51 protein-coding genes (1 of these 51 only partly in view) are annotated in these 56,915 nt (G+C 68.9%); 27 read left to right on the top strand and 24 right to left on the bottom strand.

From position 1 onward, the window contains the following. Positions 1-173 precede the first annotated feature (173 nt). A complete protein-coding gene (locus HLH34_RS05015; RefSeq protein WP_183118498.1) occupies positions 174-1,145 on the bottom strand; it encodes a magnesium transporter CorA family protein in 972 nt (323 codons plus the stop codon). 254 nt (positions 1,146-1,399) lie between these two features. Here HLH34_RS05015 and trpB point away from each other — a divergent pair, with 254 nt between their 5' ends. The 5 genes from trpB (at position 1,400) to HLH34_RS04990 (ending at position 6,907) form a co-directional block, all read left to right on the top strand. Then, a complete protein-coding gene (gene trpB, locus HLH34_RS05010) occupies positions 1,400-2,653 on the top strand; it encodes a tryptophan synthase subunit beta (protein WP_183118667.1) in 1,254 nt (417 codons plus the stop codon). Next, the gene (gene trpA / locus HLH34_RS05005; RefSeq protein WP_183118497.1) at positions 2,650-3,486 is read left to right on the top strand and encodes a tryptophan synthase subunit alpha; all 837 of its coding nucleotides are present in this window, start codon (positions 2,650-2,652) and stop codon (positions 3,484-3,486) included. Before trpB ends, trpA begins: the two co-directional genes overlap by 4 nt. Positions 3,487-3,620: 134 nt before the next feature. After that, on the top strand, positions 3,621-4,496 hold the full coding sequence (gene accD, locus HLH34_RS05000) for an acetyl-CoA carboxylase, carboxyltransferase subunit beta (protein ID WP_183118496.1): 876 nt from the start codon (positions 3,621-3,623) through the stop codon (positions 4,494-4,496). Between the two features lie 11 nt (positions 4,497-4,507). Next, entirely contained in the window at positions 4,508-5,824 is a 1,317-nt protein-coding gene (locus tag HLH34_RS04995; RefSeq protein WP_183118495.1) for a bifunctional folylpolyglutamate synthase/dihydrofolate synthase, read from the top strand. 117 nt (positions 5,825-5,941) lie between these two features. Continuing rightward, positions 5,942-6,907 carry a nucleoside hydrolase gene (locus tag HLH34_RS04990; RefSeq protein ID WP_183118494.1) on the top strand — a complete coding sequence of 322 codons (966 nt, stop codon included), beginning with the start codon at positions 5,942-5,944 and terminating at the stop codon, positions 6,905-6,907. A gap of 63 nt (positions 6,908-6,970) precedes the next feature. Here the strand turns inward: HLH34_RS04990 and HLH34_RS04985 are convergent, their stop codons facing one another. The 4 genes from HLH34_RS04985 to HLH34_RS04970 all read right to left on the bottom strand — a co-directional run bounded on the left by HLH34_RS04985 (position 6,971) and on the right by HLH34_RS04970 (position 10,843). Next, complete coding sequence (locus tag HLH34_RS04985) at positions 6,971-8,359, bottom strand: sugar porter family MFS transporter (RefSeq protein WP_183118493.1); 1,389 nt, start codon at positions 8,357-8,359, stop codon at positions 6,971-6,973. Positions 8,360-8,416: 57 nt separating this feature from the next. After that, positions 8,417-9,415, bottom strand: coding sequence for an asparaginase (locus HLH34_RS04980; RefSeq protein ID WP_183118492.1), 999 nt, complete (start codon positions 9,413-9,415; stop codon positions 8,417-8,419). 33 nt (positions 9,416-9,448) lie between these two features. Next, positions 9,449-10,153: a hypothetical protein gene (locus HLH34_RS04975; protein ID WP_264784243.1), complete on the bottom strand. Its 705-nt coding sequence runs from the start codon at positions 10,151-10,153 to the stop codon at positions 9,449-9,451. 168 nt (positions 10,154-10,321) lie between these two features. Beyond that, entirely contained in the window at positions 10,322-10,843 is a 522-nt protein-coding gene (locus tag HLH34_RS04970; protein WP_183118491.1) for a transcriptional repressor, read from the bottom strand. A 167-nt stretch (positions 10,844-11,010) separates the two neighbouring features. On the opposite strand from HLH34_RS04970, the gene HLH34_RS04965 reads away from it, so the two are divergent. From HLH34_RS04965 to HLH34_RS04955, 3 genes are read left to right on the top strand one after another with little or no spacing between them, the layout of a single operon-like run. Then, positions 11,011-11,919, top strand: coding sequence for a metal ABC transporter solute-binding protein, Zn/Mn family (locus tag HLH34_RS04965; RefSeq protein ID WP_183118490.1), 909 nt, complete (start codon positions 11,011-11,013; stop codon positions 11,917-11,919). 58 nt (positions 11,920-11,977) lie between these two features. Continuing rightward, positions 11,978-12,838: a metal ABC transporter ATP-binding protein gene (locus HLH34_RS04960; protein ID WP_244959650.1), complete on the top strand. Its 861-nt coding sequence runs from the start codon at positions 11,978-11,980 to the stop codon at positions 12,836-12,838. 22 nt (positions 12,839-12,860) lie between these two features. Then, a complete protein-coding gene (locus HLH34_RS04955) occupies positions 12,861-13,670 on the top strand; it encodes a metal ABC transporter permease (RefSeq protein WP_183118489.1) in 810 nt (269 codons plus the stop codon). A gap of 22 nt (positions 13,671-13,692) precedes the next feature. Here the strand turns inward: HLH34_RS04955 and HLH34_RS19600 are convergent, their stop codons facing one another. Together HLH34_RS19600 and HLH34_RS04950 are read right to left on the bottom strand one after the other, a co-directional pair. Continuing rightward, on the bottom strand, positions 13,693-13,824 hold the full coding sequence (locus HLH34_RS19600) for a hypothetical protein (protein ID WP_264784245.1): 132 nt from the start codon (positions 13,822-13,824) through the stop codon (positions 13,693-13,695). After that, complete coding sequence (locus HLH34_RS04950) at positions 13,824-14,333, bottom strand: flavin reductase (protein WP_183118488.1); 510 nt, start codon at positions 14,331-14,333, stop codon at positions 13,824-13,826. The genes HLH34_RS19600 and HLH34_RS04950 overlap by 1 nt, the downstream gene beginning before the upstream one ends. Positions 14,334-14,438: 105 nt before the next feature. Here HLH34_RS04950 and HLH34_RS04945 point away from each other — a divergent pair, with 105 nt between their 5' ends. The 4 genes from HLH34_RS04945 to bktB all read left to right on the top strand — a co-directional run bounded on the left by HLH34_RS04945 (position 14,439) and on the right by bktB (position 18,912). Beyond that, positions 14,439-15,479, top strand: coding sequence for an enoyl-CoA hydratase/isomerase family protein (locus tag HLH34_RS04945; protein ID WP_183118487.1), 1,041 nt, complete (start codon positions 14,439-14,441; stop codon positions 15,477-15,479). Positions 15,480-15,563: 84 nt separating this feature from the next. Continuing rightward, entirely contained in the window at positions 15,564-16,076 is a 513-nt protein-coding gene (locus tag HLH34_RS04940; protein WP_183118664.1) for a protein adenylyltransferase SelO family protein, read from the top strand. A gap of 86 nt (positions 16,077-16,162) precedes the next feature. Continuing rightward, a complete protein-coding gene (locus tag HLH34_RS04935) occupies positions 16,163-17,608 on the top strand; it encodes a sugar porter family MFS transporter (protein WP_183118486.1) in 1,446 nt (481 codons plus the stop codon). A 122-nt stretch (positions 17,609-17,730) separates the two neighbouring features. After that, positions 17,731-18,912, top strand: coding sequence for a beta-ketothiolase BktB (bktB, locus tag HLH34_RS04930; protein ID WP_183118485.1), 1,182 nt, complete (start codon positions 17,731-17,733; stop codon positions 18,910-18,912). A 38-nt stretch (positions 18,913-18,950) separates the two neighbouring features. On the opposite strand, the gene HLH34_RS04925 is transcribed toward bktB, so the two are convergent. The 3 genes from HLH34_RS04925 to HLH34_RS04915 all read right to left on the bottom strand — a co-directional run bounded on the left by HLH34_RS04925 (position 18,951) and on the right by HLH34_RS04915 (position 24,704). Continuing rightward, complete coding sequence (locus HLH34_RS04925; protein WP_183118484.1) at positions 18,951-19,673, bottom strand: RluA family pseudouridine synthase; 723 nt, start codon at positions 19,671-19,673, stop codon at positions 18,951-18,953. After that, complete coding sequence (locus HLH34_RS04920) at positions 19,670-22,411, bottom strand: DNA translocase FtsK (RefSeq protein WP_183118483.1); 2,742 nt, start codon at positions 22,409-22,411, stop codon at positions 19,670-19,672. Before HLH34_RS04920 ends, HLH34_RS04925 begins: the two co-directional genes overlap by 4 nt. Before the next feature lie 289 nt (positions 22,412-22,700). Beyond that, positions 22,701-24,704: a S9 family peptidase gene (locus tag HLH34_RS04915; protein ID WP_183118482.1), complete on the bottom strand. Its 2,004-nt coding sequence runs from the start codon at positions 24,702-24,704 to the stop codon at positions 22,701-22,703. A gap of 166 nt (positions 24,705-24,870) precedes the next feature. On the opposite strand from HLH34_RS04915, the gene HLH34_RS04910 reads away from it, so the two are divergent. Together HLH34_RS04910 and HLH34_RS04905 are read left to right on the top strand one after the other, a co-directional pair. Continuing rightward, positions 24,871-25,452 (top strand): DedA family protein, encoded by a 582-nt coding sequence (locus tag HLH34_RS04910; RefSeq protein ID WP_240162214.1) that lies wholly within the window; start codon positions 24,871-24,873, stop codon positions 25,450-25,452. Then, complete coding sequence (locus tag HLH34_RS04905) at positions 25,449-26,396, top strand: SDR family oxidoreductase (RefSeq protein ID WP_183118481.1); 948 nt, start codon at positions 25,449-25,451, stop codon at positions 26,394-26,396. Before HLH34_RS04910 ends, HLH34_RS04905 begins: the two co-directional genes overlap by 4 nt. Positions 26,397-26,530: 134 nt before the next feature. Here HLH34_RS04905 and trmB read toward each other — a convergent pair whose 3' ends face one another. From trmB to HLH34_RS04875, 6 genes are all read right to left on the bottom strand, one after another. Continuing rightward, positions 26,531-27,277, bottom strand: coding sequence for a tRNA (guanine(46)-N(7))-methyltransferase TrmB (trmB, locus tag HLH34_RS04900; RefSeq protein ID WP_183118480.1), 747 nt, complete (start codon positions 27,275-27,277; stop codon positions 26,531-26,533). A 19-nt stretch (positions 27,278-27,296) separates the two neighbouring features. Beyond that, the gene (gene metK, locus HLH34_RS04895; protein ID WP_183118479.1) at positions 27,297-28,484 is read right to left on the bottom strand and encodes a methionine adenosyltransferase; all 1,188 of its coding nucleotides are present in this window, start codon (positions 28,482-28,484) and stop codon (positions 27,297-27,299) included. A 152-nt stretch (positions 28,485-28,636) separates the two neighbouring features. Further along, a complete protein-coding gene (gene dapB / locus HLH34_RS04890; RefSeq protein ID WP_183118478.1) occupies positions 28,637-29,413 on the bottom strand; it encodes a 4-hydroxy-tetrahydrodipicolinate reductase in 777 nt (258 codons plus the stop codon). Positions 29,414-29,684: 271 nt separating this feature from the next. Then, complete coding sequence (gene dnaJ / locus HLH34_RS04885; protein WP_183118662.1) at positions 29,685-30,812, bottom strand: molecular chaperone DnaJ; 1,128 nt, start codon at positions 30,810-30,812, stop codon at positions 29,685-29,687. A 187-nt stretch (positions 30,813-30,999) separates the two neighbouring features. Then, the gene (dnaK, locus tag HLH34_RS04880) at positions 31,000-32,910 is read right to left on the bottom strand and encodes a molecular chaperone DnaK (protein ID WP_183118477.1); all 1,911 of its coding nucleotides are present in this window, start codon (positions 32,908-32,910) and stop codon (positions 31,000-31,002) included. 205 nt (positions 32,911-33,115) lie between these two features. Then, positions 33,116-33,742, bottom strand: a complete 627-nt coding sequence (locus HLH34_RS04875; RefSeq protein WP_183118476.1) for a nucleotide exchange factor GrpE — start codon at positions 33,740-33,742, stop codon at positions 33,116-33,118. Positions 33,743-34,002: 260 nt separating this feature from the next. Here HLH34_RS04875 and HLH34_RS04870 point away from each other — a divergent pair, with 260 nt between their 5' ends. The 4 genes from HLH34_RS04870 to HLH34_RS04855 all read left to right on the top strand — a co-directional run bounded on the left by HLH34_RS04870 (position 34,003) and on the right by HLH34_RS04855 (position 40,389). Then, positions 34,003-34,716 (top strand): response regulator transcription factor, encoded by a 714-nt coding sequence (locus HLH34_RS04870; RefSeq protein WP_183118475.1) that lies wholly within the window; start codon positions 34,003-34,005, stop codon positions 34,714-34,716. A 125-nt stretch (positions 34,717-34,841) separates the two neighbouring features. Further along, the gene (locus HLH34_RS04865; protein WP_183118661.1) at positions 34,842-36,524 is read left to right on the top strand and encodes an ATP-binding protein; all 1,683 of its coding nucleotides are present in this window, start codon (positions 34,842-34,844) and stop codon (positions 36,522-36,524) included. Positions 36,525-36,534: 10 nt separating this feature from the next. Then, positions 36,535-37,926: a cation:dicarboxylate symporter family transporter gene (locus tag HLH34_RS04860; RefSeq protein WP_183118474.1), complete on the top strand. Its 1,392-nt coding sequence runs from the start codon at positions 36,535-36,537 to the stop codon at positions 37,924-37,926. A 246-nt stretch (positions 37,927-38,172) separates the two neighbouring features. Beyond that, the gene (locus tag HLH34_RS04855) at positions 38,173-40,389 is read left to right on the top strand and encodes a TonB-dependent receptor (RefSeq protein ID WP_183118660.1); all 2,217 of its coding nucleotides are present in this window, start codon (positions 38,173-38,175) and stop codon (positions 40,387-40,389) included. A 237-nt stretch (positions 40,390-40,626) separates the two neighbouring features. Here HLH34_RS04855 and pqqE read toward each other — a convergent pair whose 3' ends face one another. The 5 genes from pqqE to pqqA are packed head-to-tail and all read right to left on the bottom strand — an operon-like array spanning position 40,627 to position 43,837. Beyond that, positions 40,627-41,733, bottom strand: coding sequence for a pyrroloquinoline quinone biosynthesis protein PqqE (gene pqqE, locus HLH34_RS04850; protein WP_183118473.1), 1,107 nt, complete (start codon positions 41,731-41,733; stop codon positions 40,627-40,629). Continuing rightward, complete coding sequence (pqqD, locus tag HLH34_RS04845; protein WP_183118472.1) at positions 41,730-42,032, bottom strand: pyrroloquinoline quinone biosynthesis peptide chaperone PqqD; 303 nt, start codon at positions 42,030-42,032, stop codon at positions 41,730-41,732. The genes pqqE and pqqD overlap by 4 nt, the downstream gene beginning before the upstream one ends. Then, entirely contained in the window at positions 42,029-42,766 is a 738-nt protein-coding gene (gene pqqC / locus HLH34_RS04840; protein ID WP_183118471.1) for a pyrroloquinoline-quinone synthase PqqC, read from the bottom strand. The genes pqqD and pqqC overlap by 4 nt, the downstream gene beginning before the upstream one ends. Positions 42,767-42,776: 10 nt before the next feature. Then, positions 42,777-43,700 carry a pyrroloquinoline quinone biosynthesis protein PqqB gene (gene pqqB, locus HLH34_RS04835; RefSeq protein WP_183118470.1) on the bottom strand — a complete coding sequence of 308 codons (924 nt, stop codon included), beginning with the start codon at positions 43,698-43,700 and terminating at the stop codon, positions 42,777-42,779. Between the two features lie 56 nt (positions 43,701-43,756). Continuing rightward, complete coding sequence (gene pqqA / locus HLH34_RS04830) at positions 43,757-43,837, bottom strand: pyrroloquinoline quinone precursor peptide PqqA (protein ID WP_182940777.1); 81 nt, start codon at positions 43,835-43,837, stop codon at positions 43,757-43,759. 295 nt (positions 43,838-44,132) lie between these two features. Here pqqA and HLH34_RS04825 point away from each other — a divergent pair, with 295 nt between their 5' ends. Continuing rightward, positions 44,133-45,362 carry an AI-2E family transporter gene (locus HLH34_RS04825; RefSeq protein WP_183118469.1) on the top strand — a complete coding sequence of 410 codons (1,230 nt, stop codon included), beginning with the start codon at positions 44,133-44,135 and terminating at the stop codon, positions 45,360-45,362. An 80-nt stretch (positions 45,363-45,442) separates the two neighbouring features. Here HLH34_RS04825 and HLH34_RS04820 read toward each other — a convergent pair whose 3' ends face one another. After that, positions 45,443-46,195 (bottom strand): Crp/Fnr family transcriptional regulator, encoded by a 753-nt coding sequence (locus tag HLH34_RS04820; protein WP_183118468.1) that lies wholly within the window; start codon positions 46,193-46,195, stop codon positions 45,443-45,445. A gap of 191 nt (positions 46,196-46,386) precedes the next feature. Here HLH34_RS04820 and HLH34_RS04815 point away from each other — a divergent pair, with 191 nt between their 5' ends. The 8 genes from HLH34_RS04815 to HLH34_RS04780 all read left to right on the top strand — a co-directional run bounded on the left by HLH34_RS04815 (position 46,387) and on the right by HLH34_RS04780 (position 55,933). After that, a complete protein-coding gene (locus tag HLH34_RS04815; protein WP_183118467.1) occupies positions 46,387-46,866 on the top strand; it encodes a hypothetical protein in 480 nt (159 codons plus the stop codon). A gap of 88 nt (positions 46,867-46,954) precedes the next feature. Beyond that, positions 46,955-47,746, top strand: a complete 792-nt coding sequence (locus HLH34_RS04810; protein ID WP_183118466.1) for an OmpW/AlkL family protein — start codon at positions 46,955-46,957, stop codon at positions 47,744-47,746. Positions 47,747-47,750: 4 nt separating this feature from the next. After that, positions 47,751-49,121: an oxygen-independent coproporphyrinogen III oxidase gene (hemN, locus tag HLH34_RS04805; protein ID WP_264784399.1), complete on the top strand. Its 1,371-nt coding sequence runs from the start codon at positions 47,751-47,753 to the stop codon at positions 49,119-49,121. After that, positions 49,105-49,806: a 2OG-Fe(II) oxygenase gene (locus HLH34_RS04800; protein WP_240161951.1), complete on the top strand. Its 702-nt coding sequence runs from the start codon at positions 49,105-49,107 to the stop codon at positions 49,804-49,806. Before hemN ends, HLH34_RS04800 begins: the two co-directional genes overlap by 17 nt. A 127-nt stretch (positions 49,807-49,933) precedes the next feature. Further along, positions 49,934-51,571, top strand: coding sequence for an electron transfer flavoprotein-ubiquinone oxidoreductase (locus HLH34_RS04795; RefSeq protein ID WP_183118464.1), 1,638 nt, complete (start codon positions 49,934-49,936; stop codon positions 51,569-51,571). A gap of 74 nt (positions 51,572-51,645) precedes the next feature. Next, positions 51,646-52,395 (top strand): electron transfer flavoprotein subunit beta/FixA family protein, encoded by a 750-nt coding sequence (locus tag HLH34_RS04790; protein ID WP_183118463.1) that lies wholly within the window; start codon positions 51,646-51,648, stop codon positions 52,393-52,395. Positions 52,396-52,397: 2 nt separating this feature from the next. After that, a complete protein-coding gene (locus tag HLH34_RS04785; RefSeq protein ID WP_183118462.1) occupies positions 52,398-53,330 on the top strand; it encodes an electron transfer flavoprotein subunit alpha/FixB family protein in 933 nt (310 codons plus the stop codon). A 398-nt stretch (positions 53,331-53,728) separates the two neighbouring features. Then, on the top strand, positions 53,729-55,933 hold the full coding sequence (locus HLH34_RS04780; RefSeq protein ID WP_183118461.1) for a methyl-accepting chemotaxis protein: 2,205 nt from the start codon (positions 53,729-53,731) through the stop codon (positions 55,931-55,933). A 31-nt stretch (positions 55,934-55,964) separates the two neighbouring features. On the opposite strand, the gene HLH34_RS04775 is transcribed toward HLH34_RS04780, so the two are convergent. Further along, complete coding sequence (locus HLH34_RS04775; protein WP_183118460.1) at positions 55,965-56,543, bottom strand: NnrU family protein; 579 nt, start codon at positions 56,541-56,543, stop codon at positions 55,965-55,967. Between the two features lie 218 nt (positions 56,544-56,761). Beyond that, on the bottom strand, positions 56,762-56,915 hold the 3' portion of the coding sequence (locus tag HLH34_RS04770) for a hypothetical protein (RefSeq protein ID WP_183118459.1). 50 nt of this gene lie beyond the right edge of the window; the window shows 154 of its 204 coding nt (coding positions 51-204); its start codon lies beyond the right edge, outside the window; its stop codon occupies positions 56,762-56,764.

Raw genomic sequence — 56,915 nt, 5'->3', positions numbered from 1 at the left:
CGGACAAACCGGAAACTGGTCAACATCGTTCCAGACGGAGGGGGCGCGTGACGGGTGAAGTTCGTCAGCGATGACTGCGACAGTAGGGATGCCCGTCCGAAAGGTCAAGGCCGGCGCGGGCGCGGGCGTTCACGCCTGCGCGCGGCCCCTTCGTTGGGCCGCCCCCCATGAAATCAGCGGCCTGGACCCAGCCATCCCCGCTTCCAGAACCACAACAGCGGCACGATGACCGTCGCCGCCATCAGCGCCAGCGAATACCAGTAGCCGTAGCGCCAGCCCAGTTCGGGAATATCGTGGAAATTCATGCCGTAGATCCCGGCCACCAGCGTCGGGGCGACGCCGATGAAGCTGACGACGGTCAGGATCTTCATGCCGTTATTCTGTTCGATGCTGATAAAGCCCAGCGTGGCGTCCAGCAGGAACTGTACCTTGTTCGACGTCTGGGACACGAAATCGTTCAGCGACCCGATATCCCGCGCGACGGTGGCCAGGCGGGCGCGCAGCCGTTCGGACAGATCGTGCTTCTTGTTCTCGCTGACGAAGATCGCGATCCGCTCCATCCCCAGCAGGCTGTCGCGCACCGACGAGGCCAGGTCGCCGGATCGCCCGACCCGCCGCAGCAGCGTGCGCAGGATCATGTCGCCCTTCCCCGCGCTGGGCTGGTCGGCCCGGAACACCTCGCGCGACAGGGTGTCCAGCGACTGCCCCAGATGTTCCAGGATGTCGGCCAGCCGGTCCACGACCGCTTCCATCAGCAGAACCGAGACCTCGTCGCCGCTCAGCTTGTCCTGGCGGTCGGCGATCTGGCGGGCCACCAGGTCGAACGCCGAGTACGCGGTGAAGCGGATCGTCAGCAGCCGGTCGCGCGACAGGATGAAGCCGACGGGCGAGACGAAGAAATTGTCCTGCATCCGCCGGACCAGCGGCGTGGACAGATAGACGGCCTCGTCTTCCATGAACAGGCGCGACGAACTTTCGATTTCCTCCAGGTCGTCGCGGGTCGGGATGCGCTGGCCGGTGATGCGGGCGGCCAGGGCCTGCTCGTCGGGGGTCGGGTCCAGCAGGTCCAGCCAGGGGGTGTTGGCTGCGTCGGCCTCGCCCGTGATGGTCTGCGCGGGCGCGCCGGGCCTGTGCGCAAGAAACATGCCGTCCTTATCCCTCCGGTTCCGGTCAAACCCAGGGCCAGACCCCGGAGCCAGGCCAAGATATCCGGTGCCGTGGCGCGCCTGTCAAATGACGCCGGGCCGGGCATCGGGGCATGGGGACGGTACAGGAGACTGGTAATTTTCCGGCACTCGGTCCAGAACACGCTACGCCGCCGCGTGGGGCGCACCGGCGGACGGCGGGGATTCCCGCCCGTATCCGAAGGCTTCTGGAGAACGACGTGAGCGCAGCAGACATGCAGGAGACGCAGCCCGACGGGACACCGGCAGGGGACGCGCCGGCCAGGCCCAACAGCCTGCGCAGCGGGCCGGACGCACGGGGCCGCTTCGGTATCTTCGGCGGCCGCTTCGTGGCCGAGACGCTGATGCCGCTGGTGCTGGAACTGGACCAGGCCTATGCCGAAGCCAAGGCCGACCCGGCCTTCCGGCGCGAGCTGGACTATTACCTCAAGGATTACGTCGGCCGTCCCAGCCCGCTGTGGTTCGCCCATCGCCTGACGCAGGAACTGGGCGGCGCCAAGATCTACATGAAGCGCGAGGAGCTGAACCACACCGGTTCGCACAAGCTCAACAACGTCATGGGCCAGATCCTGCTGGCCCGCCGCATGGGCCGCACCCGCATCGTCGCCGAGACCGGCGCCGGCCAGCACGGGGTCGCCACCGCCACGGTCTGCGCCCTGTTCGGCATGAAATGCGTCATCTACATGGGCGCCACCGACGTCGAGCGGCAGAAGCCCAACGTGTTCCGCATGCGCCTGCTGGGCGCCGAGGTCGTGCCCGTGACATCGGGCGCCGGCACGCTGAAGGACGCGATGAACGAGGCGATGCGCGACTGGGTCACCAATGTCCGCGACACCTATTTCCTGGTCGGCACGGTGGCGGGGCCGCACCCCTATCCCGAGATGGTCCGCGACTTCCAGTCGGTGATCGGCGAGGAAACGCGCCAGCAGATGCATGCGGCCGAGGGCCGCCTGCCCGACATCATCGTGGCGGCCATCGGCGGCGGGTCCAACGCCATGGGCATCTTCCACCCGTTCCTCGACGATGCGTCGGTGCGCCTGATCGGCGTCGAGGCCGCCGGCCGGGGCCTGGACAGCGGCGAGACCGCGGCCTCGATCCTGCGGGGGCGGCCGGGCGTGCTGCACGGCAACCGCACCTACCTGCTGCAGGATGCCGACGGCCAGATCGACGAAGCCCATTCCATCAGCGCCGGCCTGGATTATCCGGGCATCGGGCCGGAACATTCCTGGCTGCACGAGATCGGGCGGGCCGAATATGTCGGCGCGACCGACGACGAGGCCCTGGCGGCCTTCCAGCTCTGCACCCGCACCGAGGGCATCATCCCGGCGCTGGAATGTTCGCACGCGCTGGCGCATGTGGCCAGGATCGCGCCCACCCTGGACCCCGAAACCCTGATCGTGCTGAACGTGTCTGGCCGGGGCGACAAGGATATCTTCACCGTCGCCGCACATCTGGGAGTGACATTGTGAGCCGCCCCTCAAGCCGTATCGCCCGGCGCTTCGCCGCGCTGAAGGAGCAGGGACGCGGCGCCCTCATTCCCTACCTGCAGGCCTGCGACCCCGATTACGACACCTCGCTGGCGCTGCTGCGCGCCATGCCCGGGGCCGGCGCCGACCTGATCGAGATCGGGGTGCCCTTCAGCGACCCCAGCGCCGACGGGCCCATCATCCAGGCCGCCGCACGCCGGGGCCTGAAGGGGGGCTCCACCGTGGCAAAGGTGCTGGAGATGGTCGGCCGCTTTCGCGAAGGCGATTCCGACACCCCCATCGTGCTGATGGGCTATCTGAACCCGATCGGGGCCTACGGGCCGGAGCGGTTCTGCGCCGACGCGGCACGGGCCGGAGTGGACGGGCTGATTATCGTCGACCTGCCGCCCGAGGAGGCCGACCTGCTGGAAGGCCCGGCCGCCGCCAAAGGGCTGGACATCGTGCGGCTGGTGGCCCCCACCACGACGGATGCGCGCCTGCCGGTGGTCTTCGACCATGCCTCGGGCTTCGTCTATTACGTCAGCATCACCGGCGTCACCGGCACGCGCACCGCCAGCAGCGACGAACTGGCCGCCGCCCTGCCGCGCCTGCGGGCGGCGACCGACCTGCCGGTGGCCATCGGGTTCGGCATCCGCACGCCCGACCAGGCGGCGGCGGCGGTGCGGGTCGCCGACGCGGCGGTCGTGGCCTCGGCCCTGCTCGCCACGCTGGAAGACACGCTGGACGAAGACGGGCGCGCCACCGCCGACACGCTGCCCCGCGTGCTGGCGCAACTGGGCGACCTGTCCCACGCGGTGCGCGCCGCGCGGGGCTGAGCGGCCGCCCCCCGACGACCCTGAGGCGGCCCCCGGGGCCGTCCTTACCGACGGCAGATCTGGCGTTCCCGGCCCCCACCCTGTAATGAGGCAGGTTTCGGGGGCGATCGCGCCCTGCGTCATGGAGAGATGTGATGAGCTGGCTGACCGAGTACGTCCGCCCCAAGATCCGCGGTCTGCTCAAGCGCGAGGTGCCGGACAATCTGTGGACCAACTGCGAATCCTGCAGCCAGATGGTTCTGGTCAAGGATCTGCACAAGGCGATGAATGTCTGCCCGCATTGCGGTCATCACATGCGCGCCTCGGTGGCCGAACGGTTCGGCTGGACCTTCGACGACGGCGCCTACACGCAGATCGACCTGCCCAAGGTGGCGGTCGATCCACTGTCGTTCCGCGACCGCAAACGCTACACCGAGCGCCTGAAGGACGAGCGCGCGAAGTCGCAGCTGGACGAATCCATGGCCGTGGCGCACGGCAAGATCGGCGGTCATGACGCCGTCGTGGCGGTGATGGCGTTCGAATTCATCGCCGGCACCATGGGCGCCGCCCTGGGCGAGGCCTTCGTGGCGGCGGCGCGGCTGGCGGTGCTGCAGAAGGCGCCGCTGGTGGTCTTCACCGCCTCGGGCGGGGCGCGCATGCAGGAAGGCATGATCAGCCTGATGCAGATGCCGCGCACCACGGCGGCGGTGCAGATGCTGCGCGAGGCCGGGCTGCCGTATCTGGTGGTGCTGACCAACCCGACGACCGGCGGCGTCACCGCCTCCTTCGCCATGCTGGGCGACGTGCAGATCAGCGAACCCAACGCCCTGATCGGCTTCGCCGGCCAGCGCGTGATCGAGGACACGGTGCGCGAGAAGCTGCCCGAGGGGTTCCAGCGCGCGGAATACCTGCTGGATCACGGCATGGTGGACATGGTCGTCAAGCGCCCCGAACTGCCCGAAATGCTGGGCCGCCTGATTGGCCTGCTGAACCATCGGCAGATCGCGTCCGCCCTGCGTCCGGCGGCCTGACCCGCGCCGCCATGTCCACAGGTGGGGCCACGCTGGGGCCGGAATTCGTCGGGCGCGCCGGGGCCGTCCTGGAACGGCTGAACCGGCTCTATCCCGCGCTGATCGACCTGTCGCTCGGCCGGCTGGAAGGGTTGCTGGCGCGGCTGGGCCACCCCGAGCAACACCTGCCGCCGGTGATCCATGTCGCCGGTACCAACGGCAAGGGCAGCACCTGCGCCACCCTGCGCGCCATCGGCGAGGCGGCGGGCTGGCGCGTGCATGTCATGACGTCACCGCATCTGGTCGATGTCACCGAACGCTTCCGCGTCGCCGGGCGCATCGTGTCGACCGACGAACTGGTCGCGGTGCTGGAGGAGGTCGAGCGCGTCAATGACGGGGCGCCGATCACGGTGTTCGAGGTCCTGACCGCTGCCGGGTTCGTGCTGTTCGCCCGTCATCCGGCCGATCTGGCGGTGATCGAGGTCGGGCTGGGCGGGCGCTTCGACGCCACCAACGTGCTGGCGCGGCCCGCCGCCTGCGCGATCGCGTCGATTTCCATGGATCACGAGGCGTTCCTGGGCGACAGCCTGGCCGTCATCGCGGGCGAGAAGGCCGGCATCATGAAGCCCGGCGTACCCGTCGTGACCGGCCGGCAGGCAGCCGAGGCCATGGCCGTGCTGCGCGAGACCGCCGCGCGGCAAGGCGCGCGCCTGCTGGTACGCGACGAGGACTGGACGATCGAACCCGTGGCGGGCGGCCTGCGCTATGCCGACGCGCAGGGGGCGCTGGACCTGCCGCCGCCCTCGCTGGCGGGCACGCATCAGATCGACAATGCCGGCCTGGCCGTCGCGGCGCTGCGGGCCGGCGGGCTGCCGGTGCCCGAGGCGGGCTGGGCCGGGATCGCCCGCACGACATGGCCCGCCCGCCTGCAACGCCTGACCGGGGACCTGGCCGCGATGCTGCCGCCGGGATGGGAACTGTGGCTGGACGGCGGGCACAATCCCGGCGCGGGCCAGGCGCTGGCGGATATGCTGGGGCGCTGGGCGGACCGGCCGGTCCATCTGGTGGTCGGCATGAAGCAGACCAAGGACGCTTCGGGCTTCCTGTCGCCGATGCTGCCGCATGCCGCCAGCGTCCAGGCGGTGGCCGAACCCGGTCAGCATCTGGCCCTGCCGGTCGAGGCCATCATCGCCGCGTCGGCGGGCCGGGCGACCCCCGGGCCGACGGTGCGCGACGCACTGGCGCGGCTGGCCGAGGGGGCATCGGGGCCGCCGGCCCGGGTCGTGATCTGCGGCAGCCTGTATCTGGCCGGGGTGGCGCTGGCGCAGGACGGGTGGACCGCCAGTTAAGTTTGGGGCGCTGCCCCAAGCCCCGGCAAAGGGCGGTCGCCCTTTGCAAACCCAGGGTTCAAGTCCGGGCGTGAAGGGGGCGACTGCCCCCTGCATGACGTCAGAAAGGGGATCATTTTGCCGCGATACAAAGTCATCTTCGACACCGATCCGGGCGTGGACGACGCCATGGCGCTGCGCTTCCTGACGCGCCGTCCGGAATTCGACCTGCTGGCGATCACCACCGTGCACGGCAACCTCGACGTCGATACCGTCACCCGCAACGCGCTGTGGCTGGCCGACTGGATGGGCCTGGCCGCGCCGGTCGCGCGCGGGGCGGCGACGCCGCTGGATCGGCCTGCCGGCCTGGGGGCGCCGCATGTCCATGGCGCGAACGGCATCGGCGACCTGACGCTGCCCCAGAGCATGGCGCGCGCGTCCGACCCGCGGCCGGCCTGGCAGGTGATCGTCGATCTGGTACGGGCGCATCCGGGCGAGGTCACCCTGATCGCCGTGGGTCCGCTGACCAATCTGGCGCTGGCCCTGCGCCACGATCCGGCGATCGCCGGCCTGGTCGCCGGGGTCAGCATCATGGGCGGCGCGTTCGGCACGCGCGGCCATGCCGGCAACATGACCCCGGTGGCCGAGGCCAATATCCTGGCGGACCCCGAGGCCGCCGACGCCGTGCTGACGGCGGCATGGCCTGTCACGCTGCTGGGCCTGGACGTCACGCAGCAGGTCGTGATGGATGCGGCCTATCTGGACCGGCTGGGCGCGCAGGGCGGCACGGATGGGACGTTCCTGCGCGCGGTGTCGCGGTTCTACCAGGATTTCCACGAACGCACGCGCGGGCTGGCGGGGATTTTCGCCCATGACAGCCTGGCGGTGATCAACGTGATCGCCCCGGAATTGTTCACCCGGCGGCGCGGACCCGTACGGGTGGTGTGCGGCGGCATCGCCGACGGCCAGACCATCCAGAAGCCCGAGGGCGCCCTCTGCCCGCCCTCGCCCGCCTGGGACCCTTACCCGTCCCAGTCGGTGGCGGTCGATGTGGACACCGCCGCCGTGCTGGCCCTGTACGCGGACACGTTCCTGGCCTCTTGACGACTGGATTTCAAAGGCGTCGCCTTTGATGGGGTTCAAGGGGCAAAGCCCCTTGAACCAGTCTCACCGGCCGATGTCGCGCAGGCGGATGCCGGTCATCAGCCGATGTTCGATCGCTTCCAGCGACATGCCCTTGGTTTCGGGCACGAACAGCCACGTCAGCACGACGAACAGGGCGTTGAAGCCCGCGAACAGCCAGAAGGTCGGCCCGTTGCCCAGCGTCTGCAGCAGGGTCAGGAACGTCGCGCCCACGGCCATGTTGCTCAGCCAGTTGGTCAGGGTCGAGATGGCGATGCCTAGGTCGCGGCCGGTCAGCGGCTGGACCTCGGAACACAGGACCCAGATCAGCGGGCCGGCCGACATGGCGAAGCCGGTGATGTAGACCAGCAGCATGAACACCGACAGGATCTGCGTCGTCTGGCTGGCGACCCCGCGGTCGATGATCAGGCCCAGCGCGCCCATGCCGAAGGTCATGACCACGAAGCCGGTATACAGGATCGGCTTGCGTCCCCACCGGTCGACCAGCCCCACGGCCACGAAGGTCGCCAGCATGTTCACCAGCCCGACGATGGCGGTGCACCACAATTGCGCCGGGCCGACATAGCCGGCCAGGGCGAAGATCTTCGGCGCGTAGTACATCACCACATTGATCCCGGCCAGCTGCTGCATGATCTGCAGCAGGATGCCCAGCAGGATCGACCGGCGGAAATTCCGGTTGCCGCGCAGCAGCGCGAAGCCGTGCTGCTTCTGCTGAAGCTGCGCGCTGATGTCGCGGATTTCCCGCGAGGCCTCCTGCGGGCTGGCGCGCAGGGTGCGCAGGACCTCCAGCGCTTCCTGCCGGCGTCCCTTCATCATCAGCCAGCGCGGGCTGAACGGCAGGAACAGCACCCCGATCAGGAACAGACCCGCCGGAATGGCCGCCACCCCGAACATCCAGCGCCAGTTGCCGCTGTAGCTGAACAGCGTGTCGCTGACGAACGCCAGGAAGATGCCCACGGTGATCATCAGCTGGTAGGTCGAGATCATCGCCCCGCGCACGCGCTCGTTGGCGATTTCGGACAGGTACAGCGGCGCGGTGAACGCCGCGATGCCGATGGCCAGGCCCATGACCACCCGGCCGGCGATGATGCTGGGCGTGGACCAGGCGAACGCGCAGCCCAGCGACCCGGCCATGAAGATGGCCGCCCCGATCACCAGCGACCGCTTGCGTCCCAGATGATGCGACATCCAGCCGGCCACCAGCGCGCCGACCGCAGCCCCCGCCATCATGGCGCTGACGATCCATTCCTGCGCCACGGTCGAGGCGTGGAAATCCCGGGCGACGAAATCCAGCGCGCCGGAAATGACGCCGATATCCAGGCCGGACATCAGCCCGGCCAGCGCCGCCAGGCAGCCGATGACGATCGAACGCAGATGGATGGCTTCTTTGGACGGTGGCGAGATTGCATTCATGGGCGGAGCCTTTTTTCTTGTTGTTTTCAGGTCCGGACGGCGGGGGCAGGCAGGCGGTCAGGTCACGCCGGTGGCGCGCACTTCCCCGACCCTGAGGCCGTTCCAGTTTTTCAGTTCGTACCGGGCCAATGTGTCCAGTATCGGGTCATCCCCGCCCGCGGAACCCAGGAAGCGGATCAGCAGGGCGGCCATCGCCACTTCGGCCGCGCGGGGCGCGCCGTCATGGCATTTGACGGCGATGCCCAGGCCCTGCTCCGGCAGGCTGGCGGCCATGATGCCCTCGGCCCCCATCTTGCTGAAGACCCGGGGGCCCAGCGCCCGCATCAGGCGGGTGTCGAACCGTCCGGTGCCGGCGACCATGAACGGCGACGCGGCCACGGCGGCACGCAGGCGTGCCGCGGCCCGTGCCCGCTCGGCCCCCAGCCCGTGCCCGGTGCCGAAGCGCGCGAAGCCGTGGGCCAGCGCCCGCAGCGGAATGGCGTAGGTCGGGATCGAACATCCGTCGATGCCCCGGTTGTCGGCCCGGTGCGGGGCGCCGGTGACGTCGGCCAGCGCCGCCGTGACCTCGCGCATGATCGGGTGTCCGGGATCGACATAGCCGCCCGGCGCCTCGCCCCGGTCGCAGGCCAGGCAGATGAAGCCCGCATGCTTGCCCGAACAATTGTTGTGCAGCGCGGACGGCGCGCCGCCGCTCCGCGCCAGGTCGCGCGCCGCGGCGTCGTCTACCGGCCAGTGCGTGCCGCATTCCAGGCAGCCGACGTCGCGGCCGGCCCGCGCCAGCATCCGGGCGGCGACGGCGACATGCGCGGGCTCGCCGGTGTGCGACGCGCAGGCCAGGGCCAGTTCCTCGTCACCCAGGCCCAGCCGGTCGGCGGCGCCGCTTTCCACCAGCGGCAGGGCCAGGAACGCCTTCACGGCCGAACGCGGAAAGGTCGGGCGCTCGATGTCCCCCAGTGCGAAGACCACGTCCCCGACGGCGTCCACCACCACGGCGGTGCCGGCATGGCGCGATTCCACGCGGCCGCCGCGTTCGACTTCCGCGATTGCTGTGTCCATGGGTGGGTTCGTCCTTGGTGCGTGTGGGGGCGGTCAGCCGCCGCCGGTCAGGAAATAGCAGGCGACGCCGGAACTGCGGGTGGCATCCGGGTCGTCCTCGATCAGGTCATCGACCATGAACCGCTTCAGACGCAGGACGGCGATGTCCTCTTCCTCCGCCCCGTCCATCATGACGTCGGCGTCATCTACCAGCAGCGACAGCCAGTACGGCACGCCGCCCCGCTCGGTCAGCGGCAGCGGTTGCCGGGGGTTCAGATCCAGCCCGTCGCGCAGCATCTGTTCGGCGTGGCGCGACGACGCGATGTGATAGAGGAAGCTGTCGGGCGGGTCCGACGGCTGAAGGCCGCGATAATGCACCCGCGCCAGCTGGATTTCGCCGGCATCCAGATGCGCGACCCGTCGGGGCGGCGTCGCCGGGGGCGCGGGTGCCGGGGCGACCGCCGCCGGTTCGGCCGGCGTGCGGGTCTGGAACAGATCGTCCTGCGCGGTGCTGATCGCGGGGCGCCGCACCGCGCGGGGCACGCGCGGGCGGGGGGGCTGCCGGTCGGCGGCGCCTTCGGGCAGCGGCAGTTCGCGCATGTCGTCGGAAGAAAGGCGGGAACGCGCCATGTCGATACTCCGCCGCAGACGGTCCTCGGGTCCATATCCCGGCAGGATGCCGGCCAGTTCGCGACAGCCGCGGCCCCGCCAGTACAGGGCCAGGGCCTGCGTGTCGCGACGCGCTGCAATTCGGGCCACCTGCCGGCCCTGTGCGTCTTCGATCCGGAACGGCGTCAGCCCCGTTCGCCGATCCCTCAGGCCGGCCGGCCTGACCCTGAATCCGTTCTTCACCATGGCTCCGATTGTATAGCGATCTGTCGGGATGTCATCCGGCGGCGTGTGGCGCGGGGGCGGGCGCGCCGAAAATCAGGGCGCGCCGTCCGCCCGCGCGGGGACGGGCGATCCGGTCCGGCAGGCGCCGCACAGCCCCTCGGCCTCGACCGTCGACTGGCGCACCATGAAGCCGATGTCCCGCGTCGCATCGACCAGCGCGTGGACGATGTTGCGGTCGTCCAGTTCCGTCACCTGCCCGCACCCGGTGCAGATCAGGAACTGCGCCGCGTGTGGATGGCACCCCCCGGCATGCGCGTGCGACGCGTCCAGCACGTGGGTGCAGCCGACGAAGGCCGACAGGCGCTGGATCTTGTGGATCAGCCCCTGTTCCAGCAGGAAATCCAGGGCCCGGTAGACCGTAGGCGGGGCCGCGCCCTTCTTGTCGGCGCGCAGTCCGTCCAGCAGGTCATAGGCGCCCACCGGCCGCCCGGCATCCAGCACCAGGCCCAGGACCAGGCGCCGCAGTTCCGTCAGCCGCGATCCGCGCGCCACGCATAGCCGTTCCGCACTGTCCAGCAATGCTCCGGTCCTGTCGGTGAAGCTGTGTCCTGTCATGCCGGCCTTCCGTCCGCCCCCCATTGCGCCAGCCCGCGTGGCGACGCCGCCCCGGGCGGCCCGGCCCCCGGTTTCCATACGCCGGAAAGCGCGCTATATGAAGGCTCGATATTTGTTATATTATAACGTATAACTTCGTGCCCGTGCCCCTTCCGGATCGTCCCGCCATGTCCTGCCCGGCATTCCGCCGTCACCATCCGCTATCCGTCCTGGGCTTCGTGCTGCTGGCGGTTTTCGCCTTCCTGGCGGGGCCGGCGCGGGCGGCGCCGCTGCCCGTCGTCGCGGCCGAGACGGTGTGGGGAGACATCGCGCGGCAGGTCGGCGGTCCGGATGTGGCGGTCACCAGCATCCTGAGCAACCCGTCGAGCGACCCGCATCTGTTCGAGGCCAGCCCGTCGAACGGCCGCATCGTGGGTGGGGCGCGGATCGTCATCGCCAACGGCGGCGGCTATGACGGCTGGATCGACCGGCTGACGAACGCCGATGCACGCACGCACCCGGTCATGCTGGTGGTGTCCAGGCAGGTGGGCTGGCGCGACGGCGACAACCCGCATCTGTGGTACGATCTGGCGGCCGTTCGGACCTTCGCCACGGCCTTCGCCGAGAACTGCGCCGAACTGATGCCGGACCGCCGGGCCGCGTTGCAGGACAGGCTGCGGGTGTTCCTGGCGTCTCTCCTTCCGCTGCAGGCGCGCATCGACGCCCTGCGGGCGCGTTATGCGGGCGTGCCCGTCGCGGCGTCCGAACCGGTCTTCGGCGGGATGGCGCGCGCCGTAGGGCTTGCGATGCGCGACGAGGCATTCCAGCGTGCGGTCATGAACGGCACCGATCCCGCCCCGTCCGACGTGGCCCTGCTGGAGGGCGACCTGACCGGTCGCCATGTGCGGGTGCTGATCGTGAACGACCAGACGGCCAGCCCCGTGACCGACCGGCTGGACGGGCTGGCGCGGGCGGCGGGGATTCCGGTCCTGCGCGTCGGCGAAAGCCTGCCGCAGGGCATGCGCTACCAGGATTGGATCGCCGGAGCGCTCGATCGCCTGTCGGGGGCTTTGGCCCTGCCGCCCGATCATGGATAAACGAATGGTTTTCCAAAGAACGGCGCCCTGAGGCGTGTCGCTTGAAAAGCCGGTTGGCATGACAAAGGATGAAATGACGGTTGGGGACGACATGACCGACGCCTGCTGCGACGCGGCCGGGCGCATGCCGCCGCCCGGGCCGGCCGCGCCCCCGGTCCGGCTGGATCGCGCCACCATTCGCATCGGCGGCCGGACCATCCTGTCCGATGCCAGCCTGACGGTGTCCGAAGGGGCGTTCGTCGGCGTTCTCGGTCCCAACGGGGCCGGCAAGACCAGCCTGATGCGCGCGATCCTGGGCATCGTGCCGGTGGCGGCGGGTGAGATTTCGGTCTTCGGCCGTCCGGTCGGGCGCGGCAACCGCGATATCGGCTACATGCCGCAGTTCCATGGCCGCGTCGTGCCGCGCCTGGACGGGCGCAGTTTCATCGCCGCCGCCCTGCATGGCGAACGCTGGGGCCTGCCCTGCGACTGGCGCTGGGGCGGCCATCGCCGCCATGACGCGGCCGAGGTCGATCGCGTCCTGGCCCTGGTCCGCGCCACGCATCTGGCCGAACGGCCGATCCACCAGCTGTCGGGCGGCGAACGCCAGCGCCTGCTGCTGGCGCAGGCGCTGGTGGGGCGGCCCCGCCTGCTGCTGCTGGACGAACCGCTGGCCAGCCTGGACCCCCATGGCCAGCGCGCGGTCGTGGCCCTGGTGAACGACATCCGCCGCCAGCTGGGCATCGCGGTCCTGTTTTCCACCCACGACCTGAATCCGCTGCTGGGCGTGATGGACGAGGTCCTGTATGTCGGGCGCGGCGCCGCGCGCCTGGGCCCGGTGGACGAGGTCGCGACGGGCCCCGTCCTGTCCGCCCTGTATGGCACGCCGGTCGAGGTGATCCGCGCCGGCGGGCGCATCTTCGTCGTCGCCGACACCTGACTCCGGCCGGTAGCACCCGATCATGTTCGCCTTCGAATTCATGCGCCACGCCTTCGCCGCGACCGGGATCGTCGCGGTCCTGTCCGGGCTGGTCGGCTATTTCATGGTCCTGCGCGGGGAAAGCTTCGCTGGCCACGCCCTGTCGCATGTCGGCTTTGCCGGCGCGACGGGCGCCCTTCTGCTGGGCGTGCCGCCGCTGTGGGGATTGCTGGCGCTGACGGTGGCGGCCGGGCTGGCGATGGGCCTGGGCGGGCGCGGCACCACCCAGGGCAGGGACGTCGCCATCGGGCTGGTGCTGTCCTGCACCCTGGGGTTCGGCCTGTTATTCCTGCATTTCCTGACCACGTCCGCCACCCGCGCCACCGCCCTGCTGTTCGGTAACGTGCTGGGGGTGGACGGGGCGATGCTGGGCTGGCTGGCGCTGTTCGGCACGGCGTGCCTCGCCGCGATGGCGGTGCTGTCCCGGCCGCTGCTGTTCGCCAGCCTCCAGCCCGAGGCTGCCGAGGCCCGGGGCGTGCCGCTGCGCGCGATATCCACCGCCTTCCTGGCCATCGTCGCGATCGCGACGGCCGAATGCGTGCAGGTGACGGGCGTGCTGCTGGTCTTCGCCCTGATGGTCGGGCCGGCCGCGACGGCGCAGCGCCTGACGGCCTCGCCGGGGCGGGGGATCGTGCTGTCGGTCGTGCTGGCGGTGGCCGAAGGCTGGGGCGGGCTGGCGCTGTCGTGGTGGACCGACTGCCCGACCTCGTTCTGGATCAGCGCGCTGAGCACCCTGGCCTATCTGCTGGCCTGCCTGCCCGGTGTGAGGGGCCGCGTATGCCTCAGGCCCTGATGGGGTCGGGCAACGTCCGGGTTCAGGCCGGCAGCGACCAGGTCCACCACGCCATCAGCCCGATGAACAGCGCTAGCCCCGTATGCAGCGCGACCAGCGCGCGCCCGTCGATCACGGGCGGCATGTCGGCGGAACGGCGTCGGGATACGGCCATCAGGTGCTCTCCTGCGTGTCCTGCCCGCCGTGCGGCAGGGCGTGATAGGCCCGGTTGAAATAGACCAGCCCGCCCAGCGCGCCGCCGATGCGGATGGAATCGACCAGGCCGAAGATGACGCTGTGGGTTCCGACCTCGACGATGCGGTCGATCCGGCAATCGAACGAGGTCACGGCTTCCTCCAGCACCGGGGCGCCGGTTGTCATCGTCGTCCAGTGGCCGAAGGTGAAGCGTTCGTACATGTCCAGCTTGCCGGCGAACGCGCCGGAAATGTCGCGCTGCCCGGCCGACAGCACGTTGATGCACATCGGGCCGCCGGCATGGAAGGCCGGACGGGCGCGCGAGTCCCGGTTCATGCATACCAGCAGGGTGGGCGGCGCGTCGGTGACCGAACAGACGGCGGACGCGGTAAAGCCGACCGGATCGTCGCGCGTGCCCGTCGTGACGACGTTGACCGCTGCACCCAGCCGCGCCATCGCATCCCGGTAGGTCTGGGAATCAACCGTCATTCTTGCACCTTTCCTGCCGGCGTCCGACCCTGTCGGCCGACAACCCGCTTTGCGCATCTTTCTGTCATATTATCACGCGGGGGAAAACAGGAGGAAACCATCAAGATGGATGCCGACACGCTGCTGATCGGGCGGCAGGGCCGCCTCGGGCGGCTGACGCTCAACCGGCCGAAGGCGCTCAATGCGCTCGACCGTCCGCTGTTTTACCGTATCGCCGCCTGCCTCGAGGCCTGGCGCGACGATCCCGGGATCGAGACCATCCTGATCGACAGCACCAGCCCCCGCGCCTTCTGCGCCGGCGGCGACCTGCGGACCATCCGCGCCGCGCTGGCGGCCGACGGGCCGGACGCCGCCGCTGCCATCTTCCGCGACGGCTACCGCCTGGTGTCGGTGCTGGCGCATTTTCCCAAGCCTGTGGTGTCCTTCATGGACGGTATCGCGATGGGCGGCGGCATCGGGCTGGGCGGCCATGTCCGCTACCGTATCGTGACCGAACGCACCACCGTCGCGATGCCCGAAACCGCCATCGGCCTGACCCCCGATGCCGGCGGGTCGTACATCCTGTCGCGCGCGCCGGGCCTGTACGGCCTGCGCATGGCGCTGACCGGCGGGCGCATGCTCGGCGCCGAGGCCGTGGCGGCGGGCTTTGCCGACCGGATGCTGCCGTCCGCCGCCCTGCCCGAACTGGCGGATCGCCTGGCCCGCCAGCCGGCGGGGCAGGTCGTGGACATGGCCTGCCCTGTCGACCGGCCGGACCTGCCGCGCCCCGACAGCCTGAACGCCATCTATGACGCGCCGGGCGTGGCGGACATCATGGACCGCCTGGCGGCCTGCCCCGAACCCTGGGCGGCGGAGGATCTGCACGCGCTGCGCCATGCCTCGCCCTTCGCGCTGCGGGTCACCTTCCGAGCCTATCATGCCGCCCGCCGGCTGCCGGACCTGAATATGGTGCTGGAACAGGAATACCGCCTGATCGCCAGCCTGATCCGCCATCCCGATTTCGCCGAGGGCGTGCGCGCCAAGATCGTGGACAAGGACAACGCGCCGCGCTGGGCCGACGTCGGGACGGCGACCCCCACCGATATCGAGGCCTGCTTTGCCCCGCGTCCGGACACGCTGGACCTGCCGATCTTCCCGGCATCCTGATCCAATGGGCCTGCTTCGGGGCGCTGCCCTGAAACCCGCCAAAGGGCACTGCCCTTTGGAAACCCGGTCGGTTATTCATGATCGCTGGCACGGCTGACGGAATGCCTGATTCCAGTGGCGAATGTTGATGATCTACAGAAGATCTTCGACGATTTCCCAGATCGTTATGGAAAGGAGATGAACGGCGGTATCAGGAAACGCCTTGTCCTGTCATCGCTTTCCAAGGCGGATGACAGCCCGTTGGTGGCCTGGACATGGCGTTTCCTCGAACGATCGGCCATTGGGTTTGAATTTTTGTTCTTCGACGGGTATGGTGGAACACAGAGCAGACATCGTGCGGCGAACAGTCCCCATGGCCGCCTCGGCGAAAGTGCGGATTTCGTGCCGTTGCATCGGCGGATCGAATCCCATTCTCCCCGGCCGGGGCTGGATCTTGCCAGTCCCTGTTTTTGCCGGGTCGTCCCCGGCACGATGCTGGTCGAAACGATGGAGAGGATATGGCAGCCGATTGCAACCCGGGACGATTGGAGCACGTTGCACGACATGCTCGGCGCGATGGGGGACATGAAGGCGGCCCTGTTCCTCCCGCTGGCCTGAACGCCCGCGCGCCCGGCATGGGCATCCCCGCCAGGCCCCGCAACGTGGCAGGAGTGTGAAGCTCTTTTCCGAACAAGGAGAACAGGATGCAGAATTTCTCGCCGCAATCGGCCACCCTTCCGGCCTTGCCCGATTTCGAGGTTTCGGACAACGCAGGACGAACTCTCTGGCTCGCAGCCGCCGTGGCCGCCATCTGTGGCGGCCTCTACGGCTACGACACCGGCATTATCTCGGGTGCGTTGCTGCTGATCACGCAGGATTTCCATCTCGGCAGCCTGTATCAGGAACTGGTCGCGTCGGCGATCCTGGCGGGTGCCGTGGCGGGCGCCATCGGCACGGGCTGGTTGTCGGAACGCTTTGGCCGCCGGGCCTCGGTGATGATCGTCACCGCCGTGTTCGTCACGGGCGCGCTGGCCTGCGCCGCCGCCCCGGATGTCGGGATGCTGATCGTGGCGCGCGTCTATCTGGGGCTGGGCGTCGGCGGATCGACGCAGGTGGTTCCGATGTATATCTCGGAACTGGCACCGGCGGCCCGGCGCGGCAGGCTGGTCACGCTGTTCAATGTCGCGATCGGGGTCGGCATCTTCCTGGCCAATATCATCGGTTTCGCTGCGCGCGACGCCTGGGGCTGGCGGCCGATGATCGCCGTGGCGGCCCTGCCGGCGGCCTTCGTGTTCGTGTCGATGTTCTTCCTGCCCAAAAGCCCCCGCTGGACGGCGGAAAACGAGGGGTTGGACTCGGCGGTCGCGCAACTGACGCGCGTGCGGACCTCGCGCAAGGAAATCCGTAAGGAAATCAGGAAGATTCACGAAGCGGCCGAAAATGTCGACGATGCCAATCGCGGCTGGCGCGGCCTGCGGCAGCCCTGGGTGCGTCCGGCCCTGGTCGCGGCGTTGGGCGTCGCCTTCTTCACGCAGTGCGGCGGGCTGGAGATGATGATCTATTACGCGCCGACCTTCCTGTCGGACGCGGGCTTCGGTCATTCCTCGGCCCTGCTGGCCAGCCTGGGCGTTTCGGTGGTCTATCTGGTCATGACGATGCTGGGTTCGGCGATCGTCGATCGTGTCGGCCGGCGTCGCCTGATGCTGATCATGGGGCCGGGGTCGGTTGTCAGCCTGCTGGGCCTGGGGCTGATGTTCGCCATCCATCCCGACAAGGGCAGCGTCGGCAGTTGGATGATCATCGTGTTCCTGCTGATGTTCATGATGTTCAATTCCGGCGGCATCCAGGTCGGCTGGCTGCTGGGGGCCGAGATGTTTCCGCTGTCGATGCGCGGCACCGCAACCAGCCTGCATGCCGCGACCCTGTGGGGCAGCGACCTGCTGGTGACCAGCACGGCGCTGACCCTGGTGAACCTGATTTCGCTGGGCGGGACGATGTGGTTCTATGCCGGGGTCAATCTGGCATCGGTCATATTCATCTTCTTCATGGTGCCCGAAACGCGGGGCGCGTCGCTGGAAGACATCGAAACCGCCCTGCACGAGGGACGCTTCCGCCCCACCCGCGGCCACACCGCGATCGTCGAGGCCTGATACCGGCAAGGGCCTCGGCCCTTGCCTGCGCCCCGCCCGGACGCGGGCGGGAGTGGAGCGGCGGCATGAAACATGCCATCATGCCGCCAACAAGACCAACAGACCGTCCGGATCCCTCGGCCATGACCAGCATCTTCGTCGTCTCGGCCGTGCGCAGCGCGATCGGCGGTTTCGGCGGCGCCCTGCGCGGCACCGCCCCCTCGGCACTGGCAGCGCAACTGATCGCCGCCGCCGTGGCGCGGGCCGGACTGCCGCCGGATGCGGTGGGGCAGGTGGTGCTGGGGCACGTCATCCCGACCGAACCGACCGACCTGTATCTTTCGCGCCATGCGGCGGTGCGGGCGGGGCTGCCGGTGGGCACGGTGGCGATGAACGTCAACCGCATCTGCGGTTCCGGCCTGCAAGCCATCCTGTCGGCCGCGCAGGCCATCCGCCTGGGCGACGTCGACATCGCGGTGGCGGGCGGGGTCGAAATCATGAGCCGCGCCCCCCATCTGGCAACCGACGCCCGTTTCGGCCGGCGGCTGGGCAACCAGACCCTGCTGGACCTGCTGGTGGGCGCGCTGACCGACCCGTTCGACGACGTCCATATGGGGATCACGGCCGAAAACGTCGCCCGCAGCCACGGCATCACCCGCGCCATGCAGGACGATCTGGCGTTCGAAAGCCATCGCCGGGCCTCGGCGGCCATCCGTGCCGGCTATTTCGATGACCAGATCGTCCCCATCGAAATCCGCGCCGGCGGCCGCACCACGCTGTTCGATCGCGATGAACATGTGCGCCACGATGCCGCCCGGGCCGATTTCGACGGGCTGCGCCCCGCCTTCCTCAAAGACGGCGGGACGGTCACGGCGGGCAATGCGTCGGGGATCAATGACGGTGCCGGCATGGTCATGCTGGCGTCCGAAGACGCGGTGCGCCGCCTGGGCCTGACGCCGCTGGCGCGCCTGGTCGCCTACGGGCACGCAGGGGTGGAACCGTCACAGATGGGCATGGGCCCGGTGCCCGCCACCCGCACGGCGCTGGGCCGCGCCGGGCTGGGCACCGCGGACCTCGACATCCTGGAAATCAACGAGGCGTTTGCCGCCCAGGCCTGCGCCGTCACCCGCGCCCTGGACCTGGACCCCGTACGGGTCAACCCGAACGGCAGCGGCATCTCGCTGGGCCACCCCATCGGCGCCAGCGGCGCCATCGCCACCGTGCGCCTGCTCCACGAACTCGCCCGCACGGGCGCACGTACCGGGCTGGTCAGCCTGTGCATCGGTGGCGGACAGGGGATCGCCGCAGTGTTCGAGCGGGCCTGACAGATCGGGCGCATCAAAGGCTTGCCTTTGAAATCTGGTTATTCGGGCAGGGTCCAGCCGTGGCGGGCCAGGGTGGCGCGGATGTGGGCGGGGGGTGAGGCTTCCGCGATGACGGGCGGCGATAGCGGCAGGGCCAGCCGGCGGCTCATCAGATGCAGGCGATGGCCGTCCGGCCGGCCATAGACCGGGTCGCCCAGGATGGCGCAGCCCAGGCTGGCGCAATGCACCCGTGCCTGATGCGTCCGCCCGGTCAGCAGCCGCAGTTCCAGCCAGCTTTCCTGCCCGTCGGACGCCAGCACCCGCCAGTCGGTTCGCGCGGGCTGGCCGTCCGCCGCTGCCGCCATGCGCCAGCCGCTGGAGTCCGTCCGACGGGCCAGCGCCAGATCGACGGTGCCCTGCATGGCGGCCGGCCGTCCATGCACCACCGCCCAGTAGGTCTTGGCGGCGGTGCCCGTCGCGAAACACTGCTGGGCGGCCAGCAGCGCCTGCTTGCGCAATGCGATCAGCAGGCAGCCCGACGTGTCGCGGTCCAGCCGGTGGGCCAGCCACGGCCCGTCCCGCCGGCGCGACAGCAGGGGAAACGCATCCTCGACCGACGGGCCGCCGCCCGGCCCCGGATGGACCGCCAGCCCGGCCGGCTTGTCGATCACGACGAAGCGGCTGTCGCGGAACAGGATCGGAAACGGCTCCACCTGATTGCCAAGGGCGACTGCCTTTGGCGGGGTGCGGGGCTGCGCCCCGCGTGGGTCGCCCGTCCTCATTCCTCGTCTGGACGGCGCAGCAGTACCTCGCGGCGGCCGACATGGTTGGCCTCGCTGACGATGCCTTCCTTTTCCATCTGCTCGATGATCTTCGCCGCGCGGTTGTAGCCGATGGACAGATGGCGCTGGATGAACGAGGTCGAGGCCTTGCCCTCGCGCGCCACGATGGCCACCGCCTGGTCGAACAGGCTCGTCTCCTCGTCGAAACCGCCGCCGCCCAGCCCGTTGCCGGACGACCGGCTGCCCCCGCCCCCGCTACCGCCGCCGTCCTCGTCCTGGGACGAGATGACGTCGTCGTCATAGATCGGCTCGCCCTGGCTGCGCAGGAAACGCACCACGTCCTCGACTTCGGTGTCGCCGACGAACGGGCCGTGGACGCGCGTGATGCGGCCGCCACCCTGCATGTACAGCATGTCGCCCTGGCCCAGCAGCTGCTCGGCCCCCTGCTCGCCCAGGATCGTGCGGCTGTCGAACTTGCTGATGACCTGGAAGGAAATGCGGGTCGGGAAATTCGCCTTGATGGTGCCGGTGATGACGTCCACCGACGGGCGCTGCGTGGCCATGATGACATGGATGCCGGCGGCGCGGGCCTTCTGGGCCAGGCGCTGCACCGCGGCCTCGATCTCCTTGCCCGCGACCATCATCAGATCCGCCATCTCGTCGATCACCACGACGATGTAGGGGATGGAATCCAGCGCCAGTTGCTGTTCCTCGAAGGTCGGACGGCCGGTTTCGGGGTCGTAGCCGGTCTGCACCCGGCGGGTCACGACCTCGCCCCGCGCCCGGGCCTCGGCCACGCGCTCGTTATAGCTGCCGATATTGCGGACCTGCAGGTGCGACATCGCGCGATAGCGGCGGTCCATCTCGCGCACCGTCCATTTCAGGGCGGCGACCGCCTTGGCGGGCTCGGTCACCACCGGGGTCATCAAATGCGGAATGCCCTCGTAGATCGACAGTTCCAGAATCTTCGGGTCGATCAGGATCAGACGGCATTCCTCGGGCGACAGCCGGTACAGCAGCGACAGGATCATCGCGTTCACGCCGACCGACTTGCCCGACCCGGTGGTGCCCGCGATCAGCAGATGCGGCATCCGCGCCAAGTCGCCATAGACCGGCACCCCCGAGATATCCTTGCCCAGCGCCAGGCACAGGCGCGACGACGCATGATGCCAGGCGTCGTCGGTGAACAGCTCGGACAGGTACACCGTCTCGCGCATCGCGTTCGGCACCTCGATGCCGATGACGTTGCGGCCCGGCACCGTGGCGATGCGCACGCTCAGCACCGACAGCGACCGCGCCACGTCGTCCGCCAGGCCGATCACCCGGGCCGAGCGGATGCCGGGCGCGGGTTCCAGTTCGTACAACGTGACGACTGGGCCGGCATGGATCTGTCCGATCTGCCCCTGCACGCCGTAATCCGACAGCACGGTTTCCAACAGGCGGGCGTTGGCCTGCAACATCTCCTGCGACGGTCCGGTCTCGGTGCGCGACGGGGCAGCCCGCAGCAGCGCGGCCGAGGGCAGGCGCCACGGGTCGCGCCCGTCGGCGGGTGGCGGCGGGGTATATCCCCCGTGCCCGGCCGGCCGCTCCTCGCCGTGGGGGGCATGCATGTCGGGCGCGGGCGGCCGCTCGCCGGCGGCGGGCCGGCCGCCGAACAGGCGGTCCAGGAAGGTGCCGCGCGGCCCCTCGGCGACCGTCGCGGGGGGGGCTGCGATCACCTCCTCCTCTTCCTCGGGGAAAGCCGGTTCCTCGGTGCTCCACGCCGTGATTTCCTGCGCGCGCGGGCCGCCCAGCAGCAGCGGCGGCGGGTCGGCGGCGTCGTCGTCGCCCATGCCCGGCGGCTGGACCCAGCCGGTACCCAGCGACGGGCGGGCCGGCGTCCGGGCGGGAGGGGCCGGGCGCGCGGCGGGTCGGGGTTCGGGCCGTTCCACCCGGATCGTGCGGGGAGGCGGGGCGGGCGCGCGGGCGGTGGCGGTCATTTCCGGACGCGGCGGCGGGGGCGCGGGGGCCGGCGCGTCGTCCAGCGCGCCGTTCCACCGTCCGGTACCGGCGGGCGCCGTGTCGGCGGCCGGCCGGGCCGGTTTGTGGCGGGCCAGGCGCATCGGCTGGCGGGCCGCCACGCGGATGCCCCGGCCGATCGCGGTCCATTCGGCCAGCGACAGCCCTATCGCCAGCGGCACCAGCAGCACCGTCAGCAGCAGGCCCAGCCCCCACACCGCCAGCCGCCCCGCCGGGCCGAGGATGGAGGCCCCGGCCTGTAGCGCGGCATGGGCGATCGACATGCCGAACGCCCCCCCGGGCCCCGATTCGGTGGGCCAGCGCGGCGTGGGCAGCGACGGGACCAGCATCGGCACCGCCGCCAGCAGCGCGCCGAGCACCGGCATGGCGCACAGCAGGGCGATAACCCGCAGTGCGACCGACCCCAGCCCGGCATGGCGGATGATGCGCCAGCCCCACGCCGTCAGCGCCAACACCGGCAGGGCCGACAGGATACCCACATTCTGCAGCAGCGCGTCGGCCAGGTACGACCCCACGACACCCAGCAGATTCGTGGGCAGCTGGCTGCTGGCGGTGTTCATCGACGGGTCGAGCGGGCTGTAGCTCCACAACGCGGCGGCCAGCGCCAGCGCCAGCAGCCACAGCGTCATTCCCCCCAGTTCGGCCAGCCTCTGCCGTGCCGCCGACCGGATGCGCGGAGAAACCAGAGAGGCAGGGATGAAGCGGCCAAGGGTCGGCAAAGGCTCGGATCCTGTATGCGGGGCCTGTCGTCCCTGCGGAAACGGGGTGTTTCCGTGGGGACGGCAGGCGCGATGAAGCCGGTGGACGCCCGACGCCGGGCCGGGAGCTGCGGAACCGGATGAACTATAGCCTCGTGGCCCCTGAATACAGAAGGGAGTTATACCCATCCGCGTCAGGAATGACTCTTGGGCGGTACCGGCGGAATGGAGGCCCCTGCATCCCATTCAATTCCTGAAGTCGCGGGTTCCAAGGCGACCGCCTTGGCGGGGTGCGGGGCAGAGCCCCGCGTCACGACCGCATGACGACCCGCTCGCCAACGTCCGGCACTGTAAAGCCGAAGATCTGACCGTAGAAATCCAGTTCCAGGTCCAGCGCGCGGCGGATGGTTTCCTCGCGCCGGAAGCCGTGGCCCTCGCCCGGAAATTCGTAATGGGCGTGGGGCACGCCGTTGTTCGCCAGGGCCTGGGCCATGGTGCGGGCCTGGCCGGGCGGGACCACGGCGTCGTCCAGCCCGTGCAGGAACAATACCGGCGCGCGGATTCCGGTGGCCTGCGTCAGGGGGGACCGGGCCAGGTAGACGGCTTCGGCCGCCGGGTAGGGGCCGACCAGACTGTCCAGGTATCGGGATTCGAATTTGTGGGTCTCCTGCGCCAGGGCACGCAGGTCGGTGACGCCGTACAGGCTGGCGCCGGCGGCGAACAGGCTTGACCGCGCCAACGCCAGCAGCACCGTCAGCCCTCCGGCGCTGCTGCCGCGGATGGCGATGCGGTGCGGATCGACGCGGCCGGTCTCGATCAGATGGCGGCAGGCGGCGATGCAGTCCGCCACGTCGATTTCGCCCCATTTCCCTTCCAGCCGCCGGCGATAGGCACGGCCGAAGCCGGTCGATCCGCCATAATTGACGTCCACGACGGCGAAGCCGCGGCTGGTCCACCATTGCACCTTGAAGGAAAAGGCCTCGCTCGCCCGGCCGGTCGGGCCGCCGTGGGCCATTACGATCAGGGGCGGCTTTTCGTCCGCCGGGCCGCGAAAGCGGCTGTTGGTCGGCGGGTAGAAGAAGGCGTGGCCCTGTTGCGCCCCGCCCGGCCCGTCGGGCAGGGGGAAGCGGATCGTCTCGGCCCGCGCGATGTCGCCGGCCGTCAGCGGCAGCGTCGTGGCCACGCGCAGGATGTCCGGGGGCGCGCCGTCGCGGCCACGCACCACCGCCGGCGGGCCGTCCGGCGGGGTGTCGATCCATGCCAGAGACCCGTCCGCCAGCGGGGCCGGACACTGCGCCGGGTGGCCCAGACTGATGGAATGAACCGCCATGGCATCGGATGCGCCGCCGCTACTGATGCGGATCGTCCGCCCCTCGCCATGTTCGATGGCGATGGCCAGAATCGACCCGTCCGGCAGCAGACGGTAGCTGCTTTGCCCGAATACCCAATGCGGCAGGCCGATCTCGGCTTCCATCGGGGCGACGGGCGCGGCCGCGCCGTCCGGCAGGGTGAAGCGCAGCAGGTTCCACCAGCCGCTGCGGTCCGACGCCGCATACAGCACCCGCGTGTTCGCCCACGCAGGTTCGATGACCGATTCCGGATCGCCGTCGCCCGCCAGCGTACGGACGTCGTCCAGCGCGCATCCGCCGTCCGCGTCCCGTGCCAGCCGGGCCACGCGCAGGCGTGTCGCCTCCCACGGCATGCAGGGATGGTCCCACTCGATCCACGCCAGATGGCGCCCGTCCGGCGAGGGCCGGGGCGAACTGACGAAATCCGGCCCGGACACCAGGATCTGTCCCTCCTGCGTCACCGGATCGCCGCCCGCCAGAGGCAGCGCCACCAGGGTCGAGACCGGCTCGCCACCCGCGCGATGGTCCTCGCGCACGCAGAACAGCCGGTCGCCGGCGGGATCGAAGGCGAAATCGGCGAAGCGCAGGCCGCCGAGCGTGCTGATGGCCCGCGCCGGCCCGTCGCCCTCGACGATCCAGACGCTGCCGTCGGTACGGCTGCTGAAGGCGACGCGGCCCCCCGACGCGGCATAGGCCCCGCCCCCGTATTCATGCACCCGGGTGCCGACATCCAGCGGTGCGGGGGTGATATCGACCGCACCGTCCTGCGCCGTCCAGCGGACCAGGACGGTGCGGCCGGCGTCCGAAGGCCGGGTTTCCAGCCAGAAGATGGCGTCGCCATCGGTCTGCACCGCCGACAATCCCACCGTCTTGCCCGCGACCAGTGCCGTGGTGACGGCGGAGGGCCAGGTTCCATAGGGCCGTTCGGCCACGGACGGCCCATTCGGGACGGTCGGATCTGCCATGTGTATGCTCCTGTTTGCCTGTCCCGTTCGTCGTATTGACTTGACACCGCGCTGGCCAGACGGTTCCTCAGCCTGTTCTTCGCAACAGGACAGGTCCGGTCCCCTGCTTCATCAGTTCGAATCCCTTTTCATACAGTACGGATATGGCGTGATCGGCGTAGTCGTCATGCTGGAAAGCATGGGCCTGCCCCTGCCGGCCGAAACGCTGATCATCTCGTCCGCCCTGTATTGCGCGGCCACGCACCGACTGGATATCGGCTGGGTGGCGGTGGCGGCTGTCGTGGGGGCGATCATGGGGGACAATTTCGGCTATCTGATCGGGCGGATCTTCGGCTACCGCCTGCTGCAACGGCATGGGTCGAAGGTCTACCTGACGCCGCAGCGCCTGATGCTGGGGCGGTATCTGTTCAGCCGTCATGGCGGCAAGGTGGTATTCTTCGGCCGCTTCATCGCCGTGCTGCGGGTCTTCGTCGCCCTGCTGGCGGGGGCGAACCGGATGCCGTGGCATACGTTCCTGCTGTTCAACGCCCTGGGCGGCATCGGCTGGGCGGGGGGCTATGCGTTCTGCACCTATTATCTGGGGCACGAGGTGCTGCAGATCTCGGGGCCGGTGGGGATCGCGCTGGGGCTTGTCGCGGCCGCGGTCATCGGCGGCGGGTTCCTCTTTCTCAAGAAGAATGAACTGCGCCTGACCCAGGAGGCCATGGAGGCGGCCGAACGCGAACAGAAAGGGGAAAAGCCGGCATGAACGTACCCGCCAAATGGACGATCGACCGCGCCCCCGACCTGACCGGACGGGTGGCCGTGGTAACGGGTGCGACCGGTGGCCTGGGGTACGAAACCGCGTGCGGGCTGGCAGAAAAGGGGGCGACGGTCATCCTGGCCGGCCGCAATCCGGACCGGGGCGCGGCCGCGCTGGCCCGCCTGCAGGGCCGGGTGGCGAAGGCGCGGGCGCGGTTCATGCCGCTGGACCTCGCCAGCCTGACGTCGGTCGCCGCCTTCGCGCGGGACTTGGCGGATCAGGTGTCGTCGCTGGATATCCTGGTGAACAATGCGGGGCTGATGGGTGCGCCGATCCGACAGGAAACGGCTGATAGGTTCGAGCTTCAGTTCGGGACCAACTATCTGGGCCATTTCGCCCTGACCGCCCGGCTGCGGCCGCTGCTGGTCCGGGCGTCGGGCGGCGGCCGCGTCGTCAGCGTCGCCAGCCTGGCGGCATGGCGGGGGCGGGTCGTGTTCGACGACCTGCAATCGCGCCATCGCTATACCCCCTTCGGTGCGTACCAGCAGAGCAAGCTGGCCAATCTGATCTTCGCCCTGGAACTGGACCGGCGGGCGCAATCGGCGGGTTGGGCGCTCCATTCCATCGCCGCTCATCCCGGGTGGTCGCTGACCGATATCGCGGTCAGCCGGTCGGACGCGCCGCAGGGCGTGGCCGAACGGCTGATGCGCCGCCTGACCCATACGGCCTTCCGCCTGCTGGGACAGTCGGCCGAGGCCGGCGCCCGCCCCATCCTGTTCGCCGCCGCCGGGGCCGAGGCATCGGATGGCGGCTATTACGGCCCGTCGGGACGAGGAGAACGGCGCGGCCGGGTGGCCGCCGCCCGTGTGCCGCCGCAGGCCCGTAACCTGCCGACGGCACGGCGGTTGTGGGAGGTGTCGGAACGGCTGACGGGTGTTGCCCTGTCGTAAGGTCGGGCTCTGCCCGAACCCGGCAAGGGCCTCGGCCCTTGCATCCCATTCGTTTATAAAGTCCCGGTTTTCCAAAGGGCTAGGCCCTTTGGTGGGTCAAGGGCAACGCCCTTGCCTTCGGACAGCGCCCCGGCTCAACGCCGGGTAAACACCCAGTACAGCGGCTGCCGCCCGGCGCGCAGGGCCTTGGTTTCATAGCGGGTGGGGGGCCAGCCTTCGGGCCGTTCGGTGGCCGGGGGGGCGGTGTCGAACAGATCCTGCGCGCCCATGACCTCTTCCACCCAGGCCTGGTAGGTCGGGTCGTCGCTGGCGACGCGCCAGGTGGCGCCGGGCTTCAGCACGCGGGCCACCAGCTGGATCGTCGCGGGATGGACGAAGCGGCGCTTGGCGTGCCGGGCCTTGGGCCACGGGTCGGGGAACATCAGGAACATCCGATCGATCGACTGCTCCGGCAGGGCGCGCAGCAGGGCACGCGCGTCCTCGTCCCACAGGCGCAGCAGGTCGGGGACCGGGGCCGTGCCTTCCTGCCCGTCCGGCACCAGCCGGGACAGCAGCGAGCACATGCCGTTTTCGAACACTTCGGAGGCGATATAGCCGACGTCGGGATGGGCCGTGTGCTGGGCCAGTGAATGCTCGCCGCCGCCGAACCCGACTTCCAGCCACAGTCCGGACGGCGTGCGGCCGAACCCGCGTGCCGGGTCGGCCAGCACGGAGGGGTCCAGGCGCAGGCGCGGCAGCGTCAGGTCCAGCAGGCGCTGCTGGCGGGGACGCAGCGGGTGGCCCCGCTGCCGGCCGTACAACCGGTCCGGCGACGCCTTGACCTCGGGGGCCGAGACGGGCGACCCCGTCTGCGGTGCGGCGTCGTCCTGCCGTGCCGTCATGCTGGGCCTGGTGCGGCGATCAGCGGTTGAACGCGCCGCGCAGCGCGTCCACCAGGTCGGTCTGTTCCCAGGTGAAGTTGTCGCGGGCGGCGTCCGGCGTCCGGCCGAAATGCCCATAGGCGGACGTCTCGGTATAAATCGGACGGTTCAGGCGCAGGTGCTGACGGATGCCGCGCGGCGTCAGGTTCATGACTTCGCGCAGGACGCTGCCCAGCTTCGCCTCGTCCACGTCCTTGCCGGTGCCGTCCAGGTCGACATAGACCGACAGCGGATGCGACACGCCGATGGCATAGGAGATCTGCAGCGTGCAGCGATCGGCCAGGCCGGCCGCCACGACGTTCTTGGCCAGGTAGCGGCAGGCATAGGCCGCCGAACGATCGACCTTGGTCGGATCCTTGCCCGAGAACGCGCCGCCGCCATGCGGGGCCGCGCCGCCGTAGGTGTCGACGATGATCTTGCGGCCGGTCAGGCCGCAGTCGCCGTCCGGTCCGCCGATCACGAACACGCCGGTCGGGTTGGCGTAGAATTCGTCGTCCGGGCACATCCAGCCCTCGGGCAGGACGTCGCGCACGATCTCGCGCAGGGCGTCGCGGATCGCGGGCTGGCTGGCGCCCTCGTCATGCTGGGTCGAGATGACGACCGAGGTCGCGCCGACCGGGCGGCCGTCGACATAACGCAGCGTAACCTGGCTCTTGGCGTCGGGCTGCAGATTGGCGACGCGGGCGTCGCCGGCCTTCCGCAGGTCGCGGATGCGGTGCAGGATGCCATGGGCGTAATAAAGCGGGGCCGGCATCAGGGTCTCGGTCTCGCGCGTGGCGAAGCCGAACATGATGCCCTGGTCGCCCGCGCCTTCGTCCTTGCTCCCCGCGCTATCGACGCCGACGGCGATGTCGGCGGACTGCGCATGGAGGTAGCATTCAACGTTGGCATTCTTCCACGAGAAGCCGGCCTGGTCGTATCCGATGTCACGGATCGCGGCGCGCGCGCCCTCGATCAGGCTTTCGGTGGTGACCGAGGACGGTCCGCGCACTTCACCGGCCAGCACGACCCGGTTCGTCGTCACCAGCGTTTCGCAGGCGACGCGGGATTCCCCATCGGCGGCCAGATAGGCGTCCAGGACGGTATCGCTGATCCGGTCGGCGACCTTGTCGGGATGGCCTTCGGACACCGATTCCGATGTGAACAGAAAATCGCCTTTGTTACGCATGATGGTCCTGTCTACCTCGAAACGGTGAAAGATATGACGCCGCCGGGCATGCGGGGTCCGGGCGGGTCCGTTTGGCCGAATACCTACAGACCGTCAAGTGTTTTCACAGGATATCACGGTCCCGATCGGGGGAATAGGCGGCGCGCCCCCCGTCATGTCAGCCCCAGCACGTCTTCCATGGTGTACAGGCCGGGTGGGCGGTCGCGGACCCACCAGGCCGCGCGGACGGCGCCGGTTGCGAACACGCGCCGGTCGAACGCCCGATGGGTCAGGGCGATCTGTTCGGTGGCCGAAGTGAACAGCAGCGTATGTTCGCCCACGATCTGGCCGCCGCGCAGCACGGCGAAGCCGATGGCGTCCGCCCCGCGCGGGCCGGTATGGCCGGTCCGGCCGCTTTCGGTATGGGTGGCCAGATCGATGCCGCGCCCGTCGGCCACGGCCTGCCCGATGGCCAGCGCGGTGCCGGACGGGGCATCGACCTTCTGGCGGTGATGCATTTCCAGGATTTCGGCGTCGTAGCTGCCCGACGGCAGGGTTGCCGCCATCTGGCGCGCCAGGCGCGTGACCAGCGTGACCCCGGGGGAATAATTCGCCGCCTGAACGACGGGAATGCGGCACGCCGCCTCGCGCACCGCGTCCTGGTCGGCCGGCGACAGGCCGGTGGTGCCCAGCACCCAGGCCACGCCGGCCTGCGCCAGGATCGTGGCATGGTCGCGGATGGTGGTGGCGTGGGTGAAATCGATCGCCACGTCGCAGCGCGGGGCCAGTTCGGCCAGGGTCGCGAACAGGCCGGGCGCCGCGGGGCCGGCGTCGCGCGTGGTGCCGCCGGCCAGCACGGCGCCGCTGGCCGCGACTTCCTCGCGCAGCAGGCGCCCGACCCGTCCGTTGATCCCGGCAATGCCGATCCGGACCGTCTGTGTCGTCGTCATATGCATGCCCCGGACTCATGCCCCCGAAAAACGCCAGAAAACGGTAGGCGGCGCGACCGGGGGATCGCGCCGCCTGGATGTCCACGGTGCGAGTGGGGGGATCACCATGGACGACGTTTTCTACCGCTATCCTGCCCCCCTTTCAACAGCGGGACAGGCCGGGCGTTGCCCGAACCCATCAGGGCGGGGGGCCTGGATCCCGCTCATGAATCGAAGGGACGCGACCTTGATGGCCGGGGGTAGCGAAGCGCAGTGCAGCCGCGTCCAGATTTCAGAGCTTGCCTTCGAAGAAGTCGCGCACCTTGCTGAAAAAACCTGCATTTTCGGGGTTGGCGCGGTCGTGGTCGCCGGCCTCGCCCTCGAATTCCTCCAGCAGTTCCCGCTGGCGCTTGGTCAGATGGCGCGGGGTCTCGACCGAGACCTGGATATACATGTCGCCGCGCGCCGACGACCGCAGCACCGAGAAGCCCTTGCCGCGCAGGCGGAAATTCTCGCCCGTCTGGGTGCCGGCGGGGACCTTCACCTTGGCGCGGGTCCCGTCCACGACCGGCACCTCGATCTCGGTGCCCAGGGCGGCCTGCGTCATGCGCAGCGGCACGCGGCAATAGATGTTGGCGCCGTCGCGCTGGAAAATCGGATGGGGTTCGACGGCGACATGGATGTACAGATCGCCCGGGGTCGTGCCCTTGCCGCCGGCCTCGCCCTCGCCGGACAGGCGGATGCGCGTGCCGTCCTCGACCCCCGCCGGGATCGCGATTTCCAGCGTGCGATCCTTTTCCACCGTGCCGGCGCCATGGCAGGCGGTACACGGGTTGCGGACCATCTTGCCGGTGCCATGGCAGGTCGGGCACGCGCGTTCGACCAGGAAAAAGCCCTGCTGGGCGCGGACCTTGCCTGCTCCATGGCAGGTCGGGCAGGACACCGCCCCCTGGTCGCGGTCGGCCGAACCGGTGCCGTCGCAGGACTCGCAGGTCACGCGGGTGGGCACGGTGATGGGCTTCTTGACCCCGGTGAAGGCCTCGACGAAGGAAATCGTCACCTGCACCTGGATGTCGCCGCCGGACCGGCGGCCGCCGCGACGCCCGCCCATCATGTCGCCGAACATCTGTTCGAAGATGTCGCCCAGGCCGCCACCGAAATCGAACCCGCCGCCACCGCCGGGGCCGCCGCCCTCGAAGGCCGCGTGGCCGAAGCGGTCGTAGGCGGCGCGCTTCTGTTCGTCCTTCAGGACGTCGTACGCCTCGCTGATCTCCTTGAAGCGTGCTTCCGCGGACTCGTCCCCCGGGTTGCGGTCGGGGTGGTACTGCATGGCCAGCCTGCGATACGCCTTTTTCAGCTCGTCGCCATTTGCATCGCGGGAGACTTCGAGAACGGCGTAGTAATCAAGCTTGGTGGCCATCATGGTCCTCACTGGCGGGGCCGTGCCGGAATGTCCGCGCCATCAGGGGCAATGGACGCCCATGGGTTCGAACGGCCCTGTCATACATGGAAAAAGCGCCCGCCTTCACAGAAGCGCGGGCGCCTTGGGTCACTGGGGCGGCGCGGGGTGTGGCCCGCGCCGCCGGTCGTCGGTGTCTGTGCGAGGGTCAGGCGGACTTCTTGTCGTCCACGTCCTCGAAATCGGCATCCACGACCTTCTCGCCGTTCGGGCCGGTCGCGCCGGCGGCACCGGCACCCGGGGCCGCTTCGGCCTGGCCGGCCTTATAGACGGCCTCGCCGATCTTCATCGCCGCCTGCGACAGCGTGTCGGACGCGGTCTTCAGGGCGGCGGCGTCACTGCCCTCAAGCGCCTTGCGCACCGCGGCGATCGCGGCCTCGGCTTCGGCCTTGTCGCCGGCCGGAACCTTGTCGCCGGCCTCGGTCAGCGATTTCTCGACCTGATGCGCCAGGCTTTCGGCCTGGTTGCGGGCCTCGACCAGTTCCTTCTTGGCCTTGTCGGCCGATGCGTTCGCCTCGGCGTCCTTGACCATCTTCTCGATGTCGGCATCGGACAGGCCGCCCGACGCCTGGATCTTGATCTGCTGTTCCTTGTTGGTCGCCTTGTCCTTGGCCGACACCGACACGATGCCGTTGGCGTCGATGTCGAACGTCACCTCGATCTGCGGCACGCCGCGCGGGGCGGGGGCGATGCCGGTCAGGTCGAAATTGCCCAGCAGCTTGTTGTCCGCCGCCATCTCGCGCTCGCCCTGGAACACCTTGATGGTCACGGCGCCCTGGTTGTCCTCGGCGGTCGAGAAGGTCTGGCTCTTCTTGGTCGGGATCGTCGTGTTGCGGTCGATCAGGCGGGTGAACACGCCACCCAGCGTCTCGATGCCCAGCGACAGCGGCGTCACGTCAAGCAGCAGCACGTCCTTGACGTCGCCCTTCAGCACCGCGCCCTGCACGGCCGCGCCGATGGCCACGACCTCGTCGGGGTTGACGTTGCGTGCGGGCTCCTTGCCGAAGAACTGCTTCACCGCCTCGATGACCTTGGGCATGCGGGTCATGCCGCCGACCAGGATCACCTCGTCGATCTCGGCGGCCGACACCGCCGCGTCCTTCAGGGCCGCGCGGCACGGATCCATCGTGCGCTGGATCAGGTCGTCGACCAGGCTTTCCAGCTTCGCGCGGCTCAGCTTCAGCACCAGATGCTTGGGGCCCGAGGCGTCGGCGGTGATGAACGGCAGGTTGATCTCGGTCTCCTTGGAGGAGGAGAGTTCGATCTTCGCCTTTTCCGCCGCTTCCTTCAGGCGCTGCAGCGCCAGCTTGTCGGCGCGCAGGTCGATGCCCTGCTCGCGCTTGAACTCGTCGGCCAGGTAGCTGATGATCCGCGCGTCGAAATCCTCGCCGCCCAGGAACGTGTCGCCGTTCGTGGACTTCACCTCAATCACGCCGTCCGAGATTTCCAGCACCGACACGTCGAACGTGCCGCCGCCCAGGTCATAGACCGCGATCGTGCCGCCGTTCTTCTTCTGCAGGCCGTAGGCCAGCGCCGCCGCGGTCGGCTCGTTGATGATGCGCAGCACTTCCAGGCCGGCGATGCGGCCGGCGTCCTTGGTCGCCTGGCGCTGCGCGTCGTTGAAGTACGCCGGGACGGTGATCACGGCCTGCGACACCGTCTCGCCCAGATAGGCCTCGGCGGTTTCCTTCATCTTGCCCAGCACGAAGGCGGCGATCTGCGACGGGGCGTATTTCTTGCCCTGCGCCTCGACCCACGCATCGCCATTGTCGCCGGCGACGATGGAATAGGGGACCAGGCCCTTGTCCTTGGTCACGGTGGGGTCGTCATAGCGGCGGCCGATCAGGCGCTTGACGGCATACAGCGTATTGGTGGGGTTGGTGACGGCCTGGCGCTTGGCCGACTGGCCGACCAGCATCTCGCCATTGTCGGCGAAGGCGACCATCGACGGGGTGGTGCGCGCGCCTTCGCTGTTCTCGATGACGCGGGTCTCGTCGCCTTCGCGGATGGCGACGCACGAATTGGTCGTGCCCAGGTCGATACCGATAACCTTGCTCATGAATGCTCTCCTCTCAGCGGCCCGACCCGGCCCGAAGCACCGGATGGGACCCTAGATCCTGTTGTTCTGACGGATTGGACGGACTGTTCACCACATCCGCGGCCGTGCCGCCGAACCTGTCCTGCATGTATTCAGCCCCGCCGTTCGTTTCAAGGGGCGTTTCATGGGACGGGCGCCGGCCTGGCACTTTCGCGGCCGGGGCGCTTCAGCTGCCTGCCTTGTCGGGGCTCGGCGATCCCTTCGACACCACGACCATCGCGGGCTTCAGCAGGCGGCCGTGCAGGGTCCACGCCGGGGTCCAGGCCTGGATCACGGTGCCATGCGGATGTTCGTCGCTGTGCTGTTCGGCCATCGCCTGGTGGTGGTTGGCGTCGAACGGCGTGCCGGCCGGGTCGGCGGCCGTGATGCCGTGGCGTTCCAGGATGCCGATGAACGAGCGCTCGGTGCTCTCGATCCCTTCGCGCATCTGGGCGATCAGCCGGTCCTCACCCTCGGTCACGTGGGGCAGGCTGGCCAGCGCGCGCTTCAGGTTCTCGGCGGCCTCTACGACGTCGCGCGCGAATTTCTGGGTCGCGTACTGGCGCGCGTCCTCGATCTCGCGCTTCGTGCGGGTGCGCAGGTTCTGCATCTCCGCCTCGGCGCGCATCCATTTCTCGCGCATTTCCTCCAGCGCGCTTTCCAGTTCCTGGATGCGGCTTTCGCCGCCTGCGCTGCCGGAGGCCTGGGCGGCGTCCTGGTCCGTTGCGGTACCGGACGGCTGGCCCGGCGGGAAGACGCCGGCCTCTCCGTTCGGAGAGTCGACGACGGGGGTGGGGTCTGTATCGTGGCTCATGCTTGATGAAGTAGGTGAGCCCGCGCCGATGGACAAGGCGTCGCGGGCGTGTGCGGCATGATGAATTTGCGGGTTTCCTCCGCCCTGCGGACACGCGCCGCCCGGCCCGCGCGCCTGAACATGGACGGATGGTCAGGATCGCCGCCCATGACAGGGCGGGCCGGCTGGCGCTATGCTGTCCGCCACCCCGGGGCCGGCCAGCCCGCCCGGGCGAGAGCGGGAAGGCCGCAGACCGGCCGGCATGGAGCGAGAATACGGGAATGGAGCCGACGAAACACACCATCGCGCTGGTCGATGACGACCGGAATATCCTGACGTCGGTCCAGATGACACTGGAGGCCGAGGGCTTCACCGTGCGGACCTACACAGACGGCGAAAGCGCGCTGCACGGGATCATGAGCCGCCCGGTGGACCTCGCCGTCCTCGACATCAAGATGCCGCGCATGGACGGGATGGAACTGCTGCAGCGCCTGCGCAGCCGGTCGCAGCTTCCGGTTATCTTCCTGTCGTCGAAGGACGAGGAGGTCGATCAGCTGATGGGCCTGCGCCTGGGGGCTGACGATTACATCACCAAGCCGTTTTCCCAGCGCCTGCTGCTGGAGCGCATCCGTGCCCTGCTGCGCCGGAACGAGGCCAGCCGTGTCGAGGCCGCCGGCGGCCAGGCGACGGGCGGGACCATGGTGCGCGGCGACCTGTCGCTGGACGAGACCCGGCACCAGTGCCTGTGGCGCGGCAAGGATATCCAGCTGACGGTGACGGAATTCCTGCTGGTCAAGGCGCTGGCGGCGCGGCCGGGGCTGGTCAAGTCGCGCGACCAGCTGATCGACGCGGCGTATGGCGAGAACATCTATGTCGATGACCGCACCATCGACAGCCATATCAAGCGCGTGCGCAAGAAATTCCGCCAGGTGGACGAGGAATTCAACCAGATCGAGACCCTGTACGGCATCGGGTACCGCTACAAGGAGGAATAAGGGTGCCAGGAATAAGGGTGCGCATCGGCAACAGGACCCTGTCCCTGCCCGATCCGTTCACCCGGTTCCGCAACGTCGTGGTCCCGGGTGCCGCGGCCCTGAACCGCGACGCGGCGGCGGCCTACATGGAATACCGGACGCGGCTGGTCTCGCCGCTGATGCGCCGGATCCTGCTGGTCAACGCGCTGCCGCTGATGCTGCTGGCGCTGACGCTGCTGTACCTCAACCAGTTCCAGAACAGCCTGCTGGAGGCCGAGGTCACGGCGCTGCGCGAACAGGCGCGGATCTATGCCGGCGCGCTGGGGCAGAGCGCGGTCGCCTTCGGGCGCGGGGCGCAGCCGGTGCTGGACGCGCCGCTGGCCCGCCCGCTGCTGCTGCGCCTGACCGAACCCAGCCCCAGCGCCCATGCCCGCCTGTTCGCGCCCGACGGGCAGGTCGTGGCCGACAGCCGCGTCGAGGAGGCGGCGGTCCAGCATGGCGGGGCGCGCGGGCATGTCGACGCCCAGCCGTTGCCCTCGCCCCTGGGCGGCGACGATGACGGCGACCGCGGCCGGTTGGCCGACGACGCGCCGGCGCGCGTGGGGTTCGCCGAACGGTTCTATGACGCGCTGCTGTCGCTGCTGCCCACCCTGTCGGGCGCGCGCATCGTGACCCTGGACACACCCGACACCGACCCCAGCGTCCAGCCGGTGGCCGGCCCCGGCGGCCCGTCGGCGCCGGAAATGCCGCCCTATATCCGCCGCACCGCGCATCGCCACCTGATCGTCACCGTCGCCGAGCCGGTGATGCATGACGGCCAGACCATCGGCATCATCCAGTTGACGCGCCAGGCGCGGGATGTCGATCGCTCGGTATTCGCCGTGCGGTCGTCGATCCTGTCGCTGTTCCTGATGGCGCTGGCGATTACCGTGCTGCTGTCGTGGTACCTGTCGCTGACCATCGCGCGGCCGCTGCTGCGGCTGGCGGCGTCGGCCCATGTGATGCGTGAGATGTCGGGGCGGACCGACACCGTGCCCATCCGCCTGCTGGCCCGCCGGGACGAGATCGGCGAGGTCGCGCGCGCCCTGCGCGACAGCGCCCGCGCGCTGTGGGCGCGCATGGACGCGATCGAACGCTTCGCCGCCGACGTCAGCCATGAAATCAAGAATCCGCTCTCGTCCATCCGCTCGGCCATCGAGACGCTGGGCCGGATCGAGGACCTCAACCGGCAGCGGCGGCTGCTGTCGATCATCACCGACGACGTCCGGCGGCTGGACCGGCTGATCACCGATATCTCCGACGCCAGCCGCGTGGACGCCGAACTGTCGCGCGCGCGGACCGAACCGGTCGCCGTCGTGCCCATCCTGGCCGTGCTGGCCGAAATCCACCAGGCGACACGCACGCCCGGCCAGCCGATCCTGAGCGTGACCAGCACTGGCGAGACGCCCGACCGGCCGCTGGCGGTGCTGGCGGTGGAAGACCGGCTGGTGCAGGTGCTGCGCAACCTGATCGGCAACGCCATCTCGTTCTCGCCGTCCGATGGGCGGATCGTGCTGGCGGCCGCGCCGGCCTCCGGCGGGATGGTGGAAATCGCCGTGACGGACGAAGGGCCGGGCATCCCGGCGGCCAAGCTGGACGGCATTTTCGACCGTTTCTATTCCGAACGCCCGACCAGCGAGAATTTCGGCCAGCATTCCGGACTGGGCCTGTCCATCAGCCGCCAGATCGTCGAGGCCCTGAAAGGCACCATCCGGGCGGAAAACCGCATGGGCGCCGACGGGGCAGTCGTCGGCGCACGCTTCGTCGTCACCCTGCCCCGCGTCGGATAACAAGGACCGCATGACATCCTCCGCCCCCGCCGCCCCCACCCTGTCCGCGCGCGGATCGGGGCATCGCCTGTTTGTCACGGTGGTGGCGGCCACCGTTCTGGGCGCAGTGCTGGGCGTCGCCGCACCCGGGTGGGCGGCGGGGTTGCGCGTGCTGGGCGATGCGTTCCTGCACCTGATTTCGATGGTGGTGGGGCCGCTGGTGTTCTGCGTCGTGGTGCAGGGGATCGCCGGGGCTGAATCCCTGCGGGCGGTGGGGCGGATCGGCCTCAAGGCGCTGCTGTATTTCGAGGGCATGACCACCCTGGCCCTGCTGATGGGGGTCGGCGGCGCCTGGCTGTTTACGCCGGGGCGGCACATGGGCGTGCGCATGGACACGCTCGATCCCTCGGCGCTGGCGGCCTATGCCGGGCATGCCGACGCGATGCGGCAGGGCGGGGTCGCGGGGTTCCTGCTGAACCTGATCCCCGCCAGCCCGGTGGCGGCCTTCGCGCGCAACGACGTGCTGGAAATCCTGTTCTTCTCCATCCTGTTCGGCGCGTGCCTGCTGATGTCCGGCGACGCCGGCCAGCCGGTCCGCGCCCTGGTGGCCTCGGTCAATGCCGTGCTGTTCCGCATGATGGGGGTGGTGACGTGGTTCGCGCCGCTGGGGGTGCTGGGCGCGGTCGCCTACACCACCGCGCGCTACGGGCTGGGGTCGCTGGGCCAGCTGATGTCGTTCGTGCTGCTCTACGTCCTGATCGTGGCGGCCTTCGTCGCCGTCTGCCTCGGCGGCGTGCTGCGGGCGTGCGGGGTCGGGTTGCTGCCGTTCCTGGCCTATTTCCGCGAGGAACTGATCATTACCAGCGCCACCACCTCGTCCGACGCGGTGATGCCGCAGGTGATGCGCAAGCTGACGGCGCTGGGCGTGCGCGCGGATGTCGTGGGGCTGGTCATGCCGGCGGGCTATTCCTTCAACCTGGACGCGCTGTCGATCTATCTGGGGCTGGCGACGCTGTTCCTGGCGCAGGCGACCGGCACGCCGCTGTCGCCGGGGCAGCTGGCGCTGATCCTGGGCATGGCGCTGGTGACGTCCAAGGGCGCGCACGGGGTGCCGGGCTTCGGCATCGTGGTGCTGGCGGCAACCCTGGCCGTCGTGCCGTCCATCCCGCCCATCGGGCTGGTGCTGGTGCTGTCGGTCGACTGGTTCGTCGGCATCGCCCGGGCGGTGGGCAATCTGGTCGGCAACTGCGTGGCGACCGTCGCCGTCGCGGCATGGGAAGGGCAGTTCGATGCCGGCCGCGCACGCCGCGTGCTGGGCGCGCGCCAGGCGCTGCCCCTTGAACCGCGTCAAAGGCTGGCCGGACAGGGCGGACTTTGCCCGAACCCGGCGGGGCCCGAGGCCCTGGGCTCCGAGCACGAATAAAACGACCGGGTTTCCAGAGGCCTGTGGCCTTTGGCGGGTTTCAGGGCTGCGCCCTGGGGCAGGCGCCCTTGGCGCTGAGGGGGCCAGGCTCTCCATTGCACCCTCGGGCGGGATCGGCCATAGCGCAGCGGGAACATGCGATTTCGAACGGAGGTACGGCGGCCCAGCATGACCGGTTACAGGAAGATGCGCCGAACCGGGGGAAGCCGGCTGAGGGCGGCGGGGGTTTCCCTGGCCGGCGTGACGATGCTGGCCTGCGCGCCCGCTCTGGCCGTGCCTGCGAAGACGGCGGCCGTGAAGCCCGTGCCGCGTCAGGATCCCTCTGCACCGGAAACGGTCGAGGTCAGCGGCATCCGCCGGGCCTTCACCCACGCCAGCGCCCAGCACCTGGCGGACTCCGCCACACGCCTGACCGCCGAGCGGCTGACCGAGCGGGGCGTCGTGGACCTGCGCGGCCTGGAATATGTGGCGCCGAACCTGACGGTGCAGAGCATCAACGGCACGGCTTCGACCAATTTCTACCTGCGCGGCCTCGGCTTCAACGACTTCACCCAGAATAACATGGGCCCCGTCCTGACCTACGTGGACGATGTGGCCTATGCCTATTCGACCATGGCGTCCGGGATGATGTTCGACCTGGCGGACGTGACCGTCACCCCCGGCCCGGTCGGCACCGAGCACGGCCAGTCGACCACCGGCGGCGAGGTGAAGCTGCAAACCCGCGACCCCACCAACATGTTCCATTTCGGCGCCAGCCAGGACATGGCGTCCTACGCCCGCAGCCGTAGCGAGGCCTATGTCTCGGGGCCGATCGCGCGGGGGCTGAGCTTTCGTCTTGCCGGGCAGGTACGCCAGGGCGGCGGCTGGCAGACCGATCCGCTGGACGGCGCCCATCTGGGCGACGCCAATAGCTGGGCATTGCGCGCCAAACTGAAATGGACGCCGGATTCCCGGACCACCATCCTGCTGTCCGGCCATGTGATGCGCGACGAGAGCCAGGTGGTGGGTGCCATCCCGATCGCCCGCCTGATCGGTTCCGCGCCGATCCCCACCGTCGGCTGGACGCAGACCGAATGGTCGGCGAAGGACGCCTTCACGAAGCTGATCGGGCGGAAGGCCGGGCTGAAACCCAGCGAGGACAACTGGTTCTGGGGCGCCGACCTTCACGTCGCCCACGATTTCGGACCCGTGACCCTGACCTCGGTCAGCGCCTTCGAGACCGAGCGCGAGGGCGAGTACACCGACCAGGACGCGACCGCCGCCGCCCAGGCCGACACCTACCGCACGATCGCCGCCAACAGTTTCACGCAGGAACTGCGCCTGTCGAACACGCATCCCGAGGACAGGCTGCAATGGGTGATCGGCGCGTATTATCAGCGCTCGCGCATGAACCAGAGCTTCTATTTCGACTACACCGACTACCGGCCGGCACGCGGTTACATGCAGGTTTCGCGCTTCGGCCTGGATCAGGAGGCCACGTCCGAGTTCGGCCATGTCAGCTACCGCCTGCCGGGGAACGTGACGCTTTTCACGGGGCTTCTGCACGAGATCGACGACCGCGCGATTACGGGGCTCACGTCGCAGGTCTATGGCGGCCGCACGCTGGATTTTCACAGCGAGAGCACGGCGGCGGCGCAGTTCGCGGGCCAGGTCGGCGTATCGTGGCAGGCGGCACGGAACGTCCTGCTGTATTACAAGATGAGCAAGGGCTTCAAACCCGGCGGGTTCACGGCCAACAATACGCAGGTCCAGGCGCAGCTCGCGCCCTTCGGGCCCGAGACCGTGCTGACCTATGAACTGGGGCTGAAGAGCGACCCCATTCCCAACGTGCTGCGGATCAATGCCGCCGCCTTCTACAATGATTTCCACAACCAGCAGATTCTGGGCACGATCCTGATCCCGGATTACGGGCCGTTGAGCCAGCTGACCAACGTGCCGAAATCGGAAAGCTGGGGCTTCGAGGGGACCATCGACATCCATCCGTTCCGTCATTTGTTCGTCACGCAGAATCTCGGCTGGCAGCGCGGCACGTTCCAGGATTTCCCCACCGTGAACCGCGCCCGGACGAACGCCTATTACGCGCAGCATGGCGTGTGGAAGGCGATCAACGACAATTTCGCAGGCGTGGATAACGGTCAGCCGAAACTGACGCTCAACGGCCAGCTCGACTGGCGCCAGGCCGTCAGCCCCGATTACGCGGTCGAATTCGGGCCCAACTGGCTCTATCGCGGTGCGCAGGCCCTCACGCCGGGCGGGACGGGGTACTACCGTCTTCCGCCCTATTTCCTGCTGGGCGCGCATGTGACGCTCCGGCCCGCCTCGGACCACTGGCAGGTCACGCTCTATGCCTCGAACATCCTGAACCGGCAGTATTACACTTCGGGCGGGCAGGCGACGACGACCTACCTCTACATCCCCGGCGCGCCGCGCTTTATCGGCGGCCGGGTGTCCTGCAACCTCTGAGAGCGTGTTTGAAAAAGCGCGCTGGCGGCGATCCGACGCGCATTTTTGCGCTCCGATGCTCACGGCCCATAAGGCCGCTCCGCTCTCGCTCGCCAGCCCACATTTTCAAACACGCTCTGCGGGGATTTTGAATTTTTAGGGCCTGTGCTGTCGCGTCGTATCCGGCATCAACAGATCGGTTTCCAAAGGCCGCCGGCCTTTGGCGGGGTTTGGGGGCAACGCCCCCAAGCGACACCGTCAGGCCGGAGCATTACCGAAACGGCGATAGACCAGCGGGGGCGGAGCGTCCGGCAGGCTGTCCAGGATTTCGGTGATCCGCGCATGGGCCGGCGACCTGGCGCACACCGGGTCGGTCGCCGCCGCATCGCCCAGCAGGGCCAGCGCCTGGCAGCGGCAGCCGCCCCAATCCTTCTCGCGCAGGGCGCAGCCGCGACAGGGCTCGGGCATCCAGTCCGTGCCGCGGAACAGGCGGAACAGCGGCGCGTCGGCCCAGATCTCGCCCAGGCTGGCGGTGCGGATGTCGGGAATGGCCACACTTTTGATCGTTTCGGCGGCATGGCAGGGCAGGACCCGCCCGGCGGGCGAGACATTGACGAAACGCCGGCCCCACCCGCCCATGCAGGGCTTGGGCTGGTCGGCATAGTAATCCGGGGTGACGTAATCGATGGCCAGCGCCGGCCCCAGCCGGGCCCGCGCGTCCTCGACCGCGCGCGTGGCCTCGTCCAGTTGGGCGCGGGTGGGCATCAGGGCGGCCCGGTTCACCAGCCCCCAGCCGTAATATTGCGTATGCGCGATTTCCACCCGCCGGGCGCCGAGGTCGCGTGCCAGGTCCAGCATGCGGGGAATGCGCGCGACATTGCCCCGATGGATGACGAAATTCAGCGTCAGCGGCATGCCGTCCGCCACGACGATGCGCGCGGCAGCCAGTTTCTTTACCTGCGCGCCCGTCATGCCGCCGATTTTTTCGGCCGGTGCGGCATCGACGTCCTGGAACGAAAGCTGGACATGGTCCAGCCCCGCATCGGCCAGCGCGCGGAAATTCGCCTCGGTCAGCAGGACGCCCGACGTGATCAGGTTGGTGTATAGCCCGCGCCCGGCCGCAAAGCGTACCAGGTCCGGCAGGTCGGGGCGGGCCATGGGCTCGCCGCCCGAAAAATGCACCTGCAGCACGCCCAGTTCGGCCGCCTGGTCCAGGACGCGAAGCCATTCGGCCGTCGAAAGCTCGCTCTCCCGCCCGTCCAGCGCCAGCGGGTTGGAACAGTACGGGCATTGCAGCGGACAGCGATGAGTCAGCTCGGCCAGCAGGCTCATCGGCGGGGGGGCGGCGGGAGGCATGGCGTTCATGTGGTCAGCACCTGCCGGCCGGTCAACTCGGCAATCAGCGCAAGCACGTCGCGGGCAATGACGGGGCGCGGCGCGTCGAACCGGGCGGCCAGATCGTCGATGATGGCGGAAACCGGCCTCTGTCCATCGACCAGCCGCAGGATCTCGGTCGCGACCGGATCGGGAACAAAGGCGCGTTCCGGCGCCTGGATCACCCACTGGTCGCGCACCCGGTCATGCTGCAGGCGGACGCCGCGCATGAAGCGCACGACCGCCTGCTCGGCCGTGTCGGGCCCCGCCGGGGCGGGCTGGTCGGTCATGAGGGATCGGGCCGGAAGGCGCCGGGCGGGATGCGTCCCGGCGCGACATAGGCGTAATCCAGCGCGTCCAGCATCGCCCACAGCACGCCGCATTTGAATTTCAGGGCGTTCAGTACGGCCGTCTGCTGCCCGGCGGTGCGGGCGTGTTCGCGGACATAGGCCAGGGCGAAGTCGGAATCGCGCGGCGCCTGCGTCAGCCGGGGCTGGAAATAGGCCAGCGTCTCGGGCGTCACGAAGTCATAGTGCCGCAGCATGCCCGACACGCGCTCGCTGATGATGGTGGGGGAAAACAGCTCGGTCAGCGATGAGGCGATGGCTTCCAGGATCGATCGGTCGCGCACGAACGCGACATAGGCATCGACGGCGAAGCGGGTCGCCGGCAGCAGCCCGTCCAGTGATTCGACATAGGCGCGGTCCAGCCCCAGCCCGTCCGTCAGCTTCAGCCAGCGTGCCACGCCGCCGGTGCCCGGGGCGTCGCCGTCATGGTCGACTAGCCGCCGCCGCCATTCCCGGCGCAGTTCCGCCGTCGGCAGGCGGGCCAGCAGCGTCGCGTCCTTCGCCGGGATCCGGCACTGGTAGTAATAGCGGTTCAGCGCCCAGGCCTGCACCTGCGGCCGGGTCAACGTCCCGCCGTGCAGCGCCCGATGGAACGGATGCAGGTTGTGATACCGCTCGGCGCCGATGGCGCGCAGGGCGTCCTCCAGCGCATCGGGGGAAACAGACTGGCCGGTCATGCCGCGATCCTTATGCCGTAAGTCTCATGCCGTCATGGGCGACATCCCATCCCGCATCGCGGGCCGCCTGGTGCTCGGGGCTGTCCGCCAGCAAGACGGGGTTCGAATTATTGATGTGGATCAGCACTTTGCGCCGCACGTCCAGGTCCGCGAACGCGGCGATGACGCCGCCGTCGCCCGCGACGGACATATGCCCCATCCGCTGGCCGGTCTTCTGCCCGACCCCGGCGCGGATCATCTCGTCATCCCGCCACAGCGTGCCGTCGAAGAACACCAGTTCCGCACCGCGCAGGCGCGCGCGCAGGGCGTCGGTCATGCGCGCGCAGCCGGGGATGAAGAACGCCTGCCGGGTCCCGTCCGAAATCACCAGCCCGATCGTCTCGCCATTCTCGACGATCGCCGCAGGGTCCGGCCCGCTTTCGGTGTAGAGCGGCACCTTGCCGGGCACCGCAAACGCGGTGACGGTCAGGCCGGCCGGGGCGCCGTCGGGCAGCGCCAGCGTGCAGGGGGTATCCAGCGGCAGGGTGGCGCGGGCGACGACCGCGCGGTCCAGGGCTTCGAAGATGGGGTTGGCATCCAGCAGGTCCAGCACCGGCCGCGTCGCCAGCAGGGTAAAGGGCTGGCGTTCGCGCAGGGTCAGCAGGCCGGTGACGGTGTCGACCTCGCCCCCGGTCAGGATCACTCCGGCGATGGGGGTGGAGCGCAGGCCTTCCTGCGGATGCAGGGCCTGGGTCTGGCCGATCTGCGTGCGCAGGTCGGGCGAGGCATTGACGACGAACCAGTGCCGGCCGTCGCCGCTGATGGCAATTGAAGCCTGGGTGCGGGCCGGCGCCGCCGGATCCCCGGCCCTGGCGCGCCTGCAGCCGATGGCGTTGGAATTCCATTGCGGAAAGCCGCCGCCCGCCGCCGCGCCGAGAACGATGATGTCGATCATGGCCGACAGCTCTAGAAGAAAAACGCCGCCCGCGCGAGGCGGGCGGCGCGATCGGCTTACTTCTTTTCGCCGCAGACGTAGGTGTTGATTTCCGCGCCCAGCGGAATTTCGGTGATCTTGGGTGCAGTCCAGGCCATGACATCCTCCGTCGTCCGATTGCCCTCGGGGGGCCGTGCAAGGGGCGATCCCCTTCCTCGGCAGAGGTGAAACCCGATCGCCGGTGGTTTCAAGAGCCGATCTGCGCAAATCGTCCCTGTCGGCGCGCACACAGCCTCACGTTTCTGTGACCTGACGGGTTTTCCGATCCGTCGTTGCGCATTGCGCGGGGCACCGATGCGCCGCCACTTGTGCCTTGCGCGCGCGGTGGCGGAAGACTACCCCAACCCAAGGCGCCGGCCGGTCCGGCGGAGCGCCAAGCCATGAGACAGGGTCATGCCGCCTGTACCCGATATCGACGATCCCACGACGTTCGACGCGCACCAGCAGCAGCGCGCCATCGAGGTCGTGCGGCGCAGCCGCCTGAGCGTGCAGACGGTGTGTCTGCTGGTCCTGACGATCCTGGCGGTGTTCTACACCCTGTATTTCGCGGCGGCGATCATCCTGCCCATCGTGCTGGCGCTGGTCGTGAACCTGCTGCTGTCGGCGCCGATGCGGATGCTGCACTTCCGGCTGCGCCTGCCCAAGACGCTGGCGGCGCTGTTGCTGATCCTGTGCGTGTTCGGGGTCGTCGGCGCCATCGGGACGGCGATTTCCGTCCCCGCCGCCGGCTGGATCGCCCGCGCGCCGCAGACAATGGCGGCACTTCAGGCCCACCTGGTGGTGCTGCGCGGACCAATCCAGATGATCCAGGCGGCCAACGACCGGATTGCGAACTTCCTGTCGGTCGTCGGCGGCCAGCGCAGCCATGGCGGAGGCGCGCAGGTGGTGCTGCTGGCGCCGTCGTCGACACCCGGCGGGGGGCTGGGCACGTTCGGCTCCAGCGTCCTGCTGGGCACCCGCGCCTTCGTCGGGCAGCTGTTCACGATGATGCTGATGCTGTTCTTCCTGCTGGCGCAGGGCGACAGCCTGCTGCGCCGCTTCGTCGAGATCATGCCGACCTTCGCCGACAAGCGCCGCGCGGTGCAGATCGCCTACCAGATCGAACGCAACGTCTCGTTGTACCTGACCACGATCACGATCATCAACGTGCTGGTGGGGCTGGCGAACATGCTGCAGTGCTGGGTGTTCGGCCTGCCGAACCCGCTGCTGTGGGGGGTGGTGGCGTTCCTGCTGAACTATATCCCCATCATCGGGCCGATGACCGGCATCGTGATCTATTTCGTCGTCAGCCTGTTCGTCTTCCCCTCGATCCTGCAGGCATTGCTGCCGCCGGCGGTCTATCTGTGCATCCACCTGATGGAAGGCGAGACGATCACCCCCATGGTGCTGGCCCGCCGCTTCACCCTGAACCCGGTGCTGGTCATGGGCTCGCTGATGTTCTGGGACTGGCTGTGGGGCGTATGGGGGGCGTTCCTGTCGGTCCCGCTGCTGGCGGTCTTCAAGATCATCTGCGACCATGTCGACGTGCTGACGCCGATCGGCCATATCGTCGGTGGCCCGACGCGCCCGCGCACGGTCCAGTCCGCGATAATGCCCGGACGCTCGAAATGGCGCGCGGACTGACGTGACATACCCCAGGGCGCTGCCCTGAAAACCCGGTCGTCTTATCCCTGGTGGGTTCGGGCAAAGCCCGACCCGATCCCTCAGGCGTCGCCGCTGGCCAGGGCTTCCAGCCGCGGCATCGCGGCGATGTGGATGGCGTGGCCCTTGCCGATGGCGATCATGCCTTCGCGGCGCAGCCAGCTCAGTGTCCGGCTGACGGTCTCGATCGTCAGGCCCAGATAATCGGCGATGTCCGCGCGGGTCATCGGCAGGGGGACGACGCCGGTGGGGTCCAGGGCGTCCTGCACGCGGTCCAGCAGGAAGCTCGCCACCCGCTCGCGCGCGGTCTTGCGGCCCAGCAGCAGCATCTGGTTCTGGGCCGCGACCAGCTCGTTCGATGCTTCCTCCAGCAGGCGGCGCTCCATCCGGGGGAAATCGTCCAGCAGATGCCGCATCCGCGCGCGCGAAAACCGGCACAGCCGCACGGTGTCCAGGGCCTCGGCCCCGAAGGCGTAATGGTCGGACACCGCCAGCCCCAGGAAATGGCCCGTCCCGGCAAAACCGGTGATCTGCCGCCGCCCGTCCGGCAGCGCTTTGAACAGTTTGACGGTGCCCGCGGTGATGTTGAAGAAATCGGTCGCCGGCCCGCCTTCCTCGATGAAGCAGCGGCCCGGCAGCACCAGCGTCTCGACCGCCGTTTCCGCCAGCCGGGCGATGTCGGCATCGTCCACGACACTGCACACGCTGCGGCCGCGGACGCCGCAGCTCAGGCAGTATTCCGGGCTGCGATGCGCGCCCGCCAGGCTGATACGGCGGGGCCGGGCCTCGAACTGGCAGGTGGTCTGGTCAGGCATTGTGCTCCGGGCTCCTCCCGGTTCGGACCTGTCCGGGGGTGGACGGGTCCGTGGTCCGCCGGAAGGCGGGGCTCGCCAGCGGGACACGACATGGGCGCAGAATGCGGGCAGAGTTGATCTGAATCAATGCCCGAAAGGGCCGTGATCGCGAGCGTCCCCGGGCAATGACAAAAAGAAGGCCGGGTCGCCCGTTGGATAATCATGCTTCCCGCATTGTCGTCGACCTGCTGCGGCCCGACGACATCGCCGTGGTCTACCCCCTCGTCCGGTCGGCCTTTCCGGCAATGGACCGCCGCCTGTGGATGCGTTCGGCACGGCGCGCCACGCGGCCCGGCCCCCGCCTGCGGCGGGGGATGCTGGTGGCGCGCCATGGGGGCGGCGGCTTTCCCTGCGGCCTGATATCCTTTCACTGCGACTCAGATATGCGTTTCGGCCGGGTTCTGACGGCCGAGCATTTCATCGTCCTGACCTTCGGGGACCATGGGGCGGTGCTGGACGCCTTCCTGCCGGCGCTGGACGCCCTGGCGCGGCAGGCCCGGTGCGGCGCGGTCCGCACGATGCTGCCGGCCACCGAACCCGCATTGCTGGCCGGCCTGGCGGCGCGGGGCCACCGGGAAGCGGGCGCCGTCACGGTGCGGCTGGTGGCCGATCCCCCGGCCGGACCGTCTTGATTCATGTCAAGGCGGCGCCTGGATGCCCGTGATCTTTGCCAGACCACACGATGTGTTCATCGCGAAAAGATCAAGAGGCCCGAAACGAATGAAACTGACCCGTAGCCTTGCCTTCCACATGGCGGTCGGCATGGCGATGCTGGCGCCCGTCGCGGGATACGCGCAGACCGCCACCCCGTCGGCCTACGTGAACGCGCCGGTCGTCGCCCCGGTCGTCGCGCCGCCGCCCGCGCATGGCGGGCATTGCGGGCTGTTCGAAACCTGCGCCAGCACCAAGATCGGCCTGGGCAAGGGCGACTTCCTGATCCGCCTGTCCGCGCTGGGTGTGATGCCCGAGGACCGCGACAGCAAGCTGTGGATCAACGGCGCGGCGGTGCCGGGCCGGATCAAGACCACCCGCCAGGTGATGCCGGAACTGACGTTCGAATATTTCTTCACCGATAACCTGTCGGTCGACCTGATCGCCGCCAGCACGCGGCACGAGGTCGCGGCCGAGGGCGTGGGCGGCTCCGCCCATGTCGATGTCGGCAGCGCCTGGGTCCTGCCGCCGACCGTGACGTTTGCCTGGCATTTCCGTCCGCACAAGCGCTTCAACCCCTATGTGGGCGTTGGCGGCACGATGGCGTGGTTCCACAACATCTCGCCGGCCGGCGGCCTGGTGCAGAAGCTGAATGTCGGCTTCACCGGCGGCCCGTCCGTCAATGCCGGCTTCGACTATCAGCTGGTCGGCAACTGGTTCTTCAACTTCGACGTCAAGCAGATGTTCATGCGCATGCATGCCTGGGCGAACGACCGTGGCGGCTCCAGCGGGCCCTTCATCCGGGCGCATGATTCGCTCGACCCGACGGTCGTCGGCGCCGGTATCGAATACCGGTTCTGATCCTGTGACCGCGGCGGTTTCCTCCGATCTCCTGTCCCGCTACGGGGGGAACCTGCCGCGCTATACCAGCTATCCGACGGCGGCGCAGTTCACCGGGGATATCGGCCCGGCGGACGCCGATGCCTGGCTGCGCGCCGTCCCGTCGGGGACGGCGCTGTCGCTGTATCTGCACGTGCCGTTCTGCGATGCGCTGTGCCTGTTCTGCGGGTGCAACACCGCCGTGATGCGCAACCCCGACGGGCGGGCGGCCTACGGCGCGCTGCTGATCGACGAACTGTCGCGCGTGGCCGAACGGCTCGGCCCCGGGCGCCCGGTGTCGCATGTGCAATGGGGCGGCGGCACGCCCACCACATTGCCGCCCGGCACCCTGCGGCAGGTCATGCAGACCATCCGCCGCCTGTTCCGCGTCGAGGCCAGCGCCGAAATCGCCATCGAACTCGACCCCCGCTACCTGCCCGACGAGTATCCGGCCCTGCTGGGGGCGCTGGGCTTCAATCGCGTCAGCCTCGGCGTGCAGGACCTCGACCCCGAGGTGCAGCGCGCCTGCGGCCGCATCCAGAGCCACGCGCAGACCGCGGACTGCATCCGGCGGGTGCGCGACGCCGGCATCGGGTCCGTCAATATCGACCTGATCTACGGCCTGTCGCACCAGACCGAGCAGGGTGTCGGCGACACCGCCGCCTCGGTTGCGGCCCTGCGCCCCGACCGGCTGGCAGTGTTCGGCTACGCCCACGTACCCTGGAAGCAGAAGCGGCAAGCCATGCTGCCCGCCGACGCCCTGCCCGGTCCGGCCGACCGCCTGGCCCAGCGCGCGCGGATCGACACGGTGCTGCGCCGCGCGGGCTACCGGGCCATCGGGTTGGACCATTACGCGCGGCCCGCCGACCGCATGGCCCTGGCCGCCGAGGCTGGAACGCTGCGCCGCAATTTCCAGGGCTATACCGTCGATCCGGCGTCGGTGCTGATCGGCGTCGGCGCCTCGGCGATTTCCGCCTTCGGGCCGGGCCTGACCCAGAACGCGACGACTACCGCCGCCTACGCCCGTCTGCTGGCCGACCCCGCGCGCATTCTGCCGGTGGTGCGCGGCGTGCGCCGCACCGCCCAGGACCGGTTGCGGGCCGACGTGATCGAGGCGCTGATGTGCGACCTGCGCGCCGACCTGGCCGACATCGCCCGCCGCCACGCCGCGCCCGACGATTGCTTCGCGGACGCCGCCCCCGCGCTGGGACAACTGGCGGCGGACGGGTTCGTGACGCTGGACGGGCCGGTGATCCGCGTCACCGAGGCCGGACGGCCGTTCCTGCGCACGGTGGCCGCCCTGTTCGATGCCTATCGCGCCCCGGCTGACGTGACACGGCATGCCGCCGCCATCTGAACAGGACGATCCGCGCCCGGCCGTGGGGCAGGCCGTCGTGACCCAGGCGGCGCGGGCCTGCCTCGCCGCGTCGCTGGACGCGGCACAAGGCGCGGACTGGCCGTTCGCGCACTGGACGCTGGCCGACCTCCTGCCGCCCGCCTGCGTGGCGGCCCTGCTGGACTGGGACCCCGGCCGCGGAGCCCGGGGCGGCGACACCGGCGGCCGGCGCGAGGCCCGAAACGCCAACCGTGTCTTCGTCACCCCGTCCCAGCGCGCGCGGGTCCCTGGCCTGGCCGTCCTTGCAGACATGTTCGACGCCCCCGCGACGCGGCAGGCGCTGGCGGGCCTGTGTGGCGCGCGGCTGGCGGGGACGGCGCTGCGGCTGGAACTGTGCCTGGACACGGACGGGTTCTGGCTGGAACCCCATACCGATATCGGGGCCAAGAAGCTGACGCTTCTGGTGTCGTTGTCCACCGATGCCGATGCCGCCGCGTGGGGGACCGACCTGATGACCGGCGACGGGCGCGCCGTCGCCCGGGCGTCCGGGGCATTCAATTCCGGCCTGCTGTTCGTGCCGGCTTCCGACAGCTGGCACGGGTTCGTGCGCCGCCCGATCCGGGGCCTGCGCCGGTCGCTGATCGTCAATTTCGTCGGTCCCGAGTGGTGCGCCACCCAGGAACTGGCCTTCGGCCCGGCGGGCTGATCCTCGCGCGGACACCCCACGGTCATTTTTTTGCGTTTCGGCCCGGTTCGGTTCTAGGAATGCATCCAGGAATTTCCACCCAGGCCGTGGCTCCCCCCGATCATGGCGCAGCAGGACCGAGAGAGGTATGACCGAACACGCGCGCGAGACGATGGAATTCGATGTGGTCATTGTCGGCGGGGGTCCGGCCGGCCTGGCGGCGGCCATCCGGCTGCGGCAACTGGCGCCCGACGCGACGGTGTGCCTGATCGAGAAAGGGAGCGAGATCGGTGCCCACATCCTGTCGGGCGCGGTGATCGAACCCAGGGCGCTGGCCGAACTGCTGCCCGACTGGCAGGAACGCGGCGCGCCGCTGAACACCCCGGTGAGCGAGGAGGCGATGCTCTACCTCACCGAAAGCCGGGGCTACACGGTGCCGATGCTGGACCGCGTGATGCCGCACATGCGCAACCACGGCAATTACATCGTCAGCCTGGGCGATGTCTGCCGCTGGCTGGCGGTCCAGGCCGAGGAACTGGGCGTCGAGATCTATCCCGGCTTCGCCGGCGCCGAAATCCTGGAGGAAGACGGCCGCGTGGTGGGCGTCGCCACCGGCGACATGGGCATCGGCCGTGACGGCCAGCCCGGCGCGAACTATGCGCCCGGCATGGAACTGCGCGCCCGCTATACCCTGTTCGCCGAAGGCTGCCGCGGCTCGCTGACCAAGCGGGCGATGGCGATGTACAACCTGCGCAAGGGCGTGGACCCGCAGACCTACGGCCTGGGCATCAAGGAATTGTGGGAAATCCCCAAGGACCTGCACCGCCCCGGCCTGGTGCAGCACAGCTTCGGCTGGCCGCTGGACGACCGCACCTATGGCGGCGCGTGGATGTACCATTTCGGCGAGAACCTGGTGTCCTACGGCTTCGTCGTCGGGCTGGACTACCCCAACACCTGGCTGTCGCCGTTCGACGAGATGCAGCGCCTGAAGCTGCATCCGTCCTTCCGCAAGTTCTTCGAGGGCGGCCGGCGCATCGCCTATGGCGCCCGCGCCCTGTCCGAGGGCGGGCTGCAGTCGGTGCCGCGCCTGACCTTCCCCGGCGGCGCGCTGGTCGGCGACGCGGCGGGCTTCCTGAACGTGCCCAAGATCAAGGGCACCCACACCGCCATGAAATCCGGCATGCTGGCGGCCGAGGCGGTGGCCGAGGCGATGGCGGCCGGCAAGGCCGAACCCGCGTCCTATACCAGGCGGGTGCGGCAATCGTGGCTGTGGCAGGAACTGCGCGGGGTCCGCAACATCCGTCCGGCCTTCGCGCGGTTCGGCATGAAGGGCGGCGCGCTCTATTCCGGGATCGACGCCATGCTGCTGCGCGGCCGCGCGCCGTGGACCCTGCACCACCGCCATGCGGATAACGAGGTCCTGGAATCGGCCACCGTCTCGACGCCGATCGCCTACCCCAAGCCGGACGGCCGGATCACCTTCGACCGCCTGTCCTCGGTCTTCCTGTCCGCCACGAACCACGAGGAAGACCAGCCGGTCCATCTGAAGGTGCGCAACCCCGACCTGTGGAAGACGGTCAACTGGGACGTGTTCCGCTCGCCCGAAAGCCGCTACTGCCCCGCGGCGGTGTACGAGGCCGTCGATACCGACACCGCGCCGCGCCTGCAGATCAACGCGCAGAACTGCGTGCACTGCAAGACCTGCGACATCAAGGACCCGGCCCAGAACATCGACTGGGTCACGCCCGAGGGTGCGGGCGGCCCGAACTATCCGGGCGGGATGTGATTTTCCGGTGAAATGCGGTATGGGGGCGTCCTGAACGGCCCCCCTCCCTCCGAAGGCAACAGGCAAAGACGTCAATGAAGGTTCTTGTCCCGGTAAAACGCGTGATCGATTTCAACATCAAGCCCCGCGTGAAGGCGGACGGCACGGGTGTCGAGACGGCGGGCGTGAAGATGTCGATGAACCCGTTCGACGAGATCGCGGTCGAGGAAGCGGTGCGCCTGAAGGAAAAAGGCATCGCGACCGAGATCGTGGCGGTGTCGATCGGCGTGCAGCAGGCGCAGGACACGTTGCGCACGGCGCTGGCGATGGGGGCCGACCGCGCCATCCTGGTCCTGACCGACGTGGCGGTGGAACCGCTGGGCGTCGCCAAGGTCCTGAAGGCGCTGGTGGCGAAGGAAAGCCCGGATCTTGTGATCCTGGGCAAGCAGGCGATCGACGACGACATGAACGCGACAGGCCAGATGCTGGCCGGCCTGCTGGGCTGGTCGCAGGGCACCTTCGCCAGCAAGATCGAAATCGCCGACGGCCGCGCCGTGGTGACGCGCGAAATCGACGGCGGGCTGGAAACCGTGTCGCTGGCGCTGCCGGCGATCGTGACGGCTGACCTGCGCCTGAACGAGCCGCGCTATGCCTCGCTGCCCAACATCATGAAGGCGCGCAAGAAGCCCATGGAAACGGTGGCCCCCGGCGATCTGGGGGTGGATGTGACACCGCGCCTGACCACCCTGTCGGTGGCCGAGCCGCCGACGCGCAAGGCGGGCGTCAAGGTCGAGTCCGCCGCCGATCTTGTGGCGCGTCTGCGTAACGAAGCGAAGGTGATCTGATCATGACCGTACTCGTTCTTCTGGACCACGAGGCCGGCGCGATCAGGCAGGCTTCCCGTTCCGCCGTCACCGCGGCTCTGGCCCTGGGCGACGTCCACGCCCTGGTCACCGGCGACGCGGCCGTTGCCGCCGCCGCCGCGCAGATCCCTGGCATCGCGCAGGTGCTGCGCGCGACCGACGCCGGCAGCGCCCACGACCTGGCCGAACCGCTGGCCGCCCTGATCGCGTCGCTGGCCGGCGCGTACAGCCACATCGTCGCGGCGTCGGGCGCCACCGCTAAGAACGTGCTGCCCCGTGCCGCCGCCCTGCTGGACGTGCAGCCGATCCCCGACGTGGTGTCGATCGTCGATGGCGAGACCTTCGTCCGCCCGATCTATGCCGGCAGCGCGCTGGCGACGGTGAAATCGTCGGATGCGAAGAAGGTGCTGACGGTTCGCGCCTCGAATTTCGACCCGGCCCCGGCCGAGGGCGGCAATGCCGCGGTGCGCGAGGTCACGGCGCCCGACGCCCCGGCGGTGTCGGAATTCGTATCCATCGAACGCTCGAAGTCCGAGCGGCCCGAACTGGACGCCGCGCGCATCATCGTTTCCGGCGGCCGCGGCCTGCAGAACGAGGAGAATTTCAAGCGGCTCGAACCCCTGGCCGACCGGCTGGGGGCGGCCATCGGCGCGTCGCGCGCGGCCGTCGACGCCGGGTTCGTGTCCAACGACTATCAGGTCGGGCAGACCGGCAAGATCGTCGCACCCGAGCTGTACATCGCCGTCGGTATTTCCGGCGCCATCCAGCATCTGGCCGGCATGAAGGACAGCAAAGTCATCGTGGCGATCAACAAGGACCCCGAGGCCCCGATCTTCCAGGTCGCGGATTACGGGCTGGTGGGCGACCTGTTCGAGGTTCTGCCGCAGCTTGAGGCCGCGCTGGACAAGGCCGGCTGATTTCCGGGCGTCCGCCCGAACCCGGCAAGGGCCTCGGCCCTTGCCTTCCCGTCTCGTTTCACGAAGTCATGGGCATCCAAAGGGCCAAGCCCTTTGGTGGCTCGAGGGGCGACGCCCCGTGTGCGCAAAGCTGGCGGTATGACCAGCTCTTTTGCGACAGGCCTCGGGGCGCGGACCTGAAGCCCGCCAAAACCCACCGGCCTTTGGCCGACCAATCCGCTCTCCATGATCGGGGTCCAGGGCCTCGGGCCCCCGAGTTTGGATAACGGCTGGGTTCGGGCAATGCCCGACCTTCGCCCCCGGGCGGCGCAAATTGTTTTTCTCAGGAAACGATGTAGGTTGATAAAGACGGTATTCGCCCGTTGGAAGGCTGTGAGAGTAAAAGGATAGAGTTCCTGATGCCTGCTCATTCGAATCGTCCACGGAACAGCCTGCCCACGCGAATTGTCCTGATGTGCGGTCTTGCCTTCATCGTCATCCAGGCGATGGCCGTGACGATTTCGGCATGGATGATGAAATCGCAGGTCGAAAAAAGCGTATTCTCGGAAGCCACCGCGCAGAGCCGGATCCTGGTGGACCAGATCGTAACGCGAATGTCCCAGCAGAATGCGATAGTCCGCAGCACAGCCGGATCGATCGAGGCCTCCCACAAGGCCGGGACCGGCAACCGGGCGGAAGTCCTCAGCCTGCTCAATGAAAGCGAAACGCGCTTCACCGACAGCTTCGGCATGTGGATGGAGGAAACGCCCTCGGGCTTCGACGGCCGCAGGGACGCACATGCGATCGGCAGCAATTCGAACGGGATATTCTTTCCCTATTTTACCCGGAAGGCCGACAAGTCGATCGAATATCACGCCATCAAGGAACAGTACGACCATCCCTGGTACACTTTGCCGATGGCCCGGGGGAACGGGATACTGACGGCCCCCTATGTGGCGGAGAGCAACCATGTGGAAATGGTCTCGTTCGCCTATCCCGTGGTCTTCGACGGCAAGAAGATTGGCGTGACCGGTATCGACACGCCGCTCGACTGGATCGTCACCCTGCTGGGCAATGCGCACATATTCGGCAGCAGGAACATCGCGCTGATCTCCGACGATATGCTCTGGATCGCGAACCCGGACGAGACGCTGCTGATGCAGCCCTACAAAGGGGAAGGGACAAGCGAACTTTCCCGGGCGGTTTCCACCCGCAAGATCCAGATCATCCGGGGTTTCCAGGGCGGCACGCAGGAGCGGATCATGATCCCTTTCGTGATCCCGGGCTTCGACAACGTCTGGACCCTGGTCGTCGATGTGCCGGTATCCGCCCTGAGTACCCCGGTGCGCAACAATGTGGTCGCGCTCGTAACGTCGGGCTTCGTCCTCATGGTGCTGTCGGTGCTGCTCATCTACCTCATCTCGGGAAGGCTGATCAGGAAACCGTTCCGCAACCTGCTCGCCGCCGTGTCCGATCTCAGCCACGGCAGGTATGACGACAGGATTTCGGGGACGGACCGGCGTGACGAGATCGGCATGGTCGCACAGGGCCTGGAAGGCTTCCGCGTCTCGCTGCTGAAGGCCCGGCATGCCGAGGTGGAAGCGGCGGAAACCCGCCGCCGGCACGAACGGCTCGAACAGAAGGCCAGGCAGGAAGAAGAAGAAAAGATCAGAAACGTCGACCGGGTCATCCGGACGATGGACGAGGGCCTGAGCAAGCTGGCGAAGGGCGACCTGTCCTTTGAACTGAGCGACAGCCTACCCTTGGAATTCGAACCCCTCCGGCGGAATTTCAACCAGTCCGTCCGCCAGCTTGCCGATGCATTGTCGGAAATCGCCGCGTCCGGCCGGGTCATCCGCACGGGAACGTCGGATGTCGCTTCCGGGGCGGACGACCTGGCCCAGCGCACCGAGCAGCAGGCGGCCGCGCTCGAACAAACGGTCGCCGCGGTCACCGAGACCACGCAAAGCGTGGCCAGCTCGGCAGCCCAGATCGGCGCCGCGCAGAAAATCGGCCTGCAGGCACGCGGCTCCGCCACCGCCTCTTCTGAAATCATGCGGCAGACCCATCAGGCGATGCAGCGGATCGAGGAAAGTTCCAGGCAGATCGTCACCATCGTCGAAGCCATCGACGGGATTGCGTTCCAGACCAATATCCTGGCGCTCAACGCGGCGGTCGAGGCCGCCCGGGCCGGGGAGGCCGGCAGGGGTTTCGCGGTCGTCGCCAGCGAGGTACGGGCCCTGGCCCTGCGCTGCGCCCAGGCGGCGAAGGACATCGGCACCCTGGTCCGCAAGACCGGTTCCGAGATCCAGACGGGCTCGAAATGTGTCAGCGATACCGGAAAGGCGCTCAAGGACATTTCGGACTTTATTGCCCGCATCAGCGACAGTCTGAACCAGATTCTGGTGGCGGCGCAGGAGCAATCCTCCAGCCTGTCGGAAATCAATATCGCGGTCAGTTCCATGGACCAGACGACCCAGAAGAACGCCGCCGCCGCCGACCATTCCCGCGCCGCATCCCGCAGCCTGGCAGGCGAGACGGAAAGGCTGACGGCCCTCATCAACCGTTTCCGGGTGCCCGGCAGCACCAACATCGTAGAATACCGGCTGCGCGACAGCGCCTGACAAAGCCGGCGATGGGTGCCGTGGACGATCGTCAGGCCAGGGCGGGCACGCCGATCAGGGCGGCATGCAGCCAGAGCGCCATGCCTGTCCAGGCGACGGCGCCGATGACCAGCGCCGTCGCATCGCCCCGCGCCGATCCGGCCGGATAGACGGTGCCGGCCGTCCGGTCGCGCCGGCGGGATACCCCGAAATCGAGTGCGGCCCACAGCAGGAACGGGCCGAACAGCACGACGTCATGCACCATGCCGGTGGCCAGCAGATGGCCGAACGCCCATGTCTTGACGCCGGCCAGCATCGGATGGCCAAGGCGGGCCTTGATGTGGTTGCGCGGCACATAGGCCGCCGCGACCAGAACGAAAGCCACCAGCGTAAACAGCGCATTGGCATGGCGCAGCCACGCCGGGGGGCCATACAGCATGTGCGGCTGCATCCGTGCCATGCCGAACCCCATCACGATCAGGACCAGACCGGCGAGCGAGACCAGCGAGAAGACGCCCTTCCAGCGCATCAGGCCCCAGGAGGCGACCCGCCGGTCCCGCCAGGCGGGCGCGATCATGTGGACCGAATGCATACCCAGAAAGAGGACGAGACCGCAGATCAGCAGCAGCATGACGCGGCGTCCCTTCGAGGCTGTGCGGTGATGATCGGGACAGGCTGCCCGTTCAGCCGAAACGATCGTGATATGACCGGGTTCCCGCACAGGTGCCGGCTCTTTCGCGGCATGCCTCAGGGCGCTGCCCTGAAAGCCAGGTCATTTTATCCAGGATCGGGATCCAGGGCCTCAGCCCCCCGATCCTGGATAACGGCTGGGTTCGGGCAGAGCCCGGCCTATTCTTCGCCCAGCCGCGCACGGGCGCGGCGGACGACGGTCTCATACTCATCGGGGCTCAGATGCCCCTCGTTCAGCATCGCGCTGGCCCGCGCCAGCGCATCGCGCGCATGCGCCGCGTCCGGGATCGGGTAACGCCGTCCCGGCAACGCG

Origin of the sequence: Gluconacetobacter azotocaptans (assembly GCF_014174355.1) — a bacterium.
Lineage (GTDB): Bacteria > Pseudomonadota > Alphaproteobacteria > Acetobacterales > Acetobacteraceae > Gluconacetobacter > Gluconacetobacter azotocaptans.
The sequence above is the reverse complement of the archived record's forward strand: the minus strand, read 5'-3'. Positions and strand labels throughout refer to the sequence as shown.

Coding starts and splice junctions, on each gene's coding strand:
- dnaK (WP_183118477.1), bottom strand. CDS start 32,910: ATGAGCAAGGTTATCGGTATCGACCTGGGCACGACCAATTCGTGCGTC.
- HLH34_RS04985 (WP_183118493.1), bottom strand. CDS start 8,359: ATGAATGCAATCTCGCCACCGTCCAAAGAAGCCATCCATCTGCGTTCG.
- HLH34_RS19600 (WP_264784245.1), bottom strand. CDS start 13,824: ATGGCCGTATCCCGACGCCGTTCCGCCGACATGCCGCCCGTGATCGAC.
- HLH34_RS04925 (WP_183118484.1), bottom strand. CDS start 19,673: ATGAGGACGGGCGACCCACGCGGGGCGCAGCCCCGCACCCCGCCAAAG.
- HLH34_RS05015 (WP_183118498.1), bottom strand. CDS start 1,145: ATGTTTCTTGCGCACAGGCCCGGCGCGCCCGCGCAGACCATCACGGGC.
- HLH34_RS04875 (WP_183118476.1), bottom strand. CDS start 33,742: ATGAGCCACGATACAGACCCCACCCCCGTCGTCGACTCTCCGAACGGA.
- accD (WP_183118496.1), top strand. CDS start 3,621: ATGAGCTGGCTGACCGAGTACGTCCGCCCCAAGATCCGCGGTCTGCTC.
- trpB (WP_183118667.1), top strand. CDS start 1,400: ATGCAGGAGACGCAGCCCGACGGGACACCGGCAGGGGACGCGCCGGCC.
- HLH34_RS04780 (WP_183118461.1), top strand. CDS start 53,729: ATGCCTGCTCATTCGAATCGTCCACGGAACAGCCTGCCCACGCGAATT.
- HLH34_RS04820 (WP_183118468.1), bottom strand. CDS start 46,195: ATGCCTGACCAGACCACCTGCCAGTTCGAGGCCCGGCCCCGCCGTATC.
- HLH34_RS04955 (WP_183118489.1), top strand. CDS start 12,861: ATGTTCGCCTTCGAATTCATGCGCCACGCCTTCGCCGCGACCGGGATC.
- HLH34_RS04980 (WP_183118492.1), bottom strand. CDS start 9,415: ATGGACACAGCAATCGCGGAAGTCGAACGCGGCGGCCGCGTGGAATCG.
- HLH34_RS04935 (WP_183118486.1), top strand. CDS start 16,163: ATGCAGAATTTCTCGCCGCAATCGGCCACCCTTCCGGCCTTGCCCGAT.
- pqqE (WP_183118473.1), bottom strand. CDS start 41,733: ATGAACGCCATGCCTCCCGCCGCCCCCCCGCCGATGAGCCTGCTGGCC.
- HLH34_RS04795 (WP_183118464.1), top strand. CDS start 49,934: ATGACCGAACACGCGCGCGAGACGATGGAATTCGATGTGGTCATTGTC.
- HLH34_RS04870 (WP_183118475.1), top strand. CDS start 34,003: ATGGAGCCGACGAAACACACCATCGCGCTGGTCGATGACGACCGGAAT.
- pqqD (WP_183118472.1), bottom strand. CDS start 42,032: ATGACCGACCAGCCCGCCCCGGCGGGGCCCGACACGGCCGAGCAGGCG.
- bktB (WP_183118485.1), top strand. CDS start 17,731: ATGACCAGCATCTTCGTCGTCTCGGCCGTGCGCAGCGCGATCGGCGGT.
- dapB (WP_183118478.1), bottom strand. CDS start 29,413: ATGACGACGACACAGACGGTCCGGATCGGCATTGCCGGGATCAACGGA.
- HLH34_RS04995 (WP_183118495.1), top strand. CDS start 4,508: ATGTCCACAGGTGGGGCCACGCTGGGGCCGGAATTCGTCGGGCGCGCC.
- HLH34_RS04970 (WP_183118491.1), bottom strand. CDS start 10,843: ATGACAGGACACAGCTTCACCGACAGGACCGGAGCATTGCTGGACAGT.
- HLH34_RS04960 (WP_244959650.1), top strand. CDS start 11,978: ATGACAAAGGATGAAATGACGGTTGGGGACGACATGACCGACGCCTGC.
- HLH34_RS04945 (WP_183118487.1), top strand. CDS start 14,439: ATGGATGCCGACACGCTGCTGATCGGGCGGCAGGGCCGCCTCGGGCGG.
- HLH34_RS04905 (WP_183118481.1), top strand. CDS start 25,449: ATGAACGTACCCGCCAAATGGACGATCGACCGCGCCCCCGACCTGACC.
- HLH34_RS04965 (WP_183118490.1), top strand. CDS start 11,011: ATGTCCTGCCCGGCATTCCGCCGTCACCATCCGCTATCCGTCCTGGGC.
- HLH34_RS04785 (WP_183118462.1), top strand. CDS start 52,398: ATGACCGTACTCGTTCTTCTGGACCACGAGGCCGGCGCGATCAGGCAG.
- HLH34_RS04950 (WP_183118488.1), bottom strand. CDS start 14,333: ATGACGGTTGATTCCCAGACCTACCGGGATGCGATGGCGCGGCTGGGT.
- HLH34_RS04825 (WP_183118469.1), top strand. CDS start 44,133: ATGCCGCCTGTACCCGATATCGACGATCCCACGACGTTCGACGCGCAC.
- HLH34_RS04865 (WP_183118661.1), top strand. CDS start 34,842: ATGGAATACCGGACGCGGCTGGTCTCGCCGCTGATGCGCCGGATCCTG.
- HLH34_RS04800 (WP_240161951.1), top strand. CDS start 49,105: ATGCCGCCGCCATCTGAACAGGACGATCCGCGCCCGGCCGTGGGGCAG.
- HLH34_RS04910 (WP_240162214.1), top strand. CDS start 24,871: ATGCTGGAAAGCATGGGCCTGCCCCTGCCGGCCGAAACGCTGATCATC.
- HLH34_RS04860 (WP_183118474.1), top strand. CDS start 36,535: ATGACATCCTCCGCCCCCGCCGCCCCCACCCTGTCCGCGCGCGGATCG.
- pqqC (WP_183118471.1), bottom strand. CDS start 42,766: ATGACCGGCCAGTCTGTTTCCCCCGATGCGCTGGAGGACGCCCTGCGC.
- trmB (WP_183118480.1), bottom strand. CDS start 27,277: ATGACGGCACGGCAGGACGACGCCGCACCGCAGACGGGGTCGCCCGTC.
- HLH34_RS04810 (WP_183118466.1), top strand. CDS start 46,955: ATGAAACTGACCCGTAGCCTTGCCTTCCACATGGCGGTCGGCATGGCG.
- dnaJ (WP_183118662.1), bottom strand. CDS start 30,812: ATGGCCACCAAGCTTGATTACTACGCCGTTCTCGAAGTCTCCCGCGAT.
- HLH34_RS04915 (WP_183118482.1), bottom strand. CDS start 24,704: ATGGCAGATCCGACCGTCCCGAATGGGCCGTCCGTGGCCGAACGGCCC.
- metK (WP_183118479.1), bottom strand. CDS start 28,484: ATGCGTAACAAAGGCGATTTTCTGTTCACATCGGAATCGGTGTCCGAA.
- HLH34_RS04775 (WP_183118460.1), bottom strand. CDS start 56,543: ATGCTGCTGCTGATCTGCGGTCTCGTCCTCTTTCTGGGTATGCATTCG.
- HLH34_RS04790 (WP_183118463.1), top strand. CDS start 51,646: ATGAAGGTTCTTGTCCCGGTAAAACGCGTGATCGATTTCAACATCAAG.
- pqqB (WP_183118470.1), bottom strand. CDS start 43,700: ATGATCGACATCATCGTTCTCGGCGCGGCGGCGGGCGGCGGCTTTCCG.
- HLH34_RS04855 (WP_183118660.1), top strand. CDS start 38,173: ATGCTGGCCTGCGCGCCCGCTCTGGCCGTGCCTGCGAAGACGGCGGCC.
- pqqA (WP_182940777.1), bottom strand. CDS start 43,837: ATGGCCTGGACTGCACCCAAGATCACCGAAATTCCGCTGGGCGCGGAA.